The organism is Frigoribacterium sp. Leaf164 (genome assembly GCF_001423665.1).
GTDB lineage: Bacteria > Actinomycetota > Actinomycetes > Actinomycetales > Microbacteriaceae > Frigoribacterium > Frigoribacterium endophyticum.
Map to the genome: position 1 here is coordinate 256 of NZ_LMOX01000003.1, position 56361 is coordinate 56616.

At 72.9% G+C, this 56361-nt stretch carries 55 protein-coding genes and 1 pseudogene (1 of these 56 only partly in view); 7 read left to right on the forward strand and 49 right to left on the reverse strand.

Annotated elements, in window-relative coordinates; translation table 11 throughout:
• Positions 1-183: 183 nt before the first annotated feature.
• The 20 genes and pseudogenes from tyrS to infC form a co-directional block, all read right to left on the reverse strand.
• Positions 184-1497: a tyrosine--tRNA ligase gene (gene tyrS / locus ASF82_RS08005; RefSeq protein ID WP_056056165.1), complete on the reverse strand. Its 1314-nt coding sequence runs from the start codon at positions 1495-1497 to the stop codon at positions 184-186.
• A gap of 18 nt (positions 1498-1515) precedes the next feature.
• Positions 1516-2115: a DNA-3-methyladenine glycosylase gene (locus tag ASF82_RS08010; RefSeq protein WP_056056167.1), complete on the reverse strand. Its 600-nt coding sequence runs from the start codon at positions 2113-2115 to the stop codon at positions 1516-1518.
• A gap of 44 nt (positions 2116-2159) precedes the next feature.
• Entirely contained in the window at positions 2160-2282 is a 123-nt protein-coding gene (locus ASF82_RS16295; protein ID WP_255354161.1) for a hypothetical protein, read from the reverse strand.
• The gene (gene argH, locus ASF82_RS08015; protein ID WP_056056169.1) at positions 2279-3730 is read right to left on the reverse strand and encodes an argininosuccinate lyase; all 1452 of its coding nucleotides are present in this window, start codon (positions 3728-3730) and stop codon (positions 2279-2281) included. The genes ASF82_RS16295 and argH overlap by 4 nt, the downstream gene beginning before the upstream one ends.
• A complete protein-coding gene (locus ASF82_RS08020; protein WP_056056171.1) occupies positions 3730-4929 on the reverse strand; it encodes an argininosuccinate synthase in 1200 nt (399 codons plus the stop codon). The genes argH and ASF82_RS08020 overlap by 1 nt, the downstream gene beginning before the upstream one ends.
• 109 nt (positions 4930-5038) lie before the next feature.
• The gene (argF, locus tag ASF82_RS08025; protein WP_056056172.1) at positions 5039-5959 is read right to left on the reverse strand and encodes an ornithine carbamoyltransferase; all 921 of its coding nucleotides are present in this window, start codon (positions 5957-5959) and stop codon (positions 5039-5041) included.
• A complete protein-coding gene (locus tag ASF82_RS08030) occupies positions 5956-7158 on the reverse strand; it encodes an acetylornithine transaminase (RefSeq protein WP_056056174.1) in 1203 nt (400 codons plus the stop codon). The genes argF and ASF82_RS08030 overlap by 4 nt, the downstream gene beginning before the upstream one ends.
• Entirely contained in the window at positions 7155-8168 is a 1014-nt protein-coding gene (gene argB / locus ASF82_RS08035) for an acetylglutamate kinase (protein WP_056056176.1), read from the reverse strand. The genes ASF82_RS08030 and argB overlap by 4 nt, the downstream gene beginning before the upstream one ends.
• Positions 8168-9325 carry a bifunctional glutamate N-acetyltransferase/amino-acid acetyltransferase ArgJ gene (gene argJ / locus ASF82_RS08040; protein ID WP_056056178.1) on the reverse strand — a complete coding sequence of 386 codons (1158 nt, stop codon included), beginning with the start codon at positions 9323-9325 and terminating at the stop codon, positions 8168-8170. Before argJ ends, argB begins: the two co-directional genes overlap by 1 nt.
• Complete coding sequence (gene argC, locus ASF82_RS08045) at positions 9322-10371, reverse strand: N-acetyl-gamma-glutamyl-phosphate reductase (protein WP_056056180.1); 1050 nt, start codon at positions 10369-10371, stop codon at positions 9322-9324. Before argC ends, argJ begins: the two co-directional genes overlap by 4 nt.
• 58 nt (positions 10372-10429) lie before the next feature.
• Positions 10430-12937, reverse strand: coding sequence for a phenylalanine--tRNA ligase subunit beta (gene pheT, locus ASF82_RS08050; protein WP_056056182.1), 2508 nt, complete (start codon positions 12935-12937; stop codon positions 10430-10432).
• Positions 12937-13977 (reverse strand): phenylalanine--tRNA ligase subunit alpha, encoded by a 1041-nt coding sequence (pheS, locus tag ASF82_RS08055; protein ID WP_056056184.1) that lies wholly within the window; start codon positions 13975-13977, stop codon positions 12937-12939. Before pheS ends, pheT begins: the two co-directional genes overlap by 1 nt.
• A 103-nt stretch (positions 13978-14080) precedes the next feature.
• Entirely contained in the window at positions 14081-15013 is a 933-nt protein-coding gene (locus tag ASF82_RS08060; RefSeq protein ID WP_082514490.1) for an amino acid ABC transporter permease, read from the reverse strand.
• Positions 15010-15678: an amino acid ABC transporter permease gene (locus ASF82_RS08065; protein ID WP_056058735.1), complete on the reverse strand. Its 669-nt coding sequence runs from the start codon at positions 15676-15678 to the stop codon at positions 15010-15012. Before ASF82_RS08065 ends, ASF82_RS08060 begins: the two co-directional genes overlap by 4 nt.
• Positions 15679-15797: 119 nt before the next feature.
• Positions 15798-16652, reverse strand: a pseudogene (locus ASF82_RS08070) (glutamate ABC transporter substrate-binding protein); the annotation flags it as partial.
• 137 nt (positions 16653-16789) lie between these two features.
• Positions 16790-17527, reverse strand: coding sequence for an amino acid ABC transporter ATP-binding protein (locus ASF82_RS08075; RefSeq protein WP_056056186.1), 738 nt, complete (start codon positions 17525-17527; stop codon positions 16790-16792).
• A gap of 81 nt (positions 17528-17608) precedes the next feature.
• The gene (locus ASF82_RS08080; protein WP_056056188.1) at positions 17609-18433 is read right to left on the reverse strand and encodes an RNA methyltransferase; all 825 of its coding nucleotides are present in this window, start codon (positions 18431-18433) and stop codon (positions 17609-17611) included.
• Positions 18434-18555: 122 nt separating this feature from the next.
• The gene (gene rplT / locus ASF82_RS08085; protein ID WP_056056191.1) at positions 18556-18942 is read right to left on the reverse strand and encodes a 50S ribosomal protein L20; all 387 of its coding nucleotides are present in this window, start codon (positions 18940-18942) and stop codon (positions 18556-18558) included.
• Positions 18943-18972: 30 nt separating this feature from the next.
• A complete protein-coding gene (rpmI, locus tag ASF82_RS08090; protein ID WP_056056193.1) occupies positions 18973-19167 on the reverse strand; it encodes a 50S ribosomal protein L35 in 195 nt (64 codons plus the stop codon).
• 3 nt (positions 19168-19170) lie between these two features.
• Complete coding sequence (infC, locus tag ASF82_RS08095) at positions 19171-19827, reverse strand: translation initiation factor IF-3 (RefSeq protein WP_235491231.1); 657 nt, start codon at positions 19825-19827, stop codon at positions 19171-19173.
• Positions 19828-20080: 253 nt separating this feature from the next.
• Between infC and ASF82_RS08100 the strand changes: the two genes are divergently transcribed.
• Positions 20081-20497, forward strand: a complete 417-nt coding sequence (locus ASF82_RS08100; RefSeq protein ID WP_156370006.1) for a DUF1844 domain-containing protein — start codon at positions 20081-20083, stop codon at positions 20495-20497.
• Here the strand turns inward: ASF82_RS08100 and ASF82_RS08105 are convergent.
• The 6 genes from ASF82_RS08105 to ASF82_RS08130 all read right to left on the reverse strand — a co-directional run bounded on the left by ASF82_RS08105 (position 20494) and on the right by ASF82_RS08130 (position 25024).
• Positions 20494-21312: an SseB family protein gene (locus ASF82_RS08105; RefSeq protein ID WP_056058745.1), complete on the reverse strand. Its 819-nt coding sequence runs from the start codon at positions 21310-21312 to the stop codon at positions 20494-20496. The two genes, ASF82_RS08100 and ASF82_RS08105, sit on opposite strands and share 4 nt — an antisense overlap.
• Before the next feature lie 62 nt (positions 21313-21374).
• Positions 21375-22121 carry a bifunctional 1-(5-phosphoribosyl)-5-((5-phosphoribosylamino)methylideneamino)imidazole-4-carboxamide isomerase/phosphoribosylanthranilate isomerase PriA gene (gene priA / locus ASF82_RS08110; protein ID WP_056056198.1) on the reverse strand — a complete coding sequence of 249 codons (747 nt, stop codon included), beginning with the start codon at positions 22119-22121 and terminating at the stop codon, positions 21375-21377.
• 130 nt (positions 22122-22251) lie between these two features.
• Entirely contained in the window at positions 22252-22887 is a 636-nt protein-coding gene (gene hisH / locus ASF82_RS08115) for an imidazole glycerol phosphate synthase subunit HisH (RefSeq protein ID WP_056056200.1), read from the reverse strand.
• Positions 22884-23498, reverse strand: a complete 615-nt coding sequence (hisB, locus tag ASF82_RS08120) for an imidazoleglycerol-phosphate dehydratase HisB (RefSeq protein ID WP_056056201.1) — start codon at positions 23496-23498, stop codon at positions 22884-22886. The genes hisH and hisB overlap by 4 nt, the downstream gene beginning before the upstream one ends.
• Complete coding sequence (locus ASF82_RS08125) at positions 23495-24580, reverse strand: histidinol-phosphate transaminase (protein WP_056056203.1); 1086 nt, start codon at positions 24578-24580, stop codon at positions 23495-23497. Before ASF82_RS08125 ends, hisB begins: the two co-directional genes overlap by 4 nt.
• A gap of 63 nt (positions 24581-24643) precedes the next feature.
• Positions 24644-25024: a hypothetical protein gene (locus tag ASF82_RS08130; protein ID WP_192045946.1), complete on the reverse strand. Its 381-nt coding sequence runs from the start codon at positions 25022-25024 to the stop codon at positions 24644-24646.
• A gap of 252 nt (positions 25025-25276) precedes the next feature.
• Here ASF82_RS08130 and lexA point away from each other — a divergent pair, with 252 nt between their 5' ends.
• Positions 25277-25963 carry a transcriptional repressor LexA gene (gene lexA, locus ASF82_RS08135; protein ID WP_056056206.1) on the forward strand — a complete coding sequence of 229 codons (687 nt, stop codon included), beginning with the start codon at positions 25277-25279 and terminating at the stop codon, positions 25961-25963.
• 123 nt (positions 25964-26086) lie between these two features.
• Here lexA and hflX read toward each other — a convergent pair whose 3' ends face one another.
• Positions 26087-27634 (reverse strand): GTPase HflX, encoded by a 1548-nt coding sequence (gene hflX / locus ASF82_RS08140; protein WP_056056207.1) that lies wholly within the window; start codon positions 27632-27634, stop codon positions 26087-26089.
• A gap of 82 nt (positions 27635-27716) precedes the next feature.
• Between hflX and ASF82_RS08145 the strand changes: the two genes are divergently transcribed.
• Positions 27717-28325: a class I SAM-dependent methyltransferase gene (locus ASF82_RS08145; protein ID WP_056056210.1), complete on the forward strand. Its 609-nt coding sequence runs from the start codon at positions 27717-27719 to the stop codon at positions 28323-28325.
• Positions 28326-28369: 44 nt separating this feature from the next.
• Here the strand turns inward: ASF82_RS08145 and dapF are convergent, their stop codons facing one another.
• The 16 genes from dapF to thyX all read right to left on the reverse strand — a co-directional run bounded on the left by dapF (position 28370) and on the right by thyX (position 45642).
• Positions 28370-29254 (reverse strand): diaminopimelate epimerase, encoded by an 885-nt coding sequence (gene dapF, locus ASF82_RS08150; RefSeq protein WP_056056212.1) that lies wholly within the window; start codon positions 29252-29254, stop codon positions 28370-28372.
• Positions 29251-30162 carry a tRNA (adenosine(37)-N6)-dimethylallyltransferase MiaA gene (gene miaA / locus ASF82_RS08155; RefSeq protein WP_056056213.1) on the reverse strand — a complete coding sequence of 304 codons (912 nt, stop codon included), beginning with the start codon at positions 30160-30162 and terminating at the stop codon, positions 29251-29253. The genes dapF and miaA overlap by 4 nt, the downstream gene beginning before the upstream one ends.
• Position 30163: 1 nt before the next feature.
• Complete coding sequence (gene miaB / locus ASF82_RS08160; RefSeq protein WP_056056215.1) at positions 30164-31738, reverse strand: tRNA (N6-isopentenyl adenosine(37)-C2)-methylthiotransferase MiaB; 1575 nt, start codon at positions 31736-31738, stop codon at positions 30164-30166.
• 37 nt (positions 31739-31775) lie between these two features.
• Entirely contained in the window at positions 31776-32852 is a 1077-nt protein-coding gene (locus tag ASF82_RS08165) for a regulatory protein RecX (RefSeq protein WP_056056218.1), read from the reverse strand.
• A complete protein-coding gene (gene recA / locus ASF82_RS08170) occupies positions 32849-33910 on the reverse strand; it encodes a recombinase RecA (RefSeq protein ID WP_056058750.1) in 1062 nt (353 codons plus the stop codon). Before recA ends, ASF82_RS08165 begins: the two co-directional genes overlap by 4 nt.
• A 293-nt stretch (positions 33911-34203) precedes the next feature.
• On the reverse strand, positions 34204-34428 hold the full coding sequence (locus ASF82_RS08175; RefSeq protein WP_056056219.1) for a DUF3046 domain-containing protein: 225 nt from the start codon (positions 34426-34428) through the stop codon (positions 34204-34206).
• Positions 34429-34521: 93 nt separating this feature from the next.
• Positions 34522-34830, reverse strand: coding sequence for a helix-turn-helix domain-containing protein (locus tag ASF82_RS08180; protein WP_055794896.1), 309 nt, complete (start codon positions 34828-34830; stop codon positions 34522-34524).
• A 143-nt stretch (positions 34831-34973) separates the two neighbouring features.
• Positions 34974-35465, reverse strand: a complete 492-nt coding sequence (locus tag ASF82_RS08185; protein ID WP_056058753.1) for a CinA family protein — start codon at positions 35463-35465, stop codon at positions 34974-34976.
• Positions 35465-36109, reverse strand: a complete 645-nt coding sequence (gene pgsA, locus ASF82_RS08190) for a CDP-diacylglycerol--glycerol-3-phosphate 3-phosphatidyltransferase (protein ID WP_056056221.1) — start codon at positions 36107-36109, stop codon at positions 35465-35467. Before pgsA ends, ASF82_RS08185 begins: the two co-directional genes overlap by 1 nt.
• A gap of 3 nt (positions 36110-36112) precedes the next feature.
• Entirely contained in the window at positions 36113-38959 is a 2847-nt protein-coding gene (locus ASF82_RS08195) for a DNA translocase FtsK (protein ID WP_056056223.1), read from the reverse strand.
• A gap of 67 nt (positions 38960-39026) precedes the next feature.
• Positions 39027-40256: an ABC transporter permease gene (locus ASF82_RS08200; protein ID WP_056056225.1), complete on the reverse strand. Its 1230-nt coding sequence runs from the start codon at positions 40254-40256 to the stop codon at positions 39027-39029.
• Positions 40253-40996, reverse strand: a complete 744-nt coding sequence (locus ASF82_RS08205; protein ID WP_056056227.1) for an ABC transporter ATP-binding protein — start codon at positions 40994-40996, stop codon at positions 40253-40255. Before ASF82_RS08205 ends, ASF82_RS08200 begins: the two co-directional genes overlap by 4 nt.
• Positions 40996-42009 carry an efflux RND transporter periplasmic adaptor subunit gene (locus ASF82_RS08210; protein WP_056056229.1) on the reverse strand — a complete coding sequence of 338 codons (1014 nt, stop codon included), beginning with the start codon at positions 42007-42009 and terminating at the stop codon, positions 40996-40998. Before ASF82_RS08210 ends, ASF82_RS08205 begins: the two co-directional genes overlap by 1 nt.
• 128 nt (positions 42010-42137) lie before the next feature.
• Complete coding sequence (locus tag ASF82_RS08215) at positions 42138-43814, reverse strand: ribonuclease J (protein ID WP_056056231.1); 1677 nt, start codon at positions 43812-43814, stop codon at positions 42138-42140.
• Complete coding sequence (dapA, locus tag ASF82_RS08220) at positions 43811-44788, reverse strand: 4-hydroxy-tetrahydrodipicolinate synthase (protein ID WP_056056233.1); 978 nt, start codon at positions 44786-44788, stop codon at positions 43811-43813. Before dapA ends, ASF82_RS08215 begins: the two co-directional genes overlap by 4 nt.
• Before the next feature lie 95 nt (positions 44789-44883).
• A complete protein-coding gene (gene thyX, locus ASF82_RS08225; RefSeq protein ID WP_056058756.1) occupies positions 44884-45642 on the reverse strand; it encodes an FAD-dependent thymidylate synthase in 759 nt (252 codons plus the stop codon).
• 191 nt (positions 45643-45833) lie between these two features.
• Here thyX and ASF82_RS08230 point away from each other — a divergent pair, with 191 nt between their 5' ends.
• Positions 45834-46739, forward strand: a complete 906-nt coding sequence (locus ASF82_RS08230; RefSeq protein ID WP_056056235.1) for a TIGR01777 family oxidoreductase — start codon at positions 45834-45836, stop codon at positions 46737-46739.
• Positions 46740-46751: 12 nt separating this feature from the next.
• Here the strand turns inward: ASF82_RS08230 and ASF82_RS08235 are convergent, their stop codons facing one another.
• The gene (locus tag ASF82_RS08235) at positions 46752-47207 is read right to left on the reverse strand and encodes a hypothetical protein (protein ID WP_056056238.1); all 456 of its coding nucleotides are present in this window, start codon (positions 47205-47207) and stop codon (positions 46752-46754) included.
• Complete coding sequence (gene dapB, locus ASF82_RS08240; protein ID WP_056056240.1) at positions 47207-47938, reverse strand: 4-hydroxy-tetrahydrodipicolinate reductase; 732 nt, start codon at positions 47936-47938, stop codon at positions 47207-47209. Before dapB ends, ASF82_RS08235 begins: the two co-directional genes overlap by 1 nt.
• 50 nt (positions 47939-47988) lie before the next feature.
• Between dapB and ASF82_RS08245 the strand changes: the two genes are divergently transcribed.
• Positions 47989-48510, forward strand: coding sequence for a GNAT family N-acetyltransferase (locus ASF82_RS08245; protein WP_056056242.1), 522 nt, complete (start codon positions 47989-47991; stop codon positions 48508-48510).
• On the opposite strand, the gene ASF82_RS08250 is transcribed toward ASF82_RS08245, so the two are convergent.
• On the reverse strand, positions 48507-49109 hold the full coding sequence (locus ASF82_RS08250) for a histidine phosphatase family protein (protein WP_056058759.1): 603 nt from the start codon (positions 49107-49109) through the stop codon (positions 48507-48509). The two genes, ASF82_RS08245 and ASF82_RS08250, sit on opposite strands and share 4 nt — an antisense overlap.
• A gap of 14 nt (positions 49110-49123) precedes the next feature.
• Positions 49124-50494, reverse strand: coding sequence for a pitrilysin family protein (locus ASF82_RS08255; protein WP_056056244.1), 1371 nt, complete (start codon positions 50492-50494; stop codon positions 49124-49126).
• Between the two features lie 225 nt (positions 50495-50719).
• On the opposite strand from ASF82_RS08255, the gene ASF82_RS08260 reads away from it, so the two are divergent.
• Complete coding sequence (locus ASF82_RS08260) at positions 50720-51334, forward strand: TetR/AcrR family transcriptional regulator (protein ID WP_082514494.1); 615 nt, start codon at positions 50720-50722, stop codon at positions 51332-51334.
• 38 nt (positions 51335-51372) lie between these two features.
• Here ASF82_RS08260 and ASF82_RS08265 read toward each other — a convergent pair whose 3' ends face one another.
• Together ASF82_RS08265 and ASF82_RS08270 are read right to left on the reverse strand one after the other, a co-directional pair.
• Positions 51373-52410 carry an aldo/keto reductase gene (locus tag ASF82_RS08265; RefSeq protein ID WP_235491232.1) on the reverse strand — a complete coding sequence of 346 codons (1038 nt, stop codon included), beginning with the start codon at positions 52408-52410 and terminating at the stop codon, positions 51373-51375.
• 322 nt (positions 52411-52732) lie between these two features.
• A complete protein-coding gene (locus ASF82_RS08270) occupies positions 52733-55009 on the reverse strand; it encodes a polyribonucleotide nucleotidyltransferase (protein WP_056056250.1) in 2277 nt (758 codons plus the stop codon).
• A 311-nt stretch (positions 55010-55320) separates the two neighbouring features.
• On the opposite strand from ASF82_RS08270, the gene ASF82_RS08275 reads away from it, so the two are divergent.
• Positions 55321-56361, forward strand: the 5' portion of a protein-coding gene (locus tag ASF82_RS08275) for a hypothetical protein (protein ID WP_056056252.1). 240 nt of this gene lie beyond the right edge of the window; only the first 1041 of its 1281 coding nucleotides appear in the window; its start codon is at positions 55321-55323; the stop codon falls past the right edge of the window.

Below are 56361 nucleotides of genomic sequence, written 5' to 3' on the forward strand. Positions count from 1 at the left end.
GAAATCAAGGGTCCAACACGTGAACACCCCGCAGACAGCCGCACACGGCCCCCCAGGGGCAAGTCTGCCGACGGGTGCACCCCTGCCGAACGGCCCCCGGCCGGCAGGGTCGTCTCGTCCCCGGAACGACGAGACCCGCCCACCGGCGTCTGCCGAGGGCGGGTCTGTGGACGGGTCGGAGGGCTAGGCGCTGACGCGCACTCCGGCGAGGGTCTTCTTGCCCCGGCGGAGCACCGCGACCCGACCGGGCAGGAGCGACTCCCCCACGAGGGCGTCGGCATCGGCGACCCGGGCGTTGTTCACGTAGACCCCGCCCTCGGTCGCCGCGCGACGGGCAGCGCCCAAGGACGTGACGAGCCCGGTGTCGACGAGCGCCTGCGCGACCGTCGCGTCGGCCGCGACCTCCGCGGTCGGCAGCTCGGCGATCGCGCTGGCGAGAGTCGACTCGTCGAGGGCGTGGAGGTCGCCCTGCCCGAAGAGCGCCGCGGCGGCGTCGATGGCGGCCTGGGTCGCGGCCTCGCCGTGGACCAGGCGCGTGACCTCCCAGGCCAGGGTTCGCTGCGCCTCCCGCCGGAACGGCTCCGTCGCGACGGCCTGCTCGAGACGCTCGATCTCGGCCCGGTCGAGGAAGGTGAACACCCGCAGCCGCGAGACCACGTCGCCGTCGTCGGTGTTGAGCCAGAACTGGTACATGGCGTAGGGGCTGGTCAGCTCGGCGTCGAGCCAGACGGCGTTGCCCTCGCTCTTGCCGAACTTGGTGCCGTCGGTGTTGGTGATCAGGGGCGTCCCGATGGCGTGCACCGCGACTCCCTCGGAGCGACGGATCAGCTCCGTGCCGCTCGTGAGGTTGCCCCACTGGTCGCTGCCCCCGGTCTGCAGCACGCAGTCGTACGCGCGGTACAGCTCACGGAAGTCGAGGCCCTGGAGGATCTGGTAGCTGAACTCCGTGTAGCTGATGCCGGCGTCGGAGTTGAGGCGCGCGCTGACGGCGTCCTTCTTGAGCATCGTCCCGACGCGGAAGTTCTTGCCGATGTCGCGGAGGAACTCGATCGCCGAGAGCGGCGCCGTCCAGTCGAGGTTGTTGACGACCCGCAGGCCGTTCACCCCCTCCGGCGACAGGAACTTCTCGACGTGCACCCGGATGCGCTCGACCCACTCGGCCGTCTGCTCGGGCGTCTTCAACGTGCGCTCGGCCGTGGGGCGCGGGTCGCCGATCAGGCCCGTCGAGCCGCCGACGAGGCCGAGGGGCCGGTGGCCGGCCAGCTGGAGGCGACGCATGAGCAGCAGCTGCACGAGGTTGCCGAGGTGCAGGCTCGGCGCGGTCGGGTCGAAGCCGCAGTAGTACGTGATCGGGGGCCCAGCGAGGAGGGCCTTGAGGGCCTCGGCGTCGGTCGAGACGTGGACGAGGCCGCGCCACTGCAGCTCCTCCCACACGTCGTCGAACGTCGGGTCGTTGCTCTGCCCGGCCAGGACGTCCGCGGTGGTTCCAGTGCTCACCCGAGAACGGTACCAGCGTCAGCGAGCAGGGCGGGCGCGCCGGACCGCGGGCCGCCAGGCCGACACCGTCGGGTCGCCCTCGAGGCTGAACCGCCACGGCCAGGCGTCCGTGCCCGCCGGGCCGGAGACTCCCACCCGGGGCCCGGCGACCACCGGTCCGACGGGCCCGGTCGGCAGCTCGAGCGAGAACCGGCCGGAGCCCAGACGCGACCCGTCGTCCCTCAGCTCGATCGCGAGGGCCGAACCGAGCCTCCCCGGCCCCTGGGCGAGCTCGACGTCCCGCCGCGCCGTCGGGCGTCGGCGCCGGGCGACCTCGAGGCCCTCGACGACCTCCCCGGCACGGAGCAGCAGCCCGGACCCGTAGCCCTCGGGACCGCACACGATGTTGACGCACCGGTGGATCCCGTACGACAGGTACACGTAGAGCGTGCCCGCCTCGGCGAACATGCTCGCGTTCCGCTCCGTCGGCCCGCGGTGGGCGTGCGACCCAGGGTCGTCGCCCTGCCCGTGGTAGGCCTCCACCTCGGTGAGGCGGACGGCCACGTCGCCGACCCGGAAGACGGAGCCGAGGAGTCGCGGGCCGACCTCGCGGGCCGGCCCGGAGAGCAGGCGGGTCACCTCGTCACCCGGCCCCGCGCCTCCCCCGGGGCCCTGCTGCCCGCTCAGAAGAAGCTCTGCCCGCTCGCCACGACGATGACGACGACGGCCACGAGGACGACGACGCAGAGGGCCACGACCGTGGGGAGCACCCACGGCCGCGGCCGGGTCGGACGGCCTCGGGTCACGGCGACACCGGGTCGAGCTCGCGCACCAGGCGCGCGACCTGCTCGGTGAGGACCGCCGTCTGCTCCGCGACCCGCTCGGGAGCCGTGCCCCCTGCGCCGCGGCGGCTCGCGACGGAGCCCTCCACGGTGAGGACGGCGCGGATCTCGGGGGTGAGGTGCGGAGAGACCGCGGCGTACTGCTCGTCGGTCGGCTGGTCGAGGTCGAGCCCCGACTGCTCGCAGAACCGGACCAGCTCACCGCTGATCTCGTGGGCGTCGCGGAAGCTGACGCCCTGCCGCACGAGCCACTCCGCGACGTCCGTCGCGAGGGAGAAGCCCTGCGGGGCGAGCTCGGCCATGCGCTCGACGTCGAACTCGAGCGTCGCGATCATGCCCGTGAAGGCGGGCAGCAGGACCTCGAGCTGGGTGACGGAGTCGAAGACCGGCTCCTTGTCCTCCTGCAGGTCGCGGTTGTACGCGAGCGGCAGGCCCTTCAGCGTCGCCAGCAGGCCCGTGAGGTTGCCGATCAGCCGACCCGACTTGCCGCGCGCCAGCTCGGCGACGTCGGGGTTCTTCTTCTGCGGCATGATCGACGACCCGGTGGAGAAGGCGTCGTGCAGCTTCACGAAGCCGAACTCGCGCGTCGACCAGAGGATGACCTCCTCGGCGAGCCGGGAGACGTCGATGCCGATCGAGGCCGCGACGAAGGCGAACTCGGCGACCACGTCGCGGCTGGCCGTCGCGTCGATCGAGTTCTCCGTCGTGCGGTCGAAGCCGAGCTCGGTCGCCACGAGCAGCGGGTCGAGGCCGAGCGAGCTGCCCGCGAGGGCCCCCGCGCCGTAGGGCGAGGCCGCAGCACGTCGCGACCAGTCGCGGAGGCGCTCGAGGTCGCGCACCAGCGGCCACGCGTGCGCCAGCAGGTGGTGGGCGAGGAGCACGGGCTGGGCGTGCTGGAGGTGGGTCCGACCGGGCATGACCGCCGTCGGGTGCGCCGCCGCCTGGGCGGCGATCGCGTCGACGAGCCCGACCACGAGACGGGCCACGGACGCGCCGTGGTCACGGAGGTACAGGCGCACCAGCGTGGCGATCTGGTCGTTCCGGCTGCGGCCGGCGCGCAGCTTTCCGCCGAGCTCGACGCCGGCGATGCCGATGAGGCCGCGCTCCAGGGCCGAGTGGACGTCCTCGTCGGTCTCCTGCGCCGCGAAGGCACCGGTCGCGACGTCGTCCTCGAGGCGGTCGAGGGCCTCGATCATGCTCGTCAGCTCCGCCTCGTCGAGGTACCCGGCCGCCGCCAGGGCCCGGGCGTGCGCCCGGGACCCGGCGATGTCGTACGGTGCCAGCTGCCAGTCGAAGTGCGTCGACCGGCTCAGCGCCGTCAGCTCGGGGGACGGACCGGAGGCGAACCGGCCTCCCCACAGGGCCCCCGCCTCCCCCGCCCTCTGGTTCGGGGCTGGCGTCGCGTCGGCCACTACTGCTGGGCCAGGTCGCGGCGCGCCGAGATCTTGCTCGGCAGCGACCAGATCTCGATGAAGCCCTTCGACAGCGACTGGTCGAACGTGTCGCCGGTGTCGTAGGTGGCGAGGTCGAAGTCGTACAGGCTCTGCTCGCTCTTCTGCCCGGTGACGACCGCACGGCCGCCCTGCAGCTTGAGGCGGATCTCGCCCGAGACGTACTTCTGCGTGTCGTCGATGAAGACGTCGAGCGACCGCTTGAGGCCCGAGAACCAGAGGCCGTCGTAGACCAGGTTCGACCACTCGGCCTCGACGCCGCGCTTGTAGCGGCCCAGGTCGCGCTCGATCGTGAGGGCCTCGAGGGCCTCGTGCGCCTGGATGAGGGCGACGGCGCCGGGCGCCTCGTAGACCTCACGGCTCTTGATGCCGACGAGGCGGTCCTCGACGACGTCGATGCGGCCCACGCCGTGCGCCCCGGCCAGCTCGTTCATCTTCTGCACGATGCCGAGCGGGGTGTACGAGACGCCGTCGATCGCGACCGGCACGCCGGCCTGGAAGGTGATGACGACCTCGTCGGCGGGCTTGATGACCGAGGGATCCTGCGTGTACTCGTACAGATCTTCGATCGGCGGGTTCCACGGGTCCTCGAGGAAGCCCGTCTCGACCGCTCGGCCCCAGACGTTCTTGTCGATCGAGTAGGGGTTGGCCGCGCTCTGGCGGATCGGCAGGCTGTGCTGCTCGGCGTAGACGATGGCCTTGTCACGCGTGAGGGCGAGGTCGCGGACGGGCGCGATGCTGGTCAGGTCGGGGGCGAGAGCCGCGACGGCGGCCTCGAAGCGGACCTGGTCGTTGCCCTTGCCGGTGCAGCCGTGCGCGACGCTGTCGGCGCCGAGCTCCTTGGCGACGCGGGCCAGGTGGCGCGCGATCAGGGGGCGGCTGAGGGCCGACACCAGGGGGTAGGTCTTCTGGTACATCGCGTTGGCCTTGAGGGCCGGCATCAGGTAGTCGGTGCCGAACTCCTCCTTGGCGTCGACGACGACCGACTCGACGGCGCCGCAGTCGAGGGCACGCTGACGGATGTCGTCCATGTCCTCCCCGCCCTGCCCGACGTCGACGGCGAGGGCGACGACCTCCTTGCCGGTCGCGTCGGCGAGCCAGCCGATGCCGACGGAGGTGTCAAGGCCTCCCGAGTATGCGAGGACGACGCGATCCGCCATGGTTCTCCTTGGGTGTGATGTGGGGTGAGAGTGTATCGGCGGTCGACCGGGCGGGGGCCCGGCCGACCGGTGGGTCAGGTGACCCGGTGGTGCGGGAGGTGCTCCGGCGTCAGTGCGCGAGGAGCCAGGTGAGCAGGGCCTTCTGGGCGTGGACGCGGTTCTCCGCCTCGTCCCAGATGACGCTGGTGGCGCCGTCGATGACGTCGGCGTCGACCTCGTAGCCGCGGTCGGCGGGCAGGCAGTGCAGGAAGATCGCGTCGTCGGCCGCGTGCGCCATCAGCGCCTGGTCGACCTTGAAGCCGCCGAAGACGGCCACGCGCTCGTCCTTCTCGTCCTCCTTGCCCATCGAGACCCACGTGTCGGTGACCACCACGTCGGCCCCCGCCACGGCCTCGCGGGCGTCGGTCGTGACCTGCACCGCGCCTCCCGTGGTGGCGGCGATCGCCTCGGCGTCGGCCACGACGGCGGCCTCGGGCTGGAAGCCCTCGGGCGCGCCGACGCGCACGGTCATGCCCGCGGTGGCGCCGGCCAGCAGGTACGACTGGCCCATGTTGCTCCGCCCGTCGCCGACGAAGGCGACGGTGAGGCCGGCCAGACGGCCCTTGGCCTCACGGATGGTCTGGAGGTCGGCGAGGAGCTGGCACGGGTGGAAGTCGTCGCTCAGGGCGTTGACGACCGGGACCGTCGTGCCCGCCGCCATCTCCTCCAGGCCGGCCTGGCCGTAGGTGCGCCAGACGATGGCCGACACCATGCGCTCGAGCACGCGCGCGGTGTCGGACGGGGTCTCCTTGCCGCCGAGCTGGCTGTTCGCCGTGGCGATGATCAGGGGGCTGCCGCCGAGGTCGGCGATGCCGACCGCGAACGAGACCCGCGTGCGCGTCGACGACTTGTCGAAGATGACCGCCACGGTCTGCGGCCCCTCGAGGGGCCGCTGCGACCAGCGGTCGCGCTTCAGGGCGTCGGCGAGGTCGAGGACCTCGAGCTGCTCGGCGGGGCTGAGGTCGTCGTCGCGGAGGAAGTGGCGGGTCATGAGAGACCTTTCAGGACGGTGCCGAAGATGGTGGTGAACTCGTCGATCTCGGCGTCGCCGACGATCAGCGGCGGGGCGAGACGGATGCTCGAGTCGTTCGGGGCGTTGACGATGAGCCCGGCCTCGAGGCACCGCGCCGCGATCTCGGCGGCGACGGGCTGGGTGAGGCCCAGGCCGATGAGCAGCCCGCGGCCGCGGATCTCGTCGACCAGCGGCGAGTCCATCGCCTCGATCGCCGCGCGCAGCTGGTCGCCGCGCACGAGGGCGTTGAGCACGAGCCCCGACCTCTCGATCTCGGCGAGGACGGCGTCGGCCGCGGCGGTCGCCAGCGGGTTGCCGCCGAACGTGCTGCCGTGCTGGCCCGCCTCGAAGAGGTCGGACGCGTCGCCGAACGTGACGAGGGCGCCGATGGGCACTCCCCCGGCGATGCCCTTGGCGACCGTGACGGCGTCGGGCACGACGTCGAACTGCTGGAAGGTGAACCACGACCCCGTCCGGCCGACGCCCGTCTGGATCTCGTCGAGGATGAGCAGGGCGCCGTGCTCGGTCGCCAGCTCGCGGGCGAGCTCGAGGTAGCCGTGGGGCAGGTCGAGCACGCCGGCCTCGCCCTTGATCGGCTCGACGAAGATCGCGGCCACGTCGTCGCCCATCGCGTCTTCGAGGGCCTCGATCGACGTGTCGATGTGCTCGACGCCGGGCGCCATGGGCAGGAAGGGCTCGCGCAGCGCGGGCTTGCCGGTGAGCGCCAGGGAGCCCATGGTGCGGCCGTGGAACGAGTTGGTGAGCGCGAGGATGCGGGTGCGGCGGCCCCCGTCGCTGTTCAGCCGCGCGAGCTTGAAGGCGGCCTCGTTCGCCTCGGCGCCGCTGTTGCCGAAGTAGACGCGGCCCCGCTCACCGGCGCCGGTGATCCGCTTGAGGCGCTCGGCGAGGGCGAGCTGGGGCTCGGTGGCGAAGTAGTTCGACACGTGCACGAGCTTGGCCGCCTGGTCGGCGATCGCCGAGACCAGCGCGGGGTGCGCGTGGCCCAGGGCGTTGACGGCGATGCCGGCGAGGAAGTCGAGGTAGCGCTTGCCCTCGACGTCCCAGACCTGGCAGCCCTCGCCGCGCTCGAGCATCACCTTCGGGGTGGACAGGGAGCCCATGAGCGCGTCGCCGAAGCGGCGCTGCCAGGTACCGCCCGGGGTCTGGATGATGGTCATGACTGTCCTTCCTTCTCGGTGCCCGCGTCGACGGACGCGACGGCGTCCTCGTCGACGACGGGGTAGCTGGTGACGACGGTCGCGCCGTGGTCGGCGGCCCTGTCGTCGGGGACGACCTCGGTGCCCGACCCGCGCTGGGTGAAGACCTCGAGGAGGATCGAGTGGGGGATGCGGCCGTCGATGATGGTCGCTCCCCCGACGCCGCCCACGACGGAGTCGAGGCAGGCCGTCATCTTGGGGATCATGCCCGACTCGAGCGTCGGCAGCATGTCGCGCAGCGCCGACACGGTGATCGCCTCGACGAGGGACTCCCGGTCGGGCCAGTCGCTGTAGAGGCCCGCCACGTCGGTGAGCACGACGAGCTTCGTCGCGCGGAGGGCGATGGCCAGGGCCCCCGCGGCCGCGTCGGCGTTCACGTTGAGGGCGAGCGCGGGGTCGGCCTCGTTCGTGGCGATCGACGACACGACCGGGATGCGACCTGCGGCGATCTCGGCGAGGACCGACGACGGGTCGACGTCGGTGACGTCGCCCACGTGGCCCAGGTCGAAGGTCTCGCCGTCGACGACGACCCCCCGGCGTCGGCCCTCGAAGAGCGTGGACCCCTCGCCGGAGACCCCGCGCGCGAGGTCGCCGTGCTCGTTGATCAGGTCGACGATCTCTCGGTTGACCTCGCCGGCGAGCACGTCGCGGACGACCGAGATCGCCTCGGTGCTCGTGTAGCGGTAGCCCCCGCGGAAGTCGCTCGGGATGCCGGCGGCCTGCAGGGCCGCGGAGATCTGCGGGCCGCCGCCGTGCACCACGACGGGGTGGAGGCCGGCGTAGCGGAGGTACACCATGTCTTCGGCGAAGGCGCGCTTGAGCGCGTCGTCGACCATGGCGTTGCCGCCGAACTTGACGACGACGACCTTGCCGCTGAAGCGCTTGAGCCACGGGAGCGACTCGATCAGCGTGGCCGCCTTGACGGCGGCGAGCTCCTGTTCGTCGCCGAGGACGATCGCGGTGGAGGCCATCAGCTGGAGTACGCGCTGTTCTCGTGCACGTAGTCGTGCGTGAGGTCGTTCGTCAGGATCGTCGCCTCGGCGTCGCCGACCTGCAGGTCGACGAGCACGTGGACCGCGCGCGGGGTCAGGTCGACGCCGTCGCTCGGCTGGTCGGGGGCGCCGGCGTGGCAGACCCGCACGCCGTTGATGCTGACGTCGACGGCGTAGGGGTCGAACTCGGCGCTCGTGGTGCCGATCGCGGCGAGCACACGGCCCCAGTTGGGGTCGTTGCCGAAGACGGCGGCCTTGAACAGGGCGTTGCGGGCGATCGACCGGCCGACCTCGACCGCGTCGTCGTCGTCGATCGCGCCGACCACCTCGATGCGGATGTCGTGCGAGGCGCCCTCGGCGTCGGCCTGGAGCTGCTCGGCCAGGTCGGCGCAGAGAGCCGTCACGGCGGCGGTGAACTCGTCGTCGCCGGGAGTCGCTCCGGACTCGCCGCTGGCGAGGAGGACGACCGTGTCGTTGGTCGACATGCAGCCGTCGGAGTCGAGCCGGTCGAAGGTCACGCGGGTGGCGGCGCGGAGGGCCGCGTCGAGGCGGTCGGCCTCCAGGTCGGCGTCGGTCGTCAGCACGACGAGCATCGTCGCCAGGCCCGGCGCGAGCATGCCCGCTCCCTTGGCCATGCCGCCGACGACCCAGCCGTCGCCCCGGACGACGGCCTGCTTGGGCACCGTGTCGGTCGTCATGATGGCGGTCGCCGCCTCGAGGCCGCCGTCGGCGTGCAGGGCGGCCGCCGCGTCACGGGAGCCGGACAGGACCTTGTCGCGGAAGACCTGGTCTCCGACGCCGATCAGGCCCGTGGAGCAGACGACGACGTCGGTCGCGGAGACCTCGAGGGCCTCGGCCACGGCCTCGGCGGTGGTGTGGGTCGTCTGGAAGCCGAACGACCCGGTGAAGCAGTTGGCGCCTCCCGAGTTCAGGACGACCGCCTCCGCCAGGCCGTCGGCCATGACCTGCTGCGACCAGAGGACGGGGTTCGCCTTGGCACGGTTGCTGGTGAACACGGCGGCCGCCGACTTGCGGCGGCCCCTGTTGACGACGAGCGCCACGTCGGGCGCTCCGGTGCTCTTGAGGTGCGCGACGACGCCGGACGCGACGAATCCCTGGGCTGCGGTGACGCTCACGGTGCCACTCCGTTCACGGTGAGGCCGGTCGTCTCGGGGATGCCGAGAGCGATGTTGGCGGACTGGACGGCAGCTCCGGCGGTGCCCTTGGCGAGGTTGTCGATGGCGCTGACCACCACGAGGCGGTCGGCGTCGGCGTCGACGGCCAGCCCGATCAGGGCGGTGTTGGCGCCGACGGTGTCGGCGGTGCGCGGGAACTGCCCGGCCGGCAGCACGTGCACGAACGGCTCGGCCGCGTAGGCCTGCTCGTAGGCCGTGCGCACGTCGTGCTCGGAGACGCCGGGCGACAGCGTGGCCGTCGACGTCGCGAGGATGCCGCGCGACATCGGCACGAGGACCGGCGTGAACGAGATGCTCACGCGCTCGGCGCCCGCCACCACGAGGTTCTGCTGGATCTCGGGGACGTGGCGGTGCGTGCCGCCGACCCCGTACGCCGAGGCCGAGCCCATCAGCTCGCTGGCCAGCAGGTGGGGCGCCAGGGCCTTGCCGGCCCCCGACGGGCCGACGGCGAGCACCGACACCAGGTCGGTCGCGTCGACGAGGCCGGCCCGGACCGCGGGCGCCAGGGCCAGGGTCACGGCGGTGACGTTGCAGCCCGGCGCGGCGATGCGGCGGGCACCGACGAGACGGTCGCGCTGACGGCCGCCGGTCTCGGCGAGGAGGAGCTCGGGCAGGCCGTAGGCCCAGGCGCCGTAGAACTCGGAGCCGTAGAAGCGCTCCCACGCCGCCTCGTCGGTGAGGCGGTGGTCGGCGCCGCAGTCGACGACGAGGACGTCGTCGGGCAGCTGGGCGGTGAGCGCGCCGGACTTGCCGTGCGGGAGGGCCGTGAAGACGACGTCGTGGCCCGCGAGGGCCTCGGGGGTCGTCTCGACGAGCGTGAGGTGCGCGAGGGAGCGCAGCTGCGGCTGGAGGGCGATGAGGGGCTGCCCGGCGTTCTGGTTCGCGGTGACGGTGGTCACCTCGAACTCGGGGTGGGCGGCGAGGAGCCTCAGCAGCTCGCCCCCGGCGTAGCCGCTCGCTCCGGCGACGGCAACGGTGTGTGGCATGGATGAACCCTACTGTTCGAGTCGGTCGAGGATCGAGGGCGGCGACGCCGGGCGAGTGTCAGTCGCGGAGCGCCGCCCCCGATCGCTCGGACGCGAGCCGGACGGCGCCCTGCTTGGCCTCGGTGGCCTCGGCCGCCGTCAGGGTGCGGTCGTCGGCGCGGAAGCGCAGGGCGAAGGTCAGCGACTTGGTGCCGTCGGGGAGCCCGGCGCCGCGGTAGTCGTCGACGAGGCGCGCCGACTCCAGGAGCGAGCCCGCCCCCTCGCGGACGGCCGCGAGCAGGTCGCCGGCGGAGACGTCGAGGTCGACGACGAGCGACACGTCCTGCGTGGCCGCAGGGTAGGCCGAGATCGGACGCGGCGCGACGTCGACGCCCAGGGCGAGCACGCGGTCGAGGTCGACCTCGCCGACCGCGACGACGCGCGGGAGGTCGAGCTCGGCGGCGACCGTGGGCACGAGCTCGCCCGCCACGCCGACCCGCTCGTCGCCGACGAGGAGCTCGGCGGCGCGGCCGGGGTGGAGCGACGGGTGGCTGCCCTGCCGCACGGTCAGCTCGACGCCCGCGGCGCGGACGGCGACCCGGAGCGCGTCGAGGACGTCGGCGAGGGAGGCCGCGACGGCGGCCTGGCCGGGCTGACGGTCCACGGCCGCGCCGAGCGCGAGGACGCCGAGGTGCCGCGGCTGGGGAGGCAGGCTCGCGGCCAGCTCGGCCAGCACGTCGTCGGTCGGACGCGCCGCACCGGCCGGCACCTCGGCCGTGCCGTAGCGGACCCCGGCCTCGGGCAGGAAGACGGTGCCGGTCTCGAAGAGCGCGAGGTCGACGAGGCCGCGCGACGCGTTGCGGCGCGCCACGTCGAGCAGGCCCGGCAGCAGCGAGCGCCGCAGCTGGGGCGCTGCGGTGTCGAGGGGGTTCGCCAACGTCACGGCGGGCACGGCCTGCCCGTCGGCGGACCCGAACGCGGAGTTCTGCGCCGGGGTGACGAACGGGTAGGCGGCGACCTCCACGAGCCCGGCCGCGGCCAGGGAGGAGGAGACCTGCCGGCGCAGCCGCTGCTCACGGGTGAGCCCGCGGCCGGGAGGCGCGACGGGCAGCACCGACGGGATGCGGTCGTAGCCGGTGATGCGCGCGACCTCCTCGACGAGCGACGCCGGGTCGACGAGGTCGGGACGCCACGTGGGCGGGGTCACGACGAGCACGTCGCCCTGGTCGACGACCGAGGCGCCGACGGCCGTCAGGGAGTCGACCACCTCGGCGCGGTCGTAGGCGACGCCCATCAGGCGGGCGGATCGGTCGACGGCGAGCTCGACCGCGGCGGGCGCGACGGACTCGTCGAGGGCGGAGCCCAGCTCGTCGGCGGTGCCGCCCGCGAGCTCGACGAGCAGGTCGACGACGCGCTGGGCCGCCGGGGCGGAGACCGCCGGGTCGACCCCGCGCTCGAACCGACGGGACGCCTCGCTGGGCAGCTTGTGCCGGCGGGCCGTGCGGGCGATCGACACCGGGTCGAAGGTGGCGGCCTCGACGAGGACGTCGGTCGTCGACGCGCCCATCTCGGTGCGCGCTCCGCCCATCACGCCGGCGAGGCCGACGGGCCCCGTCTCGTCGGCGATCACCAGGTCTTCGCGGTGCAGCGTGCGCACCTGGCCGTCGAGGGTCTCGAGCGTCTCGCCCGGGGCGGCGCGGCGGACGGTCAGGCCGCCGGCGACCGCGGAGAGGTCGTAGCCGTGGATCGGCTGGCCGAGCTCGAGCATGACGTAGTTCGTCACGTCGACCAGCAGCGAGATCGACCGGACGCCGGCCAGCCGCAGCCGGGACGACATCCAGGTCGGCGTCGGACGCCCGGCGTCGACGCCGCGCACCACGCGGGTGACGAACGTGGCGACCGCGGCACGGTCGCGCACGGGCGCCTCGTCGACGACGGAGACGCTGAAGCCGCTCGCCTCGACGGGCGACACGGTCGTCGCGGGGTCGGTGAAGGTGGCGCCGGTGGCGTGCGAGTACTCGCGGGCCACGCCCCGGATGCTGAACGCGTAGCCGCGGTCGGGCGTCACGTTGATCTCGACGGCCGCGTCGTCGAGCCCGAGGAGGGAGATCGCGTCCGTGCCGACGACCGGGTCGAGCCCCAGCGAGCTGAGCAGCAGGATGCCGTCGTGCTCGTCGCCGAGCCCGAGCTCGCGGCTCGAGGCGATCATGCCGTCGGACACGTGGCCGTAGGTCTTGCGGGCGGCGATCGGGAAGGGCCCGGGCAGGACGGCCCCGGGCAGCGACACGACGACCTTGTCGCCCACGACGAAGTTGTGGGCGCCGCAGACGATGCCGCGCACGTCGTCGTCGCTCGTCGCGTGGTCGGGGCCGACCGCGACACGGCACCAGTTGATGGTCTTGCCGTTCTTCTGGGGCTCGGGCGTGACCTCGAGCACCTGGCCGACGACGAGGGGGCCGGTGACGTCGCCGACGTGGACGTCCTCCTCCTCGAAGCCGACGGAGACGAGCGCCGCGTGGACGCTCTCGAGCGTGACGTCGCTCGGCAGCTCGACGTGCTCACCGAGCCAGCTCAGCGGAACCCGCATCAGACCACCATCCCGAACTGCTCGCTGAACCTGACGTCGCCCTCGACCATGTCGCGCATGTCGTTGAGGTCGTTGCGGAACTGGAGGGTGCGCTCGATGCCCATGCCGAACGCGAAGCCCTGGTAGTCGTCCGGGTCGATGCCCGCGGCCCGCAGCACGTTCGGGTTGACCATGCCGCAGCCGCCCCACTCGACCCACCGCGCGCCGCCCTTGGCGTGCGGCTGCCAGACGTCCATCTCGGCGCTGGGCTCGGTGAAGGGGAAGTAGTTCGGGCGCAGGCGGATCTGCGCCTCCGCGCCGAACATCGAGCGCGCGAGGTGCTCGAGGGTGCCCCGCAGGTGCGCCATCGTGAGCCCGCGGTCGATCGCGATGCCCTCGATCTGCGTGAAGACGGGCGTGTGGGTCGCGTCGAGCTCGTCGGTGCGGAAGACCCGACCGGTCGCGACGTTGTAGACCGGCAGCTGCTTCGAGAGCAGCGTACGGATCTGCACCGGCGAGGTGTGCGTGCGCAGCACGAGGTGCTCGTCGACCGGGTCGACGAAGAACGTGTCTTGCATGGCCCGCGCGGGGTGGTCGGCGTCGAAGGCCAAGGCGTCGAAGTTGAACCACTCGTGCTCGAGCTCGGGGCCCTCGCTGACCTCCCAGCCCATGCCGACGAAGAGGTCGACCATCTGCTCCTGCAGCAGGGCGAGCGGGTGACGGGCGCCGGCCCGACGGCGGGTCGGCAGGGCCGTGACGTCGACGGACTCGTCGGCGAGGCGCCGGGCCTCCTCCTCCTCGGCGAGGCCGGCCTCGCGGGCGGCGACGGCCTGGGCCACGCGGCCGCGCGCTCCGCCGACGAGCTTGCCGGCGGCCGCCCTCTGGTCGGCGGGCAGGTCACGCAGACCGGCGTTCATGCGCGCCAGCACGGAGGCCTCGCCCACGTGCTGGGAGCGAGCGGTCTTCAGCTCGGCGACCGACGCGGCGGTGGCGACGGCGGCGAGCGCCGCGTCGACCGCGGACGCGACGGCGTCTTCGGAGATGGGGACGGTGTCTGACACGAGAACCAAGCTTAGCGATCGTCGGGGAGCCGGACCGCGCCTCCTCGTGCCGTGGGGGCGAGGAGGCGCGGGTCGACGGCCTGGGGAGGGGCCGGTGGCCAGGTCAGACGGAGGCGCCCGTGGTGGCGTCCGTCTCGACGCGACCGGGTCGGGCGAGGATCCCCGGCCCCCCGAGCCCGCCGCCCTTGCCGGCCCGACCGGCGCGGCGGAGCACGCCGTCGCGGCCCGTGCGGCGGTCCACGATGCGGACGACCCACGAGAACAGGAGGTTCGTGGCCAGGTACACCACGAGCACCACCGCGAAGAGCGTGAACGTGTAGGTGCTGCCGTAGTAGGTGCCGAGACGGGTGAGGCCCCCGCGGGTCAGCTCGACGTACCCGACGATGTAGCCGAGCGAGGTGTCCTTCAGCAGCACGACGAGCTGGGCCAGGATGATCGGCAGCATCTGGCGGAACGCCTGCGGGAACTCGATCAGGAACCTCGTGGCGGTGGGCGTCAGGCCCAGGGCGAGGCCCGCCTCCTTCTGGCCCCTGGGCAGCGACGCGATGCCGGCGCGGAGGGCCTCGCCGATGAGGGCGCCGTTGTAGACGGCCAGCGCCGCCACCACGGCCCAGAAGGCCCCGGTCGAGAAGACCAGCAGGATGAACAGCATCATCAGCAGCACGGGCATGCCGCGGAAGAACTCGAGCACGACCGTCGTCGGGACCCGGACGAAGCGGGAGCGCGCCGTGCGGAGGAACGAGAAGACGACGCCGACGACCACCGCGAGCACCGAGGCGACCGCCGCGGCCTGGATCGTCGCGAGCCAGCCCCGGAAGATGGCCCGCCACAGCGCGAGGTCGGAGAGGATGTCCCACCGCGACGGGTCGAGCACCCCCGGCGTCACGGCGCCGTTGGCGCTGACGCGGGGGCGGCCCAGGAGGTACACGAGCCACGCGACGAGAGCGAGGACGAGCACCACGCCGACGACGGAGATGATGCGCGAGGTGCGGCGGGCCTTCGGGCCGGGCGCGTCGTAGAGGACGGTGGTGCTCATCGGAGGACTGCGACCTTCTGCTCGACGACGGCGGCGACGCGGCCGAGCGTGACGGTGATGACGAGGTAGAACACGGCGACGGCCAGCAGCACGGTGACGACGGCGTCACCGCGGTCGTTGGCGATGTAGCGGCCGGCGGCGAAGAGCTCGCTGACGAAGAAGGCCCCGGCGACGGAGGTGTTCTTCGTGAGGGCGATGAAGACGTTGATCAGCGGCGGCAGCACCATGCGGACCGCCTGCGGCAGGATGACGTGGCCGAGCGTCTGGCCGAACCCCAGGCCGATGCTGCGGGCCGCCTCCGCCTGGCCGACCGGGACGCCGTTGACGCCGGAGCGGATCGCCTCGGCCACGAACGGCGAGGTGTAGGCCGTGAGGCCGATGACGGCGAGCGGGAAGTACGTGCCGAAGTCGACGCCGAGGTACGGCAGCACGAACGCGCAGAAGAAGAGCACCAGCGTGAGAGGCGTGTTCCGCAGCGCCTCGGTGTACGCCGTCGCGAAGACGCGGAACGACGAGACCGGAGAGATGCGCATGGCGGCTACGACGAAGCCGATCACGAGCGCCCCCACCCCGGAGAGCACGAGCAGCTGCAGCGTCGTGACGAAGCCGCCCCAGAAGCGGGGCCAGTTGTCGGTCACGGCGTCGAGGCCGGGGATGACGTCCAAGGGGTTCACGGGGGTGTCTCCAGGTCAGGGGCGACCGCGCGGGTCGAGCGGTCGTGCAGGGGCGCCGGGGAGGCGCGGGCGGGCACCGCGGGCGACGAGCGTCGCGGTGCCCGCCNNNNCGGCGGGGTCGGCGTGGGCAGGACCTTGCCGGCCGTCTTCTCCCACAGCTCGTCCCAGGTGCCGTCGTCCTCGGCGTCCTGGAGCGTGTCGTTGACGAACTCACGGAAGTCGGTGTCGTCGAGCGCGAGGCCGATGCCGTAGGGCTCCTCGGTGAAGGGCTCGTTGACGACCTCGAACTCGCCCTCGTTCTGGTCGGCGAGGCCGGCCAGGATCACGTTGTCGGTGGTCACGGCGGCGACCGCGCCCGAGCGCAGCGGCTCGAGGCAGTTCGAGTAGGTGTCGGTCGCGATGACGTCGGTCGCGGCCGCGACGTAGGGCGCGATGTTCTTCTCGCTGGTCGAGCCGCTGACCGTGCAGACCTTCTTGCCCATGAGGTCGTCGACCGAGCTGATGCCCTCGGGGTTGCCCTCGAGCACGAGGAGGTCCTGGCCGGCCTGGTAGTACGGCCCGGCGAACGAGACGACCTCCTTGCGGGCGTCGTTGATCGTGTAGGTCGCGATGACGAGGTCGACCTGGCCGTTCTGGATGAACGGCTCGCGGTTCGCGGAGACCGTCTCGACCCAGTTGATCTTCTCGGGCTGGATGCCGAGCTTCGCGGCGATGAGCTTGCCCATCTCCGCGTCGAAGCCCTGGGGCACGCCGTCGGGGTCGGCGAGGCCGAAGAGGGGCTGGTCGAACTTCGTGCCGATGGTGATCTCGCCGGCGTCGGCCAGCTTCGCCATCGTGCTGCCCTCCGCGAAGTCGGCGGGCGTCTCGACGTCGACGGCCGGGGCCGACGAGTCGGTGCAGGCCGTCAGGCCGAGCACCATCGCGGCGGCTGCGGCAGCGGTGACGATTCCCTTGCTGAGTCGCATTCTGTTCTCCTTGCTGGGGGACCCGGTCGACGGTCGTCGCCCGGAAGTCTCGAGGGGGTGCTCCCCCGCGGTGCGGGGGGCGGGCCGGAGTCGCGGTGCCGGTCGGCCTCGTGGGCCCCGGCTCCGCGAGCGGGCCGTCAGTGCGTGAGGATCTTCGAGAGGAAGTCGCGGGCGCGCTCGGACTTCGGCGCGGTGAAGAACTCCTCCGGCGTGGCCTCCTCGACGATCTTGCCCTCGGCCATGAACACGACGCGGTCGGCGGCCTTGCGGGCGAAGCCCATCTCGTGGGTGACGACGATCATCGTCATTCCGTCGGCCGCGAGCTGCACCATGACGTCGAGCACCTCGGTGATCATCTCGGGGTCGAGGGCGCTCGTCGGTTCGTCCAGCAGCATCACCTTCGGGTCCATGGCGAGGGCACGGGCGATGGCCACGCGCTGCTGCTGGCCGCCGGAGAGCTGCGAGGGCATCTTCTCGGCCTGGTCGGCCACGCCGACACGGTCGAGGAGCTCCATCGCGCGCTTCCGCGCCTCGGCCTTCGACCGACGGCGGACCTTGACCTGGCCGAGCATGACGTTCTCGACGACGGTCTTGTGCGCGAACAGGTTGAAGCTCTGGAACACCATGCCCACGTCGGCCCGCAGCTTGGCCAGCGCGGCGCCCTCCTCGGGCAGCCGGGTGCCGTCGATGCTGATGACGCCGTCGTCGATCGTCTCGAGGCGGTTGATCGCCCGGCAGAGCGTCGACTTGCCCGAGCCGCTCGGCCCGATGACGACGACGACCTCGCCGCGGCCCACCGTCGTCGTGACGTCCTGAAGGACGTGAAGCTCTCCGAAGTGCTTGTTGACGTGGTCGACCACGACGAGGGGATCCATGGAGCCACACAAACAGACACCCGGAGGGGGGTCAAATTCACGGCGGATTCGTAACAGAACCGAAATGCGTCGTACGACGGCTCAGCTGCGCTGGGCGAAGGCGCTCTCGTACAGGCAGACGGAGGCGGCGGTGCTGAGGTTCATGGACTCCGCCTGCCCGTAGATGGGCACGACCACGGCCCGGTCGGCGAGGGCGAGGTCGGCGTCGGTGAGGCCCCGGGCCTCGTTGCCGAAGAGCCAGGCGGTCGGGGCGCCGAGCAGGCCCTCCTGCCGGGCCTCGAGCAGGTCGTCGCCCTTGACGTCGGCGGCGAGCACCTGGACGCCGGCCTCGGCGCAGCGCGCGACGACGGACGCGAGATCGCCGCCCAGCGCCACGGGCACGTGGAAGAGCGACCCGGTCGTCGCCCGGACGACCTTGGGGTTGTAGAGGTCGACGCTGCGGCCCGTCATCACGACGGCGTCGGCGCCAGCCGAGTCGGCGGCCCGGATGATCGTGCCGGCGTTGCCCGGGTCGCGCACCTCCTCGAGGATGGCGATCAGACGGGGCCCGCCCTCCCCCGTGTCGGCGAAGACGTCCTTGACGCTGACCGGGAACTGCTTGCACACCGCGACGACGCCCTGCGGCGTCACGGTGTCGGCCATGACGTCGAGGACGGCCTCCGTGACGAACTCCGCCTCCAGGCCCGCCGCCTCCGCGGCCTCGCCCAGGGCGGGGTGACGCTCGAGCGCGGTGGGCGTGACGAACAGCTCCACGAGCAGCTCGGGTCGCCACGCCAGGGCTTCGGAGACCGCCTGGGGGCCCTCGAGCAGGAAGAGGCCGGTGTCGGTGCGGGCGTCGCGCTTGGCGAGCTTCGCCACCGCTCGGACTCGGGGCGAACGGGGGTTGTCGAGGAGGGGGCTGCGCACGCCACCACTGTGCCACACGACCCGGCCGGTGACGGCGGCGGCGCCGTCGCGCCGCGGACGCGGGAGAGGCCCCGACAACGGTGCTGTCGGGGCCTCTCGGGCGGTGCAGGTGACGCGGTGGATCAGGCGGCGGCCTTGGGGGCCGACGTGTCGGCGGGCAGCGCGGCCTTGGCCGTGGCGACGATCGACGCGAAGGTGGCGGGCTCGTTGACGGCCAGCTCGGCGAGGATGCGGCGGTCGACCTCGATGCCGGCCAGGGCGAGGCCCTGGATGAGGCGGTTGTAGGTCAGGCCGTTCGCGCGCGACGCGGCGTTGATGCGCTGGATCCACAGGCGACGGAACTCGCCCTTGCGAGCACGACGGTCACGGTACGAGTAGACGAGCGAGTGGGTGACCTGCTCCTTGGCCTTGCGGTACAGGCGCGAACGCTGACCGCGGTAGCCCTCGGCGCGTTCGAGGACGACGCGACGCTTCTTGGCGGCGTTGACCGCTCTCTTGACTCTTGCCATTTTCTTGTTCCTCTACGTTCGTGTCAGCGGTCAGTGACCGAGAAGCTTCTTGGCGACCTTGGCGTCGGCGGGGGCGAGCACCTGGTCCTTGTTCAGGCGAGCCTTGCGCTTGGCGCTCTTCACCTCGAGGTTGTGGCGCATGCCGGCCTGCTGCTTCATGATCTTGCCGGAACCGGTGACCTTGAAGCGCTTCTTGGCGCCGGAGTGGGTCTTCTGCTTGGGCATCTCTTACTTGCTCTCTTCTGTGGGCGCGGCCGGTGCGTCGGCCGGCGCCTCGTCGGACGTCGGGTGCTTCGGGCCCTTGGCGGCGACCTTGCGGGCCTCCGCCTCGGCCTTGGCCTCGGACTTGTTCTTGTGCGGACCGATCACCATCACCATGTTGCGGCCGTCGATGGTGGGCGTCGACTCGACGCTGCCGAGCTCGGCGACGTCCTCCGCGAAGCGCTGCAGGAGGCGGACGCCCTGGTCGGGACGCGACTGCTCGCGACCGCGGAACAGGATCATGGCCTTGACCTTGTCGCCGCCCTGGAGGAAGCCCTCGGCGCGCTTGCGCTTGGTCTCGTAGTCGTGCTTGTCGATCTTCAGGCGGAAACGGACCTCTTTGAGGATCGTGTTCGCCTGGTTGCGACGCGCCTCCTTCGCCTTCTGCGCAGCCTCGTACTTGAACTTCCCGTGATCCATGATCTTGGCCACGGGAGGCTTCGAGTTGGGGGCCACCTCGACGAGGTCGAGCTCGGCCTCGGCGGCGAGCCGCAGGGCCATGGCGATGGGGACGACACCGATCTGTTCTCCGGCGGGGCCGACGAGTCGGACCTCCGGGACGCGGATGCGGTCGTTCGTACGGGGATCGCTGATGCGGAACTCCTCTGTTGATGCTTCCGACACCACCGCGTCGGTGACGCGGCGGGGAAAGAGGAGGTTCGTGGACCCTGCACCTCACGGCGCGACAGGACCACTGCACCCTGGCTGCCTGTCTCCGACCTGAGCCACCTGCAGGGCAGGTGAGCTTCGGACGGACACCGACGGGGTGCCAACAACCCGGTAACCTCGTGTAACGGTCGAGCGCGGGTGGGAGAATCTCCACTTTCGCACGGAGCAGACGCTCCGAGCCTTGACGACTTTAGCAGAGGATCAGTTCGTGAGCCACTCCCCCCGAGACACCGCCGCCGCCTCCGACGACGCGCACACCCACCGCTTCGCCGACGACACCGCCCCGTCGGCGCCGGGCGGCGCCGACGACGCCGTGCGCGACATCGCCGAGGTCAACGCCGTCGAGGTCATCAACACCGTCGCCGTCCACCTGATGAGCGCCGCCGCCGTCAAGGTCGGCCTGGCCGACGACCCGCAGGCGCAGACCGACCTCGACGAGGCCCGCAAGCTGATCACCTCGCTCGCGGGGCTCGTCACGGCCAGCGCGCCCGAGATCGGCGACCAGCACGCCCGGGCCCTCCGGGACGGGCTCCGGTCGCTGCAGCTCGCCTTCCGCGAGGCGAGCGCCATCCCCGACGCGGTGGGCGCCGGCCCCGGCGAGAAGCTCACCGGCCCGGTCAACTAGGGCCGGGCCAGCCCGTCGGGCCGGGCCGGGCCGCCGGGCTGGGCCGGCCCCCCGGCGGCGGCGGGGACGACCTTCACGGCCATGCCGTCGACCCGCTCCGCGATGACGGCGTCGGCCGACCAGGCCACCTGCAGGCGCCCGAGGAGGGCACCGAGCTGCTCCTGGTCGAGGCCCGGCCGCACCCCGAGCTGCACGACGAGCTCGGGCGGGCCGAGCCGCGCCGACCGGTAGCCGGGCGCGACCGCCACCGTGACCAGCGCCTCCTCGGAGGCCGACGCCGCCAGGAACGCCCGGAGCACGTCCGGGTCCTGGTGGCTGGGCAGCCAGCGCTCGTCCTGCGCGACGGCCCACAGGGCCGGCCGCCGCAGGCCGAACTCCGTCGCCGAGCCGGGGTCGAGCACGAGCCGGTCGGTGGACTCGGCCGCCGCCGCCAGGGCGATGCGCCGCGCGTCGGCGGGAACGGGGCGCGCCCTCGCGTCCCAGGCCCGCAGCGTGTCCACCGACGTGAACGCCGGCAGCACGTCGCGGCCGTCGGGGCCCGCGACCGTGACGATCGAGAGCTCCTGCGTCTTGTCGACGACGACGCCGTGCTCGTTCAGCCCTTCCTCGCCGGCGACCGCGACGAGCGGGATCAGCAGCCGGGCGGGGCGGAGGGCGTCCACCACCGCCACCTCGTCGGCCTCCCCCGCGTGGAACCGCGTGAGGGCCTCGAGGAGGCGCGGGTCGGCCGAGCCGTCGTCACCCGCGTAGGCCGTGTCGTGGTGCTGGAAGGTGCGGCCCGCCCACGGGCGGCCGGCGCTGTCGACCGGGGGCACGGGACGCCCGTCGTGGGCGCTGCGCCCCGCGGGCGCCGCGCCGTGGCCAGGAGCCTCCGACGTCACGCCGAGGCGACGTCGAGCGCGGCGCCGAGCGTGAACGCACCCGAGTACAGGGCCTTGCCGACGATGGCGCCCTCGACCCCCCGGGGCACGAGCTCGCGGAGGGCCGCGATGTCGTCGAGGCTCGAGATGCCGCCGCTCGCGATGACGGGCTTCTCCGTGCGCTCCGTCACCTGCTTCAGCAGCTCGACGTTCGGGCCCTGGAGCGTGCCGTCCTTCGTGACGTCGGTGACGACGTAGCGCGCACAGCCGGCGTCCTCGAGGCGGGCGAGGACGGTCCAGAGGTCGCCGCCCTCCTGCGTCCAGCCCCGCGCGGCCAGCGTCGTGCCGCGCACGTCGAGGCCCACGGCGACGGCCTCGCCGTACTCCGCGATGACGTGCGCGGCCCACTCGGGGTTCTCGAGCGCCGCGGTGCCGAGGTTGATGCGCTTGACGCCGGTGCTCAGGGCGTCGTCGAGCGAGCGGTCGTCACGGATGCCGCCGCTGAGCTCGACGTTGATGCCCTTCACCTGGCGGATGACCTTCTTGATGATCGACCGGTTGTCGCCGCGCCCGAACGCCGCGTCGAGGTCGACGAGGTGCAGCCACTCGGCGCCCTGCTCCTTCCAGTCGTCCGCCGCGGCCACCGGGTCGCCGTAGCCGGTCTCGGTGCCGGCCTCGCCCTGGGTCAGGCGGACGGCCTGGCCACCGGCGACGTCGACGGCCGGGAAGAGGGTCAGGCCGGGGGTGGTGCAGAACTCGCTCATGCTGTCTCCCTCGCGGCGTGGCCGCGGGATCGTGCCCCCGTCGCGTCGGGACGACGCGCCTCTCGGGGCGGGGTCGGGGTGGAGGCGGCGGCCGGCCGGGCGGTCGGGCCCGGCCGGCCGTCGCGCCGGGTCAGAGGGTGCCGAGCCAGTTCGACAGGAGGCGGATGCCGGGCTGCCCCGACTTCTCGGGGTGGAACTGGGTCGCCCAGAGCGGGCCGTTCTCGACGGCCGCGACGAACCGGCCGCCGTGGTCTGCCCACGTGACGTGCGGCTCGGGGAACGGGCGGATCACGTCGAGCGTCCACTCCTGCGCGGCGAACGAGTGCACGAAGTAGAAGCGCTCGTCGCGGACCCCGTCGAAGAGGACGCTGCCCTCGGGGGCGTCGACGGTGTTCCACCCCATGTGCGGGAGCACGTCGGCCTTGAGCTCGTCGACGACGCCCGGCCACTCGCCGAGCCCGCCCGTGGTCGTGCCGCGCTCGACGCCGCCCTCGAAGAAGACCTGCATGCCGACGCAGATGCCCATCACGGGGCGACCGCCGGCGAGGCGGCGGTCGATCAGCTCGCCGCCGCCCACGGACTCGAGCTGGCTCATCACGGCCCCGAAGGCCCCGACGCCGGGCACGAAGAGGCCGTCGGCCGACTGCACGCGACCGCGGTCGCGGGTCAGCTCGACGTCGGCGCCCGCGAGCTCGAGCGCCTTGACGGCCGAGTGCACGTTGCCGCTGCCGTAGTCGAGCACGGCGACGGTCGGCCGCGCCGTCACAGCGAGCCCTTCGTCGAGGGCACGCCAGAGACCCGGGGGTCGGGCTCGACGGCCTGGCGGAGCGCCCGCGCGAAGGCCTTGAACTCGGCCTCGGCGATGTGGTGCGGGTCGCGCCCGCCCAGCACGCGGACGTGCACGGTGATGCCGGCGTGGACCGTGATGGCCTCGAAGACGTGGCGCACGAGCGACCCGGTGAAGTGCCCGCCGATGAGGTGGTGCTCGAAGCCCGCGGGCTCGCCGGTGTGGACGAGGTAGGGGCGACCCGACACGTCGACGACCGCCTGCACGAGGGCCTCGTCGAGCGGCACGAGCGCGTCGCCGTAGCGCGAGATGCCCGACTTGTCGCCGAGGGCCTCGCGCAGCGCGGTGCCGAACGTGATGCCGATGTCCTCCACCGTGTGGTGCGCGTCGATGTGCGTGTCGCCGGTGGCGGTCACGTCGAGGTCGATCAGCGAGTGCTTCGAGAGCGCGGTGAGCATGTGGTCGAAGAACGGCACCGACGACGAGACGGTCGACCGCCCCGTGCCGTCGAGGTCGAGCGAGAGCGCGACGCTCGACTCGCTCGTCGATCGGGTCAGGGAGGCGGTGCGGGAGGCGCGCTGATCGGTCACGAGGAGAGCCTAATGTCGCGGAGGGCGTCGAGGAACGCGGTGGTCTCGGCCTCGGTGCCGGCGCTCACGCGGAGGTGGCCGGGGATGCCCAGGTCGCGCACGATGATGCCGCGCTCGAGGAGCCGCTCGAAGACGTCGGACGGGTCGTCGACGCCGCCGAACAGCACGAAGTTCGACCAGGTGGGCCAGGGCTCGTAGCCCATCGCGGCCAGCTCGCGCACGATGCGGTCGCGCTGGCCGCGGATGTCGTCGACCATGGCGAGCATCTCGTCGGCGTGACGGAGAGCCGCGACGGCGGCGGCCTGCGTCAACGAAGAGAGGTGGTACGGGAGGCGGACGAGGCGGAGCGCGTCGGCCACGGCCGGGTGCGCGGCCAGGTACCCGACGCGGGCCCCGGCGAAGGCGAAGGCCTTGCTCATCGTGCGCGAGACGACGAGGCGCGGACGCCCCTCGAGGAGGGTCAACGCCGTCGGCTGCCCGGGCGGCATGAACTCGGCGTAGGCCTCGTCGACGAAGACGATGCCGTCGGTCGCGTCGTAGGCCGCCTCGACCGTGGCGAGGTCGAGGGGCGTGCCGGTGGGGTTGTTGGGGCCGCAGAAGAAGACGATGTCGGGGCGGACGCGCTCGATCTCGGCGACGGCGGTCTCGGGCGAGATGCCGAAGCCCTCGTCGCGGCGACCCTCGACCCAGGTGCTGCCGGTGCCGACGGTGATGATCGAGTGCATCGAGTACGTGGGCGGGAACCCTAGAACGGAACGACCGGGGCCGCCGAACGCCTGGAGCAGCTGCTGGATGACCTCGTTCGAGCCGTTCGCCGCCCAGATCTGCTCAGGCGTGACGCCGTGCCCGAGATAGGCCGCCAGCGCCTCGCGCAGGGCCGTGAACTCACGGTCGGGGTAGCGGTTGACCTCGTGCAGCGCCTCGGCGATCGACGCGACGATGTCGCGGGCCACGTCGGCGGGCACGGGATGCGTGTTCTCGTTGACGTTGAGGGCGACGGGCACCTTCTTCTGGGGGGCGCCGTACGGGGTCAGGCCGCGGAGGTCGTCGCGGAGGGGCAGGTCGTCGAGACTGAAGGACACCCCTCCATGGTAGGCGCGAGGCGCGCCCCGACCGTCACCGGGACGACGGCCGCTGCCGACGGGTCAGTCGGAGTACTTCGTCGGGACGGCGAGGGTCTGCCCCGCGCTGACCTCGGCGCTGCCGAGGGCGTTCAGCCGGACGATGTCGCTGACGACGTCACGGGGGTCTTTCGTGGGGGCGATCTCGTGGGCGACCTGCCAGAGCGTCTCGCCGCCCTCGACCGTGACGTGCTCGAACGCCACGGCGGCCGAGCTGTCGGAGGCCTGCGCCCCGGGGCCGGCGAGCAGGACGCCGCCGACGATGCCCGCCACGCCCAGCGCGACGGTGGCGGCCACGACGCGACGCCCGCGGCGCGTGATGCGGAGACGGGTGCGGACGGGGGCGGCGGCGGGGGTGCCGTCGATGCTGGGGGCGATGCTGATGCTGCTGATGATGGCGCTCATGGGGTGGGTCCTTTCACCGCGAGAGAAGACTGCGAATTCGTGCCCGGCACTCGGCCGGGAATGCCGGACACGAAGACGTGTTCCGAACATACATTCGATCCGTGGTCGATTCAACCCCTCATCCCCCTCCGACGCCCTCCGGATCTGCGACACACTCGAACAGGTGTGTGGCTGGGGCGTCGTCATCGGATACGGTTTCGATCGATGGTGGGAGTCAAACAGCGACCACCGACATCCGACGTCAGGAGACAGATGAGCGACCCGCAGCGCGCGAGCGCGGCCGTGACGGCCCCCTCCCGCAAGGCACTGACGGCGAAGCAGGAGTCGATCCTGGCGGCCATCCAGGCGAGCATCGCCCAGAGTGGCTACCCGCCGAGCATGCGCGAGATCGGCGACGCGGTCGGCCTCCGCTCGCTGTCGAGCGTCACGCACCAGCTCAACCAGCTCGAGCTCGCCGGCCGCATCCGCCGCGACCCGAACCGGCCCCGCGCCCTCGAGGTGCTCGCCGACGAGTCGGCCCCCTCCGCTCCCGTCACCACCATCCTCACCAGCAGCGACGACGGCGACACCGCCCACGTGCCCATGGTCGGCCGGATCGCCGCCGGCGTGCCCATCACCGCCGAGCAGCAGGTGGAGGACGTCATGCCCCTGCCCCGCCAGCTCGTGGGCAAGGGCGACCTCTTCATGCTGCGCGTCGTCGGCGACTCCATGGTCGACGCCGCCATCTGCGACGGCGACTGGGTCGTCGTCCGCCAGCAGCAGAGCGCGGAGAACGGCGACATCGTCGCCGCGATGCTCGACGACGAGGCGACCGTCAAGGTCTTCCGCCAGCGCGACGGCCACACCTGGCTGCTCCCCCGCAACAGCGCCTTCGAGCCGATCCTGGGCGACCACGCCCAGATCGTCGGCAAGGTCGTGGCGGTGCTGCGCTCGGTGTAGCGGGCTGGGTCGCGGCGGCCTCGACGGCACGACCCGCGACTCCTGCACCACCGTCGATCGTGACGACGAAGGCCCCCCGCCGAGACGGCAGGGGGCCTTCGTGCTGTGGCGGAGGGCCGGCGCTCAGCGCCGGGCGACCGCCGGCTGCACGAACGGTGCCAGGGCGGCCACGTCGCTCGGGTACACCCGGGCGTGGAGGCGCGTGCCGGCCTCCTCGTAGTCGGTCGAGACGACGCGGCCCGCGTCGTGCAGGTGCGCCACGACCTCTCCGCGGTCGTACGGCACGAGCAGGTCGACCTCGACCTCGGGCTCCGGCAGGAGGCCGGCGACGCGGTCGAGCAGCTCGTCGACGCCCTCGCCCGTCCGGGCGGAGACGAAGACCGCCGAGGGCTCGAGGCCCTGCAGCACGAGCCGCTGGTCGGCGTCGACGAGGTCGGCCTTGTTGAAGACGACGACCTCGGCGATGTCGTGGCCGTCGACCTCGGAGATCACCTGGCGCACGGTCGCCAGCTGCGCGGCCGGGTCGGGGTGCGAGCCGTCGACCACGTGCACGATGACGTCGCTCGCGGCGACCTCCTCGAGGGTCGACCGGAACGCCTCGACGAGCTGGTGCGGCAGGTTGCGCACGAAGCCGACCGTGTCGACGTACGTGAACGGGCGGCCGTCGGGCGTCGTGCTCTTGCGCACGGTCGCGTCGAGGGTCGCGAACAGGGCGTTCTCGACCAGGACGCCCGCGCTCGTCAGGCGGTTCAGCAGGCTGCTCTTGCCGGCGTTCGTGTAGCCCGCGATCGCGACGGAGGGCACCTCGTTGCGGTCGCGGTTCGCGCGCTTGGCGTCGCGCGCCGGCTTCATCTCCTTGATCTGGCGACGGAGGCGCGCCATGCGGGTGTGGATGCGGCGACGGTCGAGCTCGATCTTCGTCTCACCGGGACCACGGCTGCCCATGCCCGCGCCGGCGCCGCCGACCTGGCCACCGGCCTGGCGCGACATCGACTCGCCCCAGCCGCGGAGGCGGGGCAGCAGGTACTCGAGCTGCGCGAGCTCGACCTGCGCCTTGCCCTCGCGGCTCTTGGCGTGCTGGCTGAAGATGTCGAGGATCACCGCAGTGCGGTCGATGACCTTGACCTTCACGACGTCCTCGAGGGCGCGTCGCTGGCTGGGCGCGAGCTCGGTGTCGGCGATGACCGTGTCGGCGCCGAGGGCGGCGACGGTCTGCCGGAGCTCCTCCGCCTTGCCCTTGCCGAGGTACGTGCTGGGGTCGGGGTTCGGACGCCGCTGCAGGAGGCCGTCGAGCACGACCGCACCGGCGGTCTCGGCCAGGGCGGCGAGCTCTCGCAGGGAGTTCTCGGCGTCGCCGAGCGACCCCTGCGACCAGACGCCGATCAGCACGACGTTCTCGAGCCGCAGCTGGCGGTACTCGACCTCGGTAACGTCCTCGAGCTCGGTCGACAGGCCGCCCACGCGCCGGAGCGCGGCGCGGTCGTCACGGTCGAGCTGCTCGCCGTCGGAGCCGGCGTCGGCCAGGGAGCGGGTCTGGATCGCCTGCGCGGGCGAGAAGACGGTGTACGCGGAGGAGCGGGCCGCCGCGCGCTCCAGCACCCGGGCGACGACGTCGTCGGGCAGCTGGTCGCCCTGCTCGGCGTCGAGCGGGGTGGAGGGAGTGTCTGTCATCGGTGTGATCGTAGCCCTTTCGTCAGGCAGGTCGCAGGGCGCCCGGACGGGCGGGCCCTGCATCTTCGGTAGGTTGTGGGTCATGTCGAGCGAGCACTACTTCTCCCCGAACCCGGAGAGCGAGCTGCGTCGTCGCACGATCACGGCGACCCTCGCGGGCCGTGAGCTCTCGATCACGACGGCCGCGGGCGTCTTCAGCCCCGGCCGGGTCGACCCCGGCACGTCGGTGCTGCTGGCCGGCACCCCGGCGCCGCCCCCGGTGGGCGACCTCCTCGACGTCGGGTGCGGATGGGGGCCCGTCACCCTGAGCCTCGCGCTGATGTCACCCGACGCGACGGTGTGGGCCGTCGACGTGAACGAGAGGGTCCTGCAGCTCGTGCGCGAGAACGCCCGGGCCGCCGGCCTCCACAACGTCAACGCCGTCACCCCGGACGATGTTCCCGACGACGTCCGCTTCGCGACCATCTGGTCGAACCCGCCCATCCGCGTCGGCAAGGCCGACCTGCACGGCATCCTCGAGCGCTGGCTCCCCCGGCTCGAGGAGGGGGCCGACGCCTGGCTCGTCGTGCAGAAGAACCTCGGCGCGGACTCCCTGCAGCGCTGGATCGGCGAGACCATGGGCGACGTCGTCGACGTGCACCGCGCCTCCACCAGCAAGGGGTACCGCATCCTCCGCGCCACCCGCAGCTGACCCCGGGGAGGCGCGGGTCGGCCCCCGCGAGGGAGCGCCGCGCCTCAGAGGGTCAGGGCGCCGCTGTAGACCAGCTCGGCCGGCCCGCTCAGCGAGACGTGCTCGCCGTCGGGGTGCTCCGTGACGCGGACGCCGACCACGCCGCCCGGCACCGTGACGAGCCAGGACGCCGGGGCGCCCGTGCCCGCCCAGTGGCGGGTCGCGAGGGCCGCGGCCGCCGCGCCGGTGCCGCAGGAGAGCGTCTCGCCGCTGCCGCGCTCGTGGACGCGCATGCGGATGCGGCCGACGCCGTCGACGACCAGAGGGTCGGAGGGGACGACGAACTCGACGTTGGCGCCGTCGCTCGGCACGGGGTCGAGCATCGGCGCGTAGCCGAGGTCGACCGCGTCGAGCTCGGCGTCGCCGGCCAGCGCGACGACGACGTGGGGGTTGCCCACGGAGAGCGAGAGGCCGGGGCGCGCGGCGTGCAGCTCGCGGGCTCGCACGGTCGGCTCGGCGTCGTCGAGGCGCCAGGCCCCGAGGTCGACGCGGAAGCCGTCGACGGACCGCTCGACCCAGCGGACCCCGGCGCGGGTGCCGATCGCGAGGCGCTCGCCCTCGGCGAGCTCGACGAGGCCGCGCTCGAGCAGGTAGCGCACGTAGACGCGGATGCCGTTGCCGCACATCTCGGCGACGCTGCCGTCGGCGTTGTGGTAGTCCATGAACCACTCGGGGGAACCGGCGCCGTCGTCGACGAAGGGCGCGGCGCCGCCGGGCAGCGACGCCGTCTTCACGGCGCGGATGACGCCGTCGCCGCCCACGCCGAAGTGGCGGTCGGTCAGCGCCCGGATCGTCACGGGGTCGAGGTCGACCTCGGCGTCGGCATCGGTGAACAACACGAAGTCGTTGCCGGTGCCCTGGCCCTTGGTGAACTGCAGGGTGGTGGTCACCCGAGGAGTCTAGCGACGGCCCGCTCGACGGCCCCGGCCTCCCCCGTCTCCGACCAGTCGACGTCGGGCAGGCGCCGGAACCAGCTGACCTGGCGGCGGGCGTAGCGACGCGTGAGGGCCTGCGTGGTCTCCACCGCCTCCTGCTGGTCGACCTCGCCCCGCAGCTGCGCCGCAGCCTGCGCGTAGCCGATCGCCCGGCGGGCGGTGACGCCCCGGTCGAGGCCGAGCGTCGTGAGGTGCGCGACCTCGTCGAGGAGCCCGCCCGCCCACATGGCGTCGACGCGCTCGTCGAGCCGCTGCACGAGGACGGAGCGCTCCTCGCGGAGGCCGACCACGTGGGAGTCGCGCCACCGGGGCGCCTCGTCGGGCAGGGAGGCGGAGAACGGCTCCCCCGTGATCTCCCCCACCTCGAGCGCCCGCACGAGCCGTCGGGCGTTGTGCGGGCCGATGGACTCGGCCGCGCGGGGGTCGGTCTCGCGGAGCAGCGCGTGGAGCGCCCGCGGCCCCCCGCTCTCGCCCAGCGCCTCGAACCGCGCCCGCACGACCGGGTCGGTGCCGGGGAAGCGGTAGTCGTAGAGCACGCTCGAGACGTACAGCCCGGAGCCGCCCACCAGGAGGGGCACGGCGCCGCGGGCCAGGACGGCGTCGACGGCCGCGCGCGCCTCCTTCTGGTACCACTCGACGCTCGCCTCGTCCGTCACGTCGAGGACGTCGAGGAGGTGGTGCGGCACTCCCCGGCGCTCGGCCGGGGGCAGCTTCGCCGTGCCGACGTCCATGCCGCGGTACAGCTGCATCGCGTCGGCGTTGACGACCTCCGCCGCCGCCCCGCGGGCGGCGAGGGCCTCGGCGAGGTCGAGGGAGAACGCGGACTTGCCCGTGCCGGTCGAGCCGACGATCGCGACCAGCACGTCAGCGGAGGTCGTCGGTCGTGCTGTAGATCGGCGTCGTCGCGACCCGGAGCGTCGGGAGGCCCAGCGACACGCGCGGCGCGGCGGTCGTGCCGGAGGCGCCCCCCACGGTCGCGGGGACACCGCAGGACGCCGCCTGGGCGCGGTCCCACGCGTCGCCCGCCCGCGTGCGGCGGAGGCTCCAGGGGCGGCCGGGGCCCGCATCGGCGATCAGGTAGAACGGCGCGGCGTCGGTGACCTGCACCGAGACGACGTCGCCGGGACGCGGGACCTCGGCGCCTCGCGGCACCTCGACGTGCACGAGGCGGCTGTCTTCGGCGCGGCCGGAGAGCCGGTGCGTCGCCGCGTCCTTCCGGCCCTCGCCGGCGGCGACCATGACCTGGACGAGCCGCCCGACCTGGGCACTGTTCTCCGCGGCGGAGATGGAGTCCTGGAGGGCGACGAGACGCTCGTAGCGCTCCTGCACGACGGCCTTCGGCAGCTGGTCGGGCATCTCGCCAGCCGGGGTGCCGGGCCGCACCGAGTACTGGAAGGTGAAGGCGGACGAGAACCGCGCCTCCTCGACGACCCGGAGGGTCTCGGCGAAGTCGGCCTCGGTCTCGCCGGGGAAGCCCACGATGATGTCGGTGCTGATCGCCGCGTGCGGCATCGCGGCACGGACGCGGTCGAGGATGCCCAGGAACTTCTCGCTGCGGTAGCTCCGTCGCATGGCGCGCAGCACCCGGTCGGAGCCGGACTGGAGGGGCATGTGGAGCTGCGGCATGACGGTGGGCGTCTCGGCCATCGCCTCGATGACGTCGTCGGTGAACGACGCCGGGTGCGGGCTCGTGAACCTCACTCGCTCGAGGCCCTCGACCTGGCCCACCGTCCGCAGCAGCTTCGAGAAGGCGAGCCGGTCACCGAACTCGACGCCGTAGCTGTTGACGTTCTGGCCGAGGAGGGTCACCTCGATCACGCCGTCGTCGACGAGCGACCGGACCTCGGCGAGGACGTCGCCGGGCCGCCGGTCACGCTCCTTGCCCCGCAGGGACGGGACGATGCAGAAGGTGCAGGTGTTGTTGCAGCCGACCGAGATGCCCACCCAGCCGCTGTGCGTGGACTCGCGCTTGGTCGGCAGGGTCGACGGGAAGACCTCGAGGGACTCCAGGATCTCGACCTGCGCCTCGTCGTTGTGCCGCGCGCGCTCGAGCAGGGCCGGGAGGGAGCCCGTGTTGTGGGTCCCGAAGACCACGTCGACCCAGGGCGCGGCCTCGAGGACGGCCGCGCGGTCCTTCTGGGCGAGGCAGCCGCCGACGGCGATCTGCATGCCGGCGTGCTTCCGCTTGACCCCGGCCAGCTGGCCGAGCGTGCCGTAGAGCTTCTTGTCGGCGTTCTCGCGGACCGCACAGGTGTTGATGACGACGACGTCGGCCTCCGCCCCCTCCGGGGCGGCGACGAGGCCGGACGCCTCGAGCGAGCCGCTCAGCCGCTCGGAGTCGTGGACGTTCATCTGGCAGCCGTAGGTGCGCACCTCGTAGGTGCGCGGACGGACCTCCGCCGGAGCGGCCGGGAGCGGGGCGGAGGTGACCGTCGTCATGGTGACCCAGTGTAGATCGGCGCCCCCGCCCCCTCGGTCACTCGAAGCGGACGCCGCCGCCCCGAGGGCTGCCACCGCGCGGCAGCACCTTCTCGATCGCACGCCGCACGACGTCGGAGCGATAGCCGCGCCTCATCAGGTACCCGTTCAGGCGCCGCTCGGCGGTGGCGTGGTCGAGCCCGCGGAGGGACCCGACGCGCTTGCGGGCCCACTCGTCGGCCCGGGACTGCTCGTCGTCGTCGTCGATGTCGGCCAGGGCCTCCTCGACGACCGAGGCGTCGAGCCCGCGCTGCCGGAGCTCCGACGTCACGGCTCCCCGACCGAGCCCCTTGCGCTCCTGCTTGGAGCGGACGAGGTTCTCGGCGAGCTCGCGGTCGTTGAGCAGCCCGACGCCCTCCAGGCGAGCCACCTCGCCCAGCACGACCTCCTCGTCGAGGTCACGGCTGCGGAGCAACGTCGTCATCTCGGCGGAGGACACGCCGCGGCGCGACAGGGCGTGGAGGCTGACGTTCTCGGCACGTCGCCGCTGGGCGTCGAGGCCTTCGGGCTCGGGCTCCGGCTCCTGCTCGGTCGCGTCCGCGTCGGGAACGATCGTGGGCTCGACGGCGCGGAGCCGTGACCGGCTGCGGGGCGAGCTGGACGCCGGCGGCTCCTCCGCGGTCGGCTCCGGCGACGTCGGGGCCGACCAGTGGGCGCTGATCGCAGCCAGCCGTTCGGCGGTCTCGGCGACGGGATCACCGGGAGTCGACGCCGTGTCGCCCTCCCCGAGGCTCGCCTCGTCGACGGCGGGAGCGCCGTCGACAGCGTCGGGTCGGCCGGATCCCGAGCCGAGCGGGCCGGAGACCGCCCAGCCCGTCACGGGGTCGAGCTGCACGTCGCCGTCGGGGTCGAGGGCCGCGGTGCCGTCGTCAGCGTCGAACGACTCCGTGGTGACCGGCTCGACGGGGGGCACGACGTCGAGACGACGTCGCGGGGCCGTGGTGTCGTCGGCGAGCGGCGCGGGAGGCGCGTCGCTGGACACGGGCCGACGGCCCGGCCCCGCACCCCGGACACCGAAGAGCGGTGTCACGGGGGCGAGGGCCGAGCCGTCGCCCTGCTCGTCGTCGTGCGTCATGCGCCCTTGCGAGCGGCGATCTTCGCCTCGATCGACTCGACCGGGGCCGCCGGGGCCGCAGCAGCGCCGACGCCGAGCTTCGCGAGGATCTTCTGCTCGATCTCGTCGGCGACGGGCGCGTTCTTGATCAGGAAGTTGCGCGAGTTCTCCTTGCCCTGACCGAGCTGGTCGCCCTCGTAGGTGTACCAGGCACCGGACTTGCGGACGATTCCGTGCTCGACGCCGAAGTCGATCAGGCTGCCCTCGCGCGAGATGCCGACGCCGTAGAGGATGTCGAACTCGGCCTGCTTGAAGGGCGGCGCCATCTTGTTCTTGACGACCTTGACCCGCGTCCGGTTGCCGACCGCGTCGGTGCCGTCTTTCAGGGTCTCGATGCGACGGATGTCGAGACGGACCGACGCGTAGAACTTGAGCGCCTTGCCGCCGGCGGTCGTCTCGGGGCTGCCGAAGAACACGCCGATCTTCTCGCGCAGCTGGTTGATGAAGATCATCGTCGTGCCGGTCTGGCTCAGGCCACCGGTCAGCTTGCGGAGGGCCTGCGACATCAGGCGGGCCTGGAGGCCGACGTGAGAGTCGCCCATCTCGCCCTCGATCTCGGCACGGGGCACGAGAGCGGCGACGGAGTCGATGACGATGAGGTCGATGGAGCCCGACCGCACGAGCATGTCGGCGATCTCGAGGGCCTGCTCACCGGTGTCGGGCTGCGACACGAGGAGGGCGTCGATGTCGACGCCGAGCTTCTTGGCGTACTCCGGGTCGAGCGCGTGCTCGGCGTCGATGAAGGCCGCGATGCCGCCGTTGCGCTGGGCGTTGGCGATCGCGTGCAGGGTCAGCGTCGTCTTGCCGGACGACTCGGGGCCGTAGATCTCGACGATGCGGCCACGGGGGATGCCCCCGATGCCGAGCGCGACGTCCAGCGCGATCGAGCCGGTGGGGATGACGGCGACGGGAGCGCGCTCGTCGCTGCCGAGGCGCATGACAGCACCCTTGCCGAACTGACGGTCGATCTGCGCGAGAGCGGTCTCGAGGGCCTTCTCGCGGTTCTCTGCTGAGGGCATGCTGTTCTCCTTCGGGGTGATGTCCGTGCGCCTGTAGGCTGTCGCGTCGCTGGGCACCGGTGGGGCAAGGAGTTCAGCGTGACGACAAGGCTGGTGGCCCCGACGAGGGTCGGGACCGGTGGAACGTCGATGCAGTGAACGCTACGAGCCACCACCGACACCGGGGGTGCCGGCGTGGTGGCCGGTGGAGAACACGAGGCTTCGACGCCCTGGGGAGGACGCTACACCGATCCGAACGGATGTTCGACAGGGGCACGCGGCGTGTCGAACGCTCCGACGACCGGCAGTGCGACTCAGCGTCGGGGCTCGGGCAGCCCGACGCCGTGCCTCCGGGCGACGGGGACGCCCTCGGCGGCGCAGAGCGCCAGCCAGACGTCGCGCGGGGGCACGCCCTGGGCCACGGCCTCGTCGGCGGTGCGGTCGCCGAGCTCGGCGATGACCAGGTCGCGGGTCACGACGCGGCCGTAGGCCTCCCCGAACTCGTCGGCGACGGCACGACTGAACTCGCTCTTGCGCATCGCTCGAGGGTACCCGCGACGCCCCTCGCCCCGCACACGACGAACGCCCCCGGCCTGGGCCGGGGGCGTTCGGGCGACGTGGTGAGCGGGAGCTCAGCGCACCGCGAGGTCGGTGTCGAACTCGGCGACGAGGTCGTCGGGCAGCGTGTCGGGGATCGGGTTGAGGCCCTCGATGACCGCCATGCGGTCACCCACCTCGCGCATGATCACCGAGATGGGCGTCTCGAGCGCGTCAGCCACCGACGCGAGGATCTCGGAGCTGGCCTCTTTCTGACCACGCTCGACCTCGCTGAGGTACCCGAGCGCGACGCTCGCCTTGCTGGCGACCTGTCGGAGCGTCCGGCCCTTCTGCAGGCGGAAGTCGCGAAGGACGTCACCGATTTCTTGACGAACCAGAACCATGGGACCCTCCTCCGGATGGACGACCCACCAGACGGACGTCAGTGGTGGGCGGGTGTATCTGCGCGACGATCGTTGTCACTGTAACCACCACGATCTGTACGACGCTTGTGAACCCGGCAGTTGTAACGAGACCGAAACGCGGATCATTCCCGCGTGTCGTCGAGCCACTCAGCCAGCAGTGACAGGAGTTCGGAGACGGTGCCCGATCGGATGGCTCCGCGGTCGCCCCGGAGGTCGAGACGCCGTACCCGACTGTCGTCGGCGGTGGCCAGCGCGATGTAGACCGTGCCCGCGGGCAGGTCTCCCTGGGGGCCCGGCCCGGCCACGCCGGTCGTCGCGAGGCCGAGGGTGGCCGGCGCCCCGGCGACGGCGAGGCGCTCGCGCACGCCCGCGGCCATGGCCGCCGCGACGTCGGGGTCCACGGGCCCCGTCGCGGCGAGCCGTGCAGCGTCGACGCCGAGGACGGTGTGCTTGAGCTCGGTCGCGTAGGCCACCACTCCCCCGTGCACGACGGCGGACGCCCCGGGCACCGAGACCAGCTCCGCCACGACGAGGCCGCCGGTCAGCGACTCCGCGACGGCGACGGTCTGGCCGCGACGCGCCAGCTCGGAGACGACCGACGACGCGTCGGCGATCACGCTCCGCGCCCGTGCTTCGCGGCGACGCGCAGGTAGTCGGCTCCGGAGACGAGGGTCGCCACGAGGGCGGCCGTCATGAGGACGCCGTTCACCCAGTGCATCCCCTCGCCGAACACGTTCCAGAGCGGGAAGAGGGCGAGCGTGACGGCCACGGCCTGGAGGACCGTCTTGAGCTTCCCCCCGCGGGAGGCCGGCACGACGCGGTCACGGATGACGATGAACCGGTAGACGGTGATCCCGACCTCGCGGAGCAGGATCAGGGCCGTCACCCACCACGGCAGCTCGCCGAGGATCGTCAGCGAGACGAGCGCCCCACCGATGAGGACCTTGTCGGCGATCGGGTCGACGATCTTGCCGAAGTCGGTGACGAGGTCCAGCCCGCGGGCGAGGGCGCCGTCGAGGCTGTCGGTGAGGATCGCCACGACGAAGAGCACCGCCGCCGCGATCCGCAGCGGCCCGTCGGCACCGTCGTCGACGAGCAGCCACGCGATGAACAGCGGGGCCATGAGGATCCGCACCACCGTCACGACGTTCGCGATGTTGGCCGTGCTCGCGGGCCCCGGGCCCTTGCTCGCGAAGCGCCCTCGGAAGGGGAACGTCGCCGGTGCGGGGGACGCGCCTCCGCTGCGGTCGTCGGTCATGGGTCAGTCCCTCCCGGTCAGGCCCCAGGCGTCTTCCGACCCCTCGTCGCCGTCGACCTCGTCGTAGCCCCGCGTCATCTCGGCGACGGGGTCGTCGTCGTAGCCCGGTCGCGGGCTCGACCCGGAGGACAGGCCGGCGGGCGCGCCCGCCCCGTGCTCGTCGTCGCCGCCGCGCAGCTTCGCCAGCACCCCCGGGAGCTGCTCGGGAGTCACGAGCACGTCACGCGCCTTCGAGCCCTCGGAGGGACCGACGATGTCGCGCGACTCCATCAGGTCCATCAGGCGACCCGCCTTGGCGAAGCCGACCCGGAGCTTGCGCTGCAGCATCGACGTCGAGCCGAACTGCGTGCTGACGACGAGCTCGGCGGCCGCGAGCAGGAGCTCGAGGTCGTCGCCGATGTCGCCGTCGATCTCCTTCTTCTCGACCACCGCGGCCACGTCGGGCCGGTAGTCGGGGCGCGCCTGGCGCGTGACGTGCGCCACGACCTGGGCGATCTCGTCCTCCTGGACCCAGGCGCCCTGCACGCGCATCGCCTTGGAGGCGCCCATCGGCAGGAAGAGCCCGTCGCCCTGGCCGATCAGCTTGTCGGCGCCCGGCTGGTCGAGGATGACGCGCGAGTCGGTGACGCTCGACACCGCGAAGGCGAAGCGGGACGGCACGTTGGCCTTGATGAGGCCGGTCACGACGTCGACCGAGGGGCGCTGCGTGGCGAGCACGAGGTGGATGCCGGAGGCGCGGGCCAGCTGCGTGATGCGCACGATGCTGTCCTCGACGTCGCGGGGGGCGACCATCATGAGGTCGGCGAGCTCGTCGACGACCACGAGGAGGTACGGGTAGGGCTTGAGCGTGCGCGCGCTGCCCGCGGGCAGGACGAGCTCGCCCGCCACCACGGCGCGGTTGAAGTCGTCGATGTGACGGAAGCCGAAGCTGGCGAGGTCGTCGTACCTCATGTCCATCTCCTTGACGACCCACTGGAGCGCCTCGGCGGCCTTCTTGGGGTTGGTGATGATGGGGGTGATGAGGTGCGGCACGCCCGCGTAGATCGAGAGCTCGACGCGCTTCGGGTCGATCAGGACCATCCGGACGTCGGTCGGCTTCGCCCGCATCAGCAGCGACGTGATCATCGAGTTGACGAAGCTCGACTTGCCCGAGCCCGTGGCGCCCGCCACGAGCAGGTGCGGCATCTTGGCGAGGTTGGCGACGACGTAGCCGCCCTCGACGTCCTTGCCGACGCCGATCGTCATCGGGTGCACGCTCTTCGCGGCGGCGCCCGAGCGCAGCACGTCGCCCAGCGACACCGTCTCGCGGTCGGTGTTGGGGATCTCGACGCCGATCGCGCTCTTGCCGGGGATGGGCGACAGGATCCGCACCTCGTTCGACGCGACCGCGTACGAGAGGTTCTTGCTGAGGGCCGTGACCTTCTCGACCTTCACGCCCGGGCCGAGCTCGATCTCGTAGCGGGTGACGGTCGGGCCGCGGCTGAAGCCGACGACCCTGGCGTCGACCGAGAACTGGCGGAGCACCTCCGTGATCGAGCGCACGATCTCGTCGTTCGCCTCGCTGCGGGCCTTGGCGGGCGGGCCCACGGCCAGGGTGGAGGCGGCGGGCAGGCGGTAGGGAGCCTGCGGCGAGTCGTCGTCGACGTCGAGCGAGGCGGGCGGCAGCTCGTCGTCGTCGGGCGCGAGCACCGCCGCGGCGACGTCGCTCTCGGCGAGGTCGGCGGGCGGCAGCGACGCGGGGACGCTCGGCAGCACGGTCGTCGCCGCGGTCGCGGAGTCGTCACGGACCGCCGCCGGGGCCGGCGCCGGGGTCGGGGCCGGGGGCACCTCGACGCCCCGGGCACGGACGGCCTCCTCGGCCCGGTCGAGCTCCTCGAGGAGGCTGATGTCGAAGACGTCGGTGGCGCCCTCGTCGACGAAGCGGGGGGTCGTCGGCGCGGCCTCGACCGCCGCCGGCCCCGAGGCCCGGCGGTCGCGCCGGGACGGGCGGGCGGGGCGCTCCGGCGGCGCCTCGGTGAGGACGGGGGTGTCGTAGGCGGGGTCGTCCTCCCGACCGCTCTTGGTGCGTCGCCACCACGGGAGGCTCTCGGCGTCGTCGGTCGACCCGTCGGCGGCCTCGGCGGTGCCGGGCTCAGCCGCGGTCGCGCCGAACAGCCAGGCGTAGAGCTCGCCGAGGCGTCGACCGATGTGGTTCGGCGGGGTCTTGGTCGTGATGAGGACGGAGAAGACGAGCAGCACGACGACCACCGGGACGGCCACCCACTCGGTGGCCAGGGCGACCATCCAGGAGGCGACGAGCCAGCCGAGCACGCCGCCGCCGGCGGCGAGGGCCGGCAGGCCCTCCGCGGCCTGGGGCTGCCCGCCGAAGATGTGGCAGAGCGCGCTGATCGACACGATCATCAGGCCGAGGCCGATGCCCATCCGCGTGTTGTCGTGCACGGAAGCCGGGTGCCGGAAGAGCCAGCCCGCGAAGAGGACCATGATCACCGGCAGGGCGTAGGCGACCCGCCCGACCAACGCCCCGAACGTGTAGGCGTCGAGCGCCTGCGCGACGGGGCTCGTCGGGTTCAGCCACTCGACCGCCGCGCCGGCGACGGCGAGCAGCACGAGCAGGAACGGCACCCCGTCGCGGCGTTCGCTGGCGTCGAGCGCCTCGCGGCCGAGCAGGCGGAAGGCGCCGCCGGTGGCGTGCGCCAGGCCCATCCAGGCACGCGTGACGACGCCGGGGCCCGGGTCGACCGCCGCGGGAGGGGGCGTCGGGAGCTTCTTGGTGGCAGCCGTCGCGCCGCGGGCGCCGGACGCGCGGGAGCCGGAGCGCGATCGCGGGGTCTGCTTGGTGGGCGTGGCCATGGGCTCGAGGGTACCGCCCGCCCCCGACGCGGGTCGGAGGCGGGCGGCGCGTCAGCGGTGGGCGGGGTCAGTAGCGGATGGCGTCGATGACCTTGACGCGCACCGCGACGAGGGCCGGCAGGAGCCCGGCGACCGCGCCGATGAGCGTCGCGGAGCCGAGGCCCACGAGGGCCGCGGTGATCGGGAAGGGGGGAAGGTCGTCGACCGCACCCTGAGCGATGAACCCCTGCACGGTGCCGTTCTGCACGACCAGGACGGCCACCATCACGCCCACCACGCCGGCCACGACGGTGCCCGCGACGCTCTCCAGCATCACCGAGAAGAAGACCCGCGGGGCCGTCGCCCCGAACGACCTCCGCACCCCGATCTCGCGGATGCGCTGGCGGACCGTCACCAGGGCGATGTTGACGAGCCCGAGACCGCCGAGCAGCAGCACGAGCACCCCGACTCCGGTGATCGTCAGCTTGATCGGCAGGAAGGGATCGGTGTCGCCGGCGTACGCGGCGTAGTCCGTCCGGCTCACGTCCACCTGGACGTCGTCGCCGAGGGCGGCGGCCAGGTTGCCCTGCACCATCGCGCTGAGCTCGTCGCCCGACCCCGGCGGCAGCCACATCTCGTACTGCGGTGACTCCGGGTAGCCCCCCTGCGAGACCGGCCCGAGGTCGAGCTCGTCGGAGGGGAGGAGGAAGATCGCGGGCCCCTCCCCCTCGTAGAGCTCGGCGGTCACGCCGACGACCACCCCCGTCGCCGAGTCGGCGCCGCGGAGCTGCAGGGTCGGGTGCGACGAGACGGGCGGACGGCCGAGCTGCTCCCACAGGGCCTCGTTCACGACGACCGCGGGCGCCATGCGACGCTCGTCGCCGTCGACGAACCACGACCCCTCGGCCAGGGCGACGCGGTGCATCTCGCCGTACTCGGGGTCGACGATCTGCGCCGACACGTCGGTGAGCCCGCCCGGCAGCTGCACGGAGCGCGTCGTGTAGAGGGCCTCCGACGCCCAGGTGACGTCGTACCGCGACATCGTCGAGCGGAACTCCCGGTCGACGAGGGCGGGGTCGAGCACGCCGGCGCCCGTCGTGTAGGCCGAGACCGTGTACGTGGCCGGCCGGCCCCCGGACTTCTCCGACGACTCCCGCGTCGACTGCTCGGCCAGGCTGCCGAGGCCGACCACGGCCGTCAGCGCCGCCACGGCGACCGCGACCCCGACGAGGCTGAGCAGCACGCGCAGCTTGTTGACCCGCAGCTCCGACCAGGCCTCGACGAACGCCCCCACGACGCCCGACAGCAGCCCGCTCACGCCGCGGCCCCCGGGGTCGCGGGCACGAGCGCCGACGGGCCGGCGAGCTCGCCGCCCAGCCGTGCCGCCGACAGCACGCCGGCGTCGAGCGCGTAGTGCCGGGCCGCGAGGCCCGCGACTGCGAGGTCGTGCGTGATGGTGACGAGGGCCGCGCCGGTGTCGGACGAGATGTCGTCGAGGAGGCGCATGACCGTCGCGCCCGTCTCGATGTCGAGCGCCCCCGTCGGCTCGTCGGCGAGGATGACGCGGGGGTCGCGCACCAGCGAGCGAGCGATGGCGACGCGCTGCTGCTCGCCCCCGGAGAGACGGTGCGGCATCGAGTCGACCCGGTCGCCGAGCCCGACCTTCTCGAGCATCTCCGCGGCGATCGACCGTCGCCGCCAGAACCGCCGGCCGCGCGCGTAGAGCAGCGGCGTCATGACGTTCTCGAGCGCCGTCCGCCCCTGGAGCAGGTTGAACTGCTGGAAGATGAAGCCGACCTGCTCGCCCCGCAGGCGGTCGCGCGCCCCCGACCGGAGCCCGCTCACGTCGACGTCGTCGAACGAGTGCGTGCCCGTGGTCGGCGCGTCGATGAGGCCGAGGATGTTGAGCAGGGTCGACTTGCCCGAGCCGGAGCGGCCCACGATGCTCACGTGCTCCCCGGCGGCGACGACGAGGTCGACGCCGCGGAGGATGTCGAGGGCCGCCCCGTCGGCCAGGGGCACCGTCTTGGTCACGCCCTCGAGCCGGATCAGCGGCATCAGCAGAGGACCTCTCCGGTCATCGGGTCGACGCAGCCCTCCTGCGGGGCGACGGCGCCCGGCACGAACTCGAGCACCGTGTCGCCCTCGACGAGGCCGCCCGTCACCTCGACGGCCGTGCCGTCGTTGATGCCGAGCGTGATCTCGCGCTCCTCCTGCGTGCCGTCGGCGCCGACCACGGTCACGACGCCCTTGCCGGCCGCGCCCTCGACGGCGGTGAGCGGGACGGTCAGCACGTCGGTCGCCACGCCGGCGGGGATGGTCAACGTCGTCGCGAGCCCGGCGAACACCGTGACGTCGGCCGGCACGGCGCAGCTCACCGACTGACCGGAGGTGCCGGTCGCGGCGGGGTCGCCGCCGTCGCCCGACGTCGACGGCGCCGCGGCGCCGACGCCGCCCACGACGAGCGCCGTGCACGCGAACGGCGCAGGCCCTCCCGGGATCGAGGCCGTGCCCTCCGTGGGGCGGCTGACCAGGCGGTACAGCTGGTCGGCGGCCAGCGAGCCCGTGACGTGGAAGGTGGGAGGCGCCACCTTCGCCACCGGGTCGCCCACGGCCACGATCTGGTCCTTGATCACGGGGAGCTCCGTGACGGTGCCGGCCACCGGGGCCGCCACCACGGCGGTCTTGACGACGGGGGCACGCTCGGTGACCGTCCCGTCCGCCGCGACGAGCGCCTCCTGCGGGGTCTCCGAGCGGAGCGTGGCGATCTTGTCGCCCGCCGCGACGACCTGGCCCTTCTCGACGACGACCGTCACGACGGTGCCGGCGAGGGTGGCCGGAGCGACGGACGCGGCGTCGGCCTCGACCGTGGCGTCGACGGTGACGTCGTTCGTGACGGTGCCGACCGCCACGGCGACCTGGGGCTCGACCGCCTCGCCGGTCGGGACGGCGACCGAGCCGGACGCGGCGTCCGGCGCGGCGAAGAACGCGAGCTTGACGAGGGCGACGGCGATCGCGGTGAAGATCAGGATGCGGAGGATCGGGAAGATCCAGGTCTTGGCCACGCGCACGGGCGACTCCCCCTTCGGAGCAACGGACGGAACGTGCTCACCCTAGGAGCGGGGGGACGACGGAGGCCTCCGTCGCCGGGATGACTTCCCGGCGGCGGAGGCCCCTCGTTCGTGGCGGCCCCGAGGCCCTACGCGCTGATGACGACCGGCACGATCATCGGGCGCCGGCGGTGCTGCGTGTTGACCCAGCGACCGACCGTGCGGCGGACGACCTGGCTGAACTGGTGCGTGTCTCGCGTGCCGCCCTCGGCGGCCTCAGCCAGAGCCGCGATGATCTTCGGCAGCACCGCGTCGAACACCGAGTCGTCCTCCGCGAAGCCGCGCGACTGGATCTCGGGCCCGACGACGACACGGCCGGTCTGCGCGTCGAGGGCGACGAAGATCGAGATGAAGCCCTCCTCGCTGAGGATCCGCCGGTCCTTCAGGTCGGCGTCGGTGATCTCGCCGACGGTCGAGCCGTCGACGTAGACGTAGCCGAGGTCGAGCTGGCCGACGACGGTGGCCACGCCGTCCTTCAGGTCGACGACGACGCCGTCCTCGCCGAGCACGGTGTTCTGCTCGGGGACGCCGGTGCGGACCGCCAGGGCGGCGTTGGCGTACAGGTGCCGGTGCTCGCCGTGGACCGGCATGACGTTGCGGGGCCGGAGCACGTTGTAGCAGTACAGGAGCTCGCCGGCCGAGGCGTGGCCGGAGACGTGGACCTTCGCGTTGCCCTTGTGCACGACCTTCGCCCCGAGCTTCGTGAGCCCGTCGATCACCCGGTAGACGGCGTTCTCGTTGCCGGGGATCAGGCTCGAGGCGAGGATGACCGTGTCGTCGCGGCCGATCTCGATCTGGTGCTCCCTGTTCGCCATGCGCGCCAGGACGGCCATGGGTTCGCCCTGCGAGCCCGTGCTCATGTAGACGATGCGGTCGTCGGGGAGGTCCTTCGCCTTCTTCGCGTCGATCAGCACGCCGTCGGGCACCCTCAGGTAGCCGAGGTCGGCGGCGATGCCCATGTTGCGGACCATCGAGCGCCCCATGAAGGCGACGCGGCGGCCGTTCGCGTGCGCGGCGTCGAGCACCTGCTGGACGCGGTGGACGTGGCTCGAGAAGCTCGCGACGACGACCCGGCGCGGCGCGCGGCGGATGACGTCGTCGAGGACGGGGCCGATGTCGCGCTCGAGCGCCGTGAACCCGGGGACGTCGGCGTTGGTCGAGTCGGGCAGGAAGAGGTCGACGCCCTCCTCGCCCAGCCGGGCGAACGCCCGGAGGTCGGTGATGCGGTCGTCGAGCGGCAGCTGGTCCATCTTGAAGTCGCCCGTGTGGAGCACGAGGCCCGCCGAGGTGCGGATGGCCACGGCGAGGGCGTCGGGGATGGAGTGGTTCACCGCGACGAACTCGAGCTCGAACGGCCCGAGGGTCTCGCGGCCGCCCTCGCGGACGGTCAGCGACCACGGCGTGATCCGGTGCTCCTTGAGCTTCGCCTCGATCAGCGCGAGGGTCAGCTGCGATCCGATCAGCGGGATGTCGGCGCGGAGGCGGAGCAGGTACGGCACGGCGCCGATGTGGTCCTCGTGGCCGTGCGTCAGCACGATGGCGAGGACGTCGTCGAGGCGGTCCCGCAGCGGCGAGAAGTCGGGCAGGATCAGGTCGACGCCGGGCTGGTGCTCCTCCGGGAAGAGCACGCCGCAGTCGACCACGAGCAGCTTGCCGTCGATCTCGTAGATCGTCATGTTGCGGCCGATCTCGCCGAGTCCGCCCACCGGCACGACGCGCAGCGTGCCGGGCTCGAGCGCGGGAGGGTCCTGGATCGTCGTGGTCATCGCGTGGTGCCGTGCACCTTGGGCAGGGCGCCGCCGGCCGCCGCGTTGCGGTCGGGGCGGAAGCGGCTGAGGTCGAGGCCGGGGATCTCGCCGACGTGCGACAGCTCGTCCTCGATCAGCGCGGCCTCGCTGTCCTCCGGGCCGACGAGCGGCAGGCGCACGCGCGGGCTGGAGATGCGGCCGAGGCCGTGCAGGATGTACTTGGCCGCGACCGTGCCGGGCACGTGCGTCATGACGGCGCGCACGAGCGGCTCGAGCATCTGGTGCGCCGCGGTGGCGGTGTGCAGGTCGCCCGCGTTCACGGCGTCCACGATCGTGCGGTACGGCGCGGCGGCGATGTTCGCCGTCACGCCGATCAGGCCGGAGGCGCCGATCGAGAGGTGCGGCAGGACGTTGGCGTCGTCGCCCGAGAAGTACAGGAGGTCGGTCTGGTTGATGACCCGGCTCACCTCGGCGAAGTCGCCCTTGGCGTCCTTCACGGCGACGATGTTCGGGTGCTTCGCGGCCCGCAGCAGCGTCTCGTACTTGATCGGGATGCCCGTGCGGCCGGGGATGTCGTAGAGGATGACCGGCAGGTCGGTCGCGTCGGCGATCATGCGGAAGTGCGTGAGGACGCCCGCCTGCGTGGGCTTGTTGTAGTACGGCGTGACGATCATGACGCCGTCGGCGCCCGCCGCCTCGCTCGCCTTGTAGAGCTGGATGGCGTGGGCGGTCTCGTTCGAGCCGCCGCCCGTGATGATCTTCGCCCGGCCGGCCGACACCGACTTGCCGACCTCGACGAGCCGGAGCTTCTCCGGGTCGGTCAGCGTGCTCGTCTCGCCGGTGGTGCCGGTGACGACGATGCCGTCGGCACCCGCGGTGATGCAGTCGTCGATGTGCTTCTCGGTCGCGGCCCAGTCGACCTCGCCGTCAGCGGTGAACGGGGTGACGAGAGCGACGAGGACCTGCCCGAAGGGGTTGCTGATGTCAGACACGTCGACCAGCGTACTGGCTCGCTCCGTCGGGGCGGGCGTGCAGGAGGCGCGACCGGCGTCGACGACGTCGCCGCGCCTCCCTGGGGCGGCCGGCCCTACGGCGCGACGCGACCGTTCTTGCCGAACGCCGCGTAGGTGAGCGGCATCAGCTCGGCCCAGAGGTCCTCCATCTTCTCCGCGCACATCTCGATCTCCCGCTGCGGGAACGACGGGAAGTGCGTGCCCTCGCGCTTGGTGCGCAGGCTGAGGAAGTTCATCAGCGAGCGGGCGTTCACCGTGACGTACATCGACGAGTAGATGTTGAGCGGCAGGACGATGCGGGCGACCTCGCGGGCGATGCCCTCGTCGAGCATGCGCTTGTAGGCGGCGTAGGCCTCCCGCGAGGTGCGCTCGGTCTCCGACCGCACGAGGGCCGACTGCTCGGGCGTGCCGGGCAGGAAGTCGTAGGCGCCGGGCTTGCCGACCTGCTGCAGGTTGCGCGTCTCGGCGGGCACGTAGAAGACCGGGTTGAGCTCGCGGTAGCGACCGCTCTCCTCGTTGTAGCTCGCCATGCGGTGCCGCATGAACTCGCGGAAGACGAAGATCGGCGCCTGGACGTAGAAGGTCATCGAGTTGTGCTCGAACGGCGAGCCGTGGCGGTCGCGCATCAGGTAGTTGATGAGGCCGGCGCCCTTGGTCGCCTGCTCGCCCTCGGCGGAGGCCTGCGCGCCCTCGAGGGTGAGCTCGCCCATCGTCGACACGCGCGCGGCGAACAGCACGTCGCTGTCGTGGGCGCTGGAGCGGACGAGCTCGACGGTCACGTCGGAGCGGAACTCGACGTCGTGCTCGACGGGGTGGTTCTCGGCGGACTGGATCACGGGGTCAACGGCAGCGGCATCAGACACGGCGACGACTCTACCTCCGCAGCCCCTCCCGCAGAGCGTCTCCCCGGGCGCCCTCCCGGCCGCCTCGCCCGTGCGCCTCGGGACGACCACCAGGAGGCACGCCTACGCTCTCGGGGAGCACCTCCCTCCCCGCTCCCCCGCACCGTGAAAGCCAGGGCCCCATGACCGACGCACCCCTCACCGTCCTCGTCTCCGGCGCCTCCGGCCTGGTCGGCACCGAGCTCACCCGGCAGCTGCGGGAGGCCGGCCACCGCGTCGTCGCGCTCGTCCGCGGCGATGCCCGTGACGACGACCAGGTCACCTGGGTCCCCGCCGCCGGCATCGTCGACTACACCGTGCTCGACCGGGCCGACGCCGTCGTGAACCTGAGCGGCGCGAACCTCGGCCGCCTGCCCTGGACCCCGGGCTACAAGAAGGAGATCGTGGCGTCGCGCGTGTCGGCGACCCAGACCCTCGCGCGGGGCATGGCCCGGGCCGAGACGCCGCCGACGGTCTTCCTGAGCGGATCGGCCGTCGGGATCTACGGCGACCGCCCCGGGGAGCGCCTGACCGAGGAGAGCCCCCGCGGCACCGGCTTCCTCAGCGACGTCGTCGCCGAGTGGGAGGCCGCGACCGCCGAGGCGCCCTCGGGCACGCGCGTCGCCCACCTGCGCACCGGCGTGGTCGTGGGCCCCGGTGGCGCCCTGAAGCCCCTCCTCCCCCTGACCCGCCTCGGACTCGGCTCGCGCCTCGGCACCGGCGACCAGTTCTGGCCGTGGATCAGCCTGCACGACGAGGCCGCCGCGATCGTGCACCTGCTCACCTCGACCCTCGAGGGGCCCGTGAACCTCGCCGGCCCGACGCCGGCCACGAGCGACGAGCTGACCCGCCGGCTGGCCGGTGACCTCGGGAAGCCCTACGCCCTCACCGTGCCCGAGTTCGTCATCTCCGGCGCGATGCAGGAGGCGGGGCGCGAGATGCTGCTGCCGAGCCAGCAGGTCGTGCCCGCCAAGCTCCTCGCCGACGGCTTCGCCTTCCGTCACCGCACCGTCGACGAGGCCGTCGACGCCCTGGTCTCGACCCTCTGAGGGGGAGGGCGGTCAGCGCGAGGAGGCCGCCGCCTCCCCGCGGAGCTTGATCGACCAGCGCAGGGCCTTCCGGGCCCGCCGTCGGTCGCCGCACGCGTCGTAGGCCAGCCCGAGCCGGAACCAGGAACGCCAGTCGTCGGGCGACTCCGCCGCCTCCGCCGCCCACCGCGGGAAGGCGGCGTCGGCGGCCTCGCGGTCGTACCGGCCGGAGGCGCGGCGCGGCACGTCATCGACGGGGAGCTCTCCCGAGGCGGTCAGTTCACGGACCATCTGCTGGGTCCGGGCGCCGAAGCGGAGCTCGACGACGAGCGCCCAAGCGCCGAGCAGCGGCAGCACCACGAGGGCGGCGCCGAGGACGACCGCGATCGGCTCGCCCGTCCGGAGGAAGAGGTACGCGCGCTGCGCGACGAGCACGACGTAGAGCAGCAGCAGCAGCGCCATGACGAGCGCGGCGACGCGGCCCTTCATCAGTCGAGGGGCAGCACGCGGTCGAGGCCGACCACGACGCCGCTGACGGTGGGAGCCGCCTCGATCGCGACCAGGAGGCCCTTCTCGTACGCGCCCTGCGACAGCGTGTCGTGGGTCAGCGTCAGGGTCTCGCCCGCGCCTCCCAGGATCACCGACTGCTGGGCGACCACGCCGCGCATCCGCAGGCTGTGCACCGGCACGCTGGCGACCTGCTGGCCGCGGGCGCGCTGGTCGGAGAACGGGGCGGCCACGGGCCCGAGGTCTCGCCGCGCCTCCGCGATGAGCTCCGCGGTGCGGACGGCCGTGCCGGAGGGCGAGTCGACCTTGCCGTCGTGGTGCGACTCGACGATCTCGATCGAGTCGTAGAACCGGGCCGCCATGGTCGCGAACCGCGTGGCCAGCACCGACCCCAGGCTGAAGTTCGGCACGACGAGGACGCCGGGGCCCGCGACGTCGGCGACGATCGTCGACAGCTTCGCGATGCGCTCGGCGCTCCAGCCCGAGGTGCCGACGAGCACGGGGAGGCCGGCCCGCACGACGTGCTCGACGATGCCGGGGCTCACGGCGGGGTGCGTCACGTCGACCACGAGGTCGGCGCCGAGGACGCCGTCGAGGTCGTCGCGCGACGACAGGCCGGCGTGCAGCTCGAGGCCGTCGGTGCGCTCGACGAGGTCGACGATGAACGAGCCGAGCGTGCCCGTGGCCCCGACCACGGCGATGCGGGAAGTCATGGGGACCAACCTACCGGCCGGGGCTCCCGGGGCGACCTAGCATGGTGCCCATGAGCAGGTTCCGCCCCGTCGACGTCACGGCGCCCGTCGCCGCCGAGCTGCTGACCGCCTACTTCGCCGAGCGGGCCCGCACCTTCCCCGGCGGGCCGGCTGCCTACGTGACCACGCTCCCCGACCCGGCCGCGTTCACGCCGCCCGCCGGCGTCTTCGTCGTCGCCGAGGAGGACGCCGGCGCGGCGCCGGGCCCCGACGAGTCGGCGTCGCTCGGCTGCGGCGGCGTCCGCGCCGTGGCTCCGGGGCCCGGCGGCGAGGTGCGATTCGAGGTCAAGCACCTCTTCGTCTCCCCCGCCGGGCGGGGCCGGGGGCTCGGTCGGGCGCTCCTCGACGAGCTGGAGCGCCGGGCGCGCGACCTCGGTGCGGACGAGCTCGTGCTCGACACGAACGACAGCCTCGCGGCCGCCGGCAGCCTCTACCGCTCGTCGGGCTACGAGCGGATCGAGCCCTACAACGCCAACCCGAACGCGACGGCCTGGTACCGGAAGGCACTGGGCCGCACGGCTCCCCCGAGCTAGATCGGCTGCTCCACCGGGAGGCCGGTGCGGAGCTCGACCGGCAGGTGCCCGAGGTCGTTGTGGGTGACGAGCTCCGGCGGCTTCGCCGAGCGGACGCGGATGATCGTCAGGCCGGCGTTGGCCTGGTTGACGCCCATCCAGCGCCAGTCCGGAGCCCCGAAGACCTCGCGGACGAACCACCCGATCACGAAGTTGTGCGTGATGAGGAGGTCGTGGCGGTCCTCGCGGGCCGGGGTCAGCCACTCGGAGACGGCGTCGGCCATCTGCGCCTGCCCCGCCTCGACCTCCTCGTCGGTCACCCCGCCGAAGAACGGCTTGTAGGCCGCGGGCATGTCGGGCGTCGGGCCGGACGGCACGCAGTCGAAGAGCAGCGTCGAGGGCTGCGACTCGAGGGCCGGCAGCCGCTCGGTCATGATGCGGGCGGTCTCGGCGGCCCGCTCGAGCGGGGAGTGCCACGCGGCGTCGAACGGGACGCCGCCGAGGCGCTCGGCGATGAGGCGCGCCTGGCGCTTGCCCCGCTCGGAGAGCGGGCCGTCGGGCAGCCCGTGCTCGGCGTCCTGCTGTTCGCCGTGCCGGACGAGGTAGAGGTAGTGGGACACCGTCGTCTCCTGGTTCATGGGGTGGTGGCTGCCGGGCCGGGCACGTCGGGCGCGCTCGGCACGGCGAGGTCGGCGGCGTCGAGGTCGCCGACGACGACCGTCGAGAGGGCTCCGCCGCGCAGGGCCCCGGCGAGCTCGCGGACGTCGTCGGTGGTGACGCGGGCGATGCGGTCGAGCGAGGCGTCGAGGTCGACGAACTCGCCGAGCGAGAGCTCTGCCCGGCCGAGCCGGTTCATGCGCGTGTCGCTGTCCTCCAGCGCGAGGGCGGCGGCGCCGCCCAGCTGGCCGAGCGCACGGCGGTGCTCGTCGTCGGTGATGCCGTCGTCGGCGAGGCGGTCGAGCTCGTCGAGCATCAGGCGCGACACCCGACCGGCGTTCGACGGCGTGCAGCCGGCGTAGAGGCCGAACACGCCGGCGTCGGAGTAGCTCGACGCGAACGAGTAGACCGAGTACGCGAGGCCGCGACGCTCACGGACCTCCTGGAAGAGGCGCGACGACATGCCCCCGCCCAGCACGGAGTTGAGGACGGCCAACGAGGAGCGACGCTCGTCGGCCGCGGAGATGCCGGGCAGGCCGAGCAGGACGGTGGCCTGCTCGAGCGGGCGCCGCACGATCGTGACGGGCTCGGCCGGCGTGGGCACGACCGCGGCCGTCGACCGCCGGGCGACGGGCGACGCGGCCTCCGTCGACCAGTCGGACCGGTCGAGGGCGGCCGTGAGACGCTCGACGAGGTGGTCGTGCTCGACGGCGCCGGCGACGGTGACGACGAGGTCGCGGGGCCGGTAGTTCTCGCGCCAGTGGCGGTGCACGTCGTCGCGCGACGCGGCGCGGATGCTCTCGGGGGTGCCGCCGATGGGGCGGCCCAGGGGGTGGTCGCCGAAGACCGACTCGAAGAGGCGCTCGCCCGCGACGTCGGCCGGGTCGTCGTCGGCCATCGCCAGCTCCTCGAGGATGACCCCGCGCTCGGTCTCGAACTCGACGGGGTCGAGCGACGCCGACGTCAGCATGTCGGCCAGCACGTCGACGGCGTCGTCGAGGTCGACGTCGCGCACGCGGGCGTAGTAGCAGGTGTACTCCTTGGCGGTCGCGGCGTTGTGCTCGCCGCCGACCGACTCGAAGGCCACCGCGATGTCGAGGGCGGACCTCGTCGTCGTGCCCTTGAAGAGCAGGTGCTCGAGGAAGTGGGTCGAGCCCCGCTCGCCCTCCTGCTCGTCGCGCGAGCCCACCGCGACCCAGAAGCCCACCGTGGCGCTGCGCGCGCCCGGCATGCGCTCGCTGAGGATGCGCACCCCCGTCGGCAGGACGCTGCGGCGGACGAGGGCGTCGCCCGTCGCGACGAAGGAGAGCTCGACCGCGTCGAGGGGCAGGGAGACAGGACCGGTCATCAGAGCGAGCCTACGGGATGCCCTCCGGCGCCGTCACCCGAACTGGGGGACGTGGGTGTGGACAAACAGACGAGTCCGTCTGTCCTCATCGGTGCTACAGTGATCTCACCGACGGCGGCACCACCCCCCTGATCAGTCGTCGTCGGCGGCTGTGGACGTCCTGGAGGTCCCGAGCACGCGTTCCCCCGACGCGGCTCGAGCCACCGAGTCCCAAGGAGCCACGCTGTGACGGTCGATTCCCCCCAACCGGCCGTCCAGCGTCTCCCTGGGCGTCCCCGCGCCGACCAGACCACGCCCGGCGCCCGCGCCCGCGTGCTGACGACGGCCGACCGCCTCTTCTCCGACGAGGGGATCCGCGTCGTGGGCGTCGATCGCCTGATCGCCGAGTCGAGCGTCACCAAGGCCACGTTCTACAAGCACTTCGGCGCGAAGGACACCCTCGTGCTCGAGTACCTCGCGGGCCGCCACGACCGCGACGTCGAGGCCCTGGCAGCCCTCGTAGAGGAGCACCCCGACGGCGTCGAGCGCATCCGGTCCCTGCTGGAGTCGGTGGTCGCGCAGCTGCAGGCCCCCGGCTACCGGGGCTCGCCCTGGGCCAACGCCGCGTCCGAGTTCAGCGACCCGACCCACGCCGTCCGCGCCAGCATCGCCGAGCACCGCGAGTGGCAGACGGACGCCCTCGTCGACCTCTTCAAGGACGCCGCTCACCCGATGCCCGGCGACGCCGCCGACGACCTCCTGCTCGCCTGGGACGGCGCGCAGATCGGCGCCTACGCCGGCGACGCCATCGCGGCCGCGGCCTCCCTGCGCCGCACCGTCGAGCTCCTCCTCAGCGCCTGACCCCTGCCTCCCGGCTGCCGGCCTGCCGGCCCGGAGCCTCAGGCCGAGGCTCGGTCGAGCTCCAGCACCTGCGTGCGCGTGAGCCGGACCTGAGCCGCCTGGGCGAGCTCGGCGACCTGAGCCGCGCTCGTGGCGCTCGCCACCGGCGCCACCACGTTCGGCTTCGCGAGCAGCCACGCCAGGGAGATCGCGGCCGGCGACACGTCGTGCACCGCTGCGACCCGGTCGAGCTCGGCGAGGACCCGCAGGCCCTTCTTCGTCAGGTGGCGCGAGACGTCCTTGCCGCGGCGGGTGCGCGAGACGTCGGCCCGCGTGCGGTACTTGCCGGTCAGGAACCCGCTCGCCAGCGCGAAGCGCGGCATGACGGCCAGCCCGAGCTGGGCGGCGACCTTCGAGAGGCCGCCCTCGTACTCCGTGCGGTTCATGAGGTTGTACTGGTTCTGCAGCGCCACCATCGGGGCCACCCCGAGCATGCCCGCGGCGATGCGCGCCTCGTACAGACGGTTGCCCGAGTGGTGGGCACCACCGAACCACCGGACCTTGCCGGCCCGGATGAGGTGGTCGACGGCGAGCAGCGTGCGCTCGAACGCCACCTCGGTGTCGTCGACGTGCAGGTAGAGGAGGTCGACGTGGTCGGTGCCGAGCCGTTCGAGCGACGCCTCGACGGCCCGCTCGACCGCCCGCGGGGTGAGCCCTGGGTGGTCGGCGCTCTTGCCGATCTTCGTCGACAGCACGACGTCGTCGCGGGAGCGGCGGCGCTTCATCCACGAGCCGATCATGATCTCGCTGCGCCCGCCGGCGTACGAGTCGGCCGTGTCGACGAAGTTGCCGCCCAGGTCGTAGTACGCGTCGAGCACGGCCTCGGTCTCGGTCTGGTCGGCCGTCCAGCCGAAGACGTTGCCGCCGATCGCCATCGGGAAGACGCGGAGGTCGGACGTGCCGAGGCGACGTCGCGGCTGGATCACGCCGAGGTCGACGGGGACGGTCGCGTCCGTGACGGACGAGCGCCGCGGCGGGCGGGCGGGGGCGGCACGGGGAGCCTCGGCACCGGTGGCGCGCGCCGTGGTCTCGCTCACTCGCGTCACCCCTCCGAGGCTGGTCTGGCGGCTCTCGTCGGGCACCGACGACAGGACCCCGCCGACCGTGGCGACCATCGGTCACGGCGAGCTGGATCGGGCCCTCACGTCGAGACTACGGGCCCGAGCGGTGCTCGGCACGCCGCCGCACCCGATCGTTACGAGAACATCCCTCAGATTCTCGGAGAGCGCCTCCTCGGGGCCGCAGGAGGCACGGCAGCACCGTCCGTCACACCTCCCGGGGGCCGTCCCGACGCCCCCGGAGACGACGAAGCCCGCCCCCGACCGAGGTCGGGGGCGGGCCGTGTCTGACGGTCAGCGACTAGCCGAGGTCGACCGACGCGTCGTCGCTCTCGCCGGCGGCGCCGCTCGAGTCGGTGTCGGCCTCGTCGGCCACGACCGGGGCGAGCGACAGCTTGCCGCGGTCGTCGATCTTCGTGATCTCGACGAGGATCTTCTGGCCGACCCCGAGCACGTCCTCGACGTTCTCGACGCGCTTGCCGCCGGCCAGCTTGCGGACCTCGCTGATGTGCAGCAGGCCGTCCTTGCCGGGGAGGAGCGAGACGAAGGCGCCGAACGACGCGATCTTAACGACCGTGCCGAGGAACTGCTCGCCCACCTCGGGGTTGGTCGGGTTCGCGATGGCGTTGACCTGGGCGCGAGCGGCCTCGGCCGAGGGGCCGTCGACGGCGCCGATGTAGACGGTGCCGTCCTCCTCGATGGAGATGTCGGCGCCGGTCTCGTCCTGGATCGCGTTGATCGTCTTGCCCTTCGGGCCGATCAGCTCGCCGATCTTGTCCTGCGGGATCTGGACCGAGATCACGCGGGGCGCGGTCGGGGCCATCTCGTCGGGCGCGTCGATGGCCGAGGTGAGCACGCTGAGGATGGCGGTGCGCGCCTCCTTGGCCTGCTTCAGCGCGGCGTCCAGCACGGCGGTCGGCAGACCGTCGAGCTTCGTGTCGAGCTGGATGGCCGTGACGAACTCGCTCGTGCCGGCGACCTTGAAGTCCATGTCGCCGAGGGCGTCCTCCGCACCGAGGATGTCGGTGAGGGCCGCGTAGCGGGTCTGGCCGTCGACCTCGTCGGAGACGAGGCCCATGGCGATGCCCGCGACGGGCGCGCGCAGCGGGACGCCGGCATTGAGGAGCGACAGGGTCGAGGCGCAGACGGAGCCCATCGACGTCGAGCCGTTGGAGCCGAGGGCCTCGGACACCTGACGGATCGCGTAGGGGAACTCCTCGCGGCTGGGCAGCACCGGCACGAGGGCGCGCTCGGCGAGGAAGCCGTGCCCGATCTCGCGACGCTTCGGCGACCCGACGCGGCCGGTCTCACCGGTCGAGTAGGGCGGGAAGTTGTAGTGGTGCAGGTAGCGCTTCTTCGTGACCGGGCTCAGCGAGTCGATCTGCTGCTCCATCTTGAGCATGTTCAGCGTGGTGACGCCCAGGATCTGGGTCTCGCCGCGCTGGAAGATGGCGGAGCCGTGCACGCGCGGGATGACCTGGACCTCGGCGTCGAGCGGACGGATGTCGGCCAGGCCGCGGCCGTCCATGCGGACCTGCTCGGTGAGGATGCGGTCACGGACGACCTTCTTGGTGGCCGTCTTGTAGGCGGCGGAGACCTGGCCGAGGGCGGACTCGGGCAGCGCGCCCGACTCGACCTTCGCCGCGACGGCGTCCTTGACCTTGCCCTTGAGCACGTCGTCGGCGTCCTGGCGCTCGATCTTGCCGGCGATCTTGTAGACCTCGGACAGCTCGGAGCCGGCGGCCTCGGTGACCGCGGCGAGGACCTCGTCGGTGTAGGGCAGGAAGACCGGGTAGTCGGCGATCTCCTTGAAGGCCTGCGCGGCCATCGCGGACTGCGCGTCGACCAGCTGCTTCAGGAAGGGCTTGGCGGCCTCGAGGCCCTGGGCCACGACGGCCTCGTCGGGCTTGGTGGCGCCGCCCTGGATGAGGCCCCAGGCGTGCTCGGTGGCCTCGGCCTCGACCATCATGATCGCGACGTCCTCGTTGCCGGCGGCGTCGGTGACGACGCGGCCCGCGACGGTCAGGTCGAAGACGGCCTCGGCCAGCTGCGACGCCTTGGGGAAGGCCACCCACTGGTCGCCGATGAGGGCGAGGCGGACACCGGCGATCGGGCCGGAGAAGGGCAGGCCCGAGATCTGGGTGGAGGCGCTGGCCGCGTTGATGGCCAGGGCGTCGTAGAACTCGTCGGGCGCGATGCTCAGGACGGTGATGACGACCTGGACCTCGTTGCGCAGGCCCTCGACGAAGGAGGGGCGCAGGGGCCGGTCGATGAGACGGCAGACGAGGATGGCCTCGGTGGAGGGGCGGCCCTCGCGACGGAAGAACGAGCCGGGGATCTTGCCCGCGGCGTACGAGCGCTCCTCGACGTCGATGGTGAGGGGGAAGAAGTCGAAGTTGTCCTTCGGCTTCTTGCTGGCGCTCGTGGCGGACAGCAGCATGGTGTCGTCGTCGAGGTAGGCGGCGACGGCTCCCTGGGCCTGCTGGGCGAGACGACCGGTCTCGAATCGGATGGTGCGCTTGCCGAACTTGCCGTTGTCGAGGACGGCTTCGCCGAACTTGATCTCTGGACCCTCCATGTGGGGGCTACTCCTCTTTGTTTTGCATCGACGCCCCGTGTGGGCATCGATGTGCATCCGGAGCGGGCGGGGCGGCGGGCACGAAGGACGTGCACGGACGACGGCGCGGTGCACCGGTCGCTCGTCTGGCCAAAAGCGGGAACGGTCGGAGCCCCCTGCCCGACCGACGCTGACGAGCGCCGGGACCGGGGCGGGATCCGCCTGTCACCACCGGTGACCAGCAGCCGAGACCGGCCTGCTCCGTGCGCGATCCTAGCACCGGGGCCTCCGCGGGCCGGGAGGCGGGCGGGCTCCGCGGCTAAGGTCGACGCGTGACCCCGACCGCTCCCTCCCGCCGACCCGGCCGCGCCGCCCGCCGGGCGAGCCTCGTGGTCGCGACCACCGCCTCCCTCGCCCTCGTGCTGTCGACCCTGGCCGGGGCGGGCCCCGCGTCGGCGGCCGACGCCCCCAGCTGGGCCGACGTCGAGGCCGCACGGGGCGACGCCGCGGCGACACAGGCGCAGGTCGTCGCCGTCACGGCGGCGCTCGACGGGCTCGAGCGGACCGCCGCCGCACGGGGCGACGCCGCGGTGGCGGCGACCGCGACCAGCGCGGAGGCCGCCGCGCAGGAGGCCGCCGCCGGCAGCCGGGCCGACCACCTGCAGGCCGACGCCGACGCGGCGGTGGCCGCCGAGCAGGCGGCCCACGAGCAGGCGGGCCAGCTCGCCGCGCGGCTCTCGCGGGTCGGCGGCCCCCAGGCGCCGTCGACGGAGCTGCTCGTCGCCTCCGACCCGGACCAGGTGCTGTACCAGCTGGGGGCGCTCACCCAGCTGGGCGACCGGTGGCGCGGGGTCCTCGCCGAGGCGACGACGACGAGCGGCACGGTCGCCTCGCTGACCGCGCAGGCCCAGGTCGCCCGTGCCGAGGAGTCGCGGCTCGCCGACGAGGCCGCCGACCGGGCCGCCGACGCGACGGCCGCGCAGGCCGCCGCCGACGCGGAGGTCGCGTCGGCCACGACGCAGTCCGACCAGCTGTACGCCCAGCTCGCGACGCTCAACGACACCTCGGCCGACGTCGAGCGGCAGTACCGGCAGGGCGAGGCGGAGAAGGCCGCGGTCGCGGAGCAGGCGCGGGCGGCTGCCGCGGCTGCGGCGACAGCCGCCGCCGCCCGGGCGACCGCACCGGCGGCGGGCTCGGGCTCGGCGTCGTCCGGGTCACGCCCGGTGCCGGCTCCGGCTCCTGCTCCTGCCCCCGCACCGGCCCCTGCGCCCGCCCCCGCCCCCGGGGGCTCGACCGCTCCCCCGGCCGGCGCCGTGAACGACCCAGCCGGGGCGAAGGCCTACGCCGCGAGCCAGGTCGGCACCGGTGCCGAG

Bases quoted from the DNA above. Each gene is read 5' to 3' on its own strand.
- ASF82_RS08205 (WP_056056227.1), bottom strand. From the start codon at position 40,996: ATGCCGCTGATCCGGCTCGAGGGCGTGACCAAGACGGTGCCCCTGGCC.
- ASF82_RS08195 (WP_056056223.1), bottom strand. From the start codon at position 38,959: ATGGCCACGCCCACCAAGCAGACCCCGCGATCGCGCTCCGGCTCCCGC.
- rplT (WP_056056191.1), bottom strand. From the start codon at position 18,942: ATGGCAAGAGTCAAGAGAGCGGTCAACGCCGCCAAGAAGCGTCGCGTC.
- ASF82_RS08165 (WP_056056218.1), bottom strand. From the start codon at position 32,852: ATGACGCACGACGACGAGCAGGGCGACGGCTCGGCCCTCGCCCCCGTG.
- ASF82_RS08075 (WP_056056186.1), bottom strand. From the start codon at position 17,527: ATGGATCCCCTCGTCGTGGTCGACCACGTCAACAAGCACTTCGGAGAG.
- ASF82_RS08060 (WP_082514490.1), bottom strand. From the start codon at position 15,013: ATGAGCACCACCGTCCTCTACGACGCGCCCGGCCCGAAGGCCCGCCGC.
- lexA (WP_056056206.1), top strand. From the start codon at position 25,277: ATGAGCGACCCGCAGCGCGCGAGCGCGGCCGTGACGGCCCCCTCCCGC.
- rpmI (WP_056056193.1), bottom strand. From the start codon at position 19,167: ATGCCCAAGCAGAAGACCCACTCCGGCGCCAAGAAGCGCTTCAAGGTC.
- priA (WP_056056198.1), bottom strand. From the start codon at position 22,121: ATGAGCGAGTTCTGCACCACCCCCGGCCTGACCCTCTTCCCGGCCGTC.
- ASF82_RS08145 (WP_056056210.1), top strand. From the start codon at position 27,717: ATGTCGAGCGAGCACTACTTCTCCCCGAACCCGGAGAGCGAGCTGCGT.
- ASF82_RS08020 (WP_056056171.1), bottom strand. From the start codon at position 4,929: ATGGCGGATCGCGTCGTCCTCGCATACTCGGGAGGCCTTGACACCTCC.
- ASF82_RS08230 (WP_056056235.1), top strand. From the start codon at position 45,834: ATGACCGACGCACCCCTCACCGTCCTCGTCTCCGGCGCCTCCGGCCTG.
- dapB (WP_056056240.1), bottom strand. From the start codon at position 47,938: ATGACTTCCCGCATCGCCGTGGTCGGGGCCACGGGCACGCTCGGCTCG.
- ASF82_RS08235 (WP_056056238.1), bottom strand. From the start codon at position 47,207: ATGAAGGGCCGCGTCGCCGCGCTCGTCATGGCGCTGCTGCTGCTGCTC.
- ASF82_RS08030 (WP_056056174.1), bottom strand. From the start codon at position 7,158: ATGACCATCATCCAGACCCCGGGCGGTACCTGGCAGCGCCGCTTCGGC.
- ASF82_RS08255 (WP_056056244.1), bottom strand. From the start codon at position 50,494: ATGACCGGTCCTGTCTCCCTGCCCCTCGACGCGGTCGAGCTCTCCTTC.
- argC (WP_056056180.1), bottom strand. From the start codon at position 10,371: ATGCCACACACCGTTGCCGTCGCCGGAGCGAGCGGCTACGCCGGGGGC.
- ASF82_RS08215 (WP_056056231.1), bottom strand. From the start codon at position 43,814: ATGACCACGACGATCCAGGACCCTCCCGCGCTCGAGCCCGGCACGCTG.
- argF (WP_056056172.1), bottom strand. From the start codon at position 5,959: ATGACCCGCCACTTCCTCCGCGACGACGACCTCAGCCCCGCCGAGCAG.
- recA (WP_056058750.1), bottom strand. From the start codon at position 33,910: ATGCCCTCAGCAGAGAACCGCGAGAAGGCCCTCGAGACCGCTCTCGCG.
- ASF82_RS08130 (WP_192045946.1), bottom strand. From the start codon at position 25,024: ATGAGCGCCATCATCAGCAGCATCAGCATCGCCCCCAGCATCGACGGC.
- pheT (WP_056056182.1), bottom strand. From the start codon at position 12,937: ATGCGGGTTCCGCTGAGCTGGCTCGGTGAGCACGTCGAGCTGCCGAGC.
- argB (WP_056056176.1), bottom strand. From the start codon at position 8,168: ATGGCCTCCACCGCGATCGTCCTCGGCGACGAACAGGAGCTCGCCGCC.
- miaB (WP_056056215.1), bottom strand. From the start codon at position 31,738: ATGACGACGGTCACCTCCGCCCCGCTCCCGGCCGCTCCGGCGGAGGTC.
- hflX (WP_056056207.1), bottom strand. From the start codon at position 27,634: ATGACAGACACTCCCTCCACCCCGCTCGACGCCGAGCAGGGCGACCAG.
- ASF82_RS08245 (WP_056056242.1), top strand. From the start codon at position 47,989: ATGAGCAGGTTCCGCCCCGTCGACGTCACGGCGCCCGTCGCCGCCGAG.
- ASF82_RS08270 (WP_056056250.1), bottom strand. From the start codon at position 55,009: ATGGAGGGTCCAGAGATCAAGTTCGGCGAAGCCGTCCTCGACAACGGC.
- pgsA (WP_056056221.1), bottom strand. From the start codon at position 36,109: ATGACCGACGACCGCAGCGGAGGCGCGTCCCCCGCACCGGCGACGTTC.
- ASF82_RS08175 (WP_056056219.1), bottom strand. From the start codon at position 34,428: ATGCGCAAGAGCGAGTTCAGTCGTGCCGTCGCCGACGAGTTCGGGGAG.
- ASF82_RS08180 (WP_055794896.1), bottom strand. From the start codon at position 34,830: ATGGTTCTGGTTCGTCAAGAAATCGGTGACGTCCTTCGCGACTTCCGC.